38 protein-coding genes, 5 pseudogenes and 1 riboswitch (1 of these 44 cut by a window edge) are annotated in these 57,671 nt (G+C 58.2%); of the genes and pseudogenes, 22 read left to right on the top strand and 21 right to left on the bottom strand.

Going from position 1 to position 57,671, the window contains the following annotated elements:
- The 13 genes from GGD62_RS28065 to GGD62_RS28000 all read right to left on the bottom strand — a co-directional run.
- Positions 1-875 carry the 5' portion of a glutamine synthetase gene (locus tag GGD62_RS28065; RefSeq protein ID WP_183711352.1) on the bottom strand. It extends 460 nt beyond the left edge of the window, so the window shows 875 of its 1,335 coding nt (coding positions 1-875); its start codon is at positions 873-875; the stop codon falls past the left edge of the window.
- Positions 875-2,161: an ATP-grasp domain-containing protein gene (locus GGD62_RS28060; RefSeq protein WP_183711350.1), complete on the bottom strand. Its 1,287-nt coding sequence runs from the start codon at positions 2,159-2,161 to the stop codon at positions 875-877. Before GGD62_RS28060 ends, GGD62_RS28065 begins: the two co-directional genes overlap by 1 nt.
- Complete coding sequence (locus GGD62_RS28055) at positions 2,158-3,060, bottom strand: DMT family transporter (protein ID WP_183711348.1); 903 nt, start codon at positions 3,058-3,060, stop codon at positions 2,158-2,160. The genes GGD62_RS28060 and GGD62_RS28055 overlap by 4 nt, the downstream gene beginning before the upstream one ends.
- A gap of 129 nt (positions 3,061-3,189) precedes the next feature.
- Positions 3,190-3,975, bottom strand: a complete 786-nt coding sequence (locus GGD62_RS28050; protein ID WP_312014305.1) for a gamma-glutamyl-gamma-aminobutyrate hydrolase family protein — start codon at positions 3,973-3,975, stop codon at positions 3,190-3,192.
- A 29-nt stretch (positions 3,976-4,004) separates the two neighbouring features.
- Positions 4,005-5,063 (bottom strand): dhydrorhizobitoxine desaturase, encoded by a 1,059-nt coding sequence (gene rtxC, locus GGD62_RS28045; RefSeq protein ID WP_183711344.1) that lies wholly within the window; start codon positions 5,061-5,063, stop codon positions 4,005-4,007.
- A gap of 30 nt (positions 5,064-5,093) precedes the next feature.
- Positions 5,094-7,508: a 2-aminoethylphosphonate--pyruvate transaminase gene (locus tag GGD62_RS28040; RefSeq protein WP_246800325.1), complete on the bottom strand. Its 2,415-nt coding sequence runs from the start codon at positions 7,506-7,508 to the stop codon at positions 5,094-5,096.
- Positions 7,509-9,804: 2,296 nt separating this feature from the next.
- Positions 9,805-11,688, bottom strand: a complete 1,884-nt coding sequence (gene cysN / locus GGD62_RS28035) for a sulfate adenylyltransferase subunit CysN (protein ID WP_183711340.1) — start codon at positions 11,686-11,688, stop codon at positions 9,805-9,807.
- Positions 11,688-12,587 (bottom strand): sulfate adenylyltransferase subunit CysD, encoded by a 900-nt coding sequence (gene cysD, locus GGD62_RS28030; protein ID WP_183711338.1) that lies wholly within the window; start codon positions 12,585-12,587, stop codon positions 11,688-11,690. Before cysD ends, cysN begins: the two co-directional genes overlap by 1 nt.
- Positions 12,588-12,866: 279 nt before the next feature.
- A complete protein-coding gene (locus tag GGD62_RS28025) occupies positions 12,867-13,967 on the bottom strand; it encodes a sulfotransferase (protein WP_183711336.1) in 1,101 nt (366 codons plus the stop codon).
- Positions 13,968-15,919: 1,952 nt separating this feature from the next.
- Positions 15,920-16,105, bottom strand: a complete 186-nt coding sequence (locus tag GGD62_RS28015) for a hypothetical protein (RefSeq protein ID WP_091966228.1) — start codon at positions 16,103-16,105, stop codon at positions 15,920-15,922.
- 759 nt (positions 16,106-16,864) lie between these two features.
- Positions 16,865-17,176, bottom strand: coding sequence for a hypothetical protein (locus GGD62_RS28010; RefSeq protein ID WP_312014304.1), 312 nt, complete (start codon positions 17,174-17,176; stop codon positions 16,865-16,867).
- Positions 17,177-18,446: 1,270 nt separating this feature from the next.
- Entirely contained in the window at positions 18,447-18,749 is a 303-nt protein-coding gene (locus GGD62_RS28005) for a hypothetical protein (RefSeq protein ID WP_183711332.1), read from the bottom strand.
- 721 nt (positions 18,750-19,470) lie between these two features.
- Entirely contained in the window at positions 19,471-19,698 is a 228-nt protein-coding gene (locus GGD62_RS28000) for a hypothetical protein (RefSeq protein ID WP_183257655.1), read from the bottom strand.
- A 676-nt stretch (positions 19,699-20,374) separates the two neighbouring features.
- Here GGD62_RS28000 and GGD62_RS27995 point away from each other — a divergent pair.
- Positions 20,375-20,866, top strand: a complete 492-nt coding sequence (locus tag GGD62_RS27995; RefSeq protein ID WP_183711330.1) for a hypothetical protein — start codon at positions 20,375-20,377, stop codon at positions 20,864-20,866.
- 152 nt (positions 20,867-21,018) lie between these two features.
- Positions 21,019-21,339, top strand: coding sequence for a hypothetical protein (locus GGD62_RS27990; protein WP_183711328.1), 321 nt, complete (start codon positions 21,019-21,021; stop codon positions 21,337-21,339).
- 5 nt (positions 21,340-21,344) lie between these two features.
- Here GGD62_RS27990 and GGD62_RS27985 read toward each other — a convergent pair whose 3' ends face one another.
- Positions 21,345-21,581 carry a hypothetical protein gene (locus GGD62_RS27985; protein WP_183711326.1) on the bottom strand — a complete coding sequence of 79 codons (237 nt, stop codon included), beginning with the start codon at positions 21,579-21,581 and terminating at the stop codon, positions 21,345-21,347.
- Between the two features lie 126 nt (positions 21,582-21,707).
- Between GGD62_RS27985 and GGD62_RS41720 the strand changes: the two are divergent.
- The 5 genes and pseudogenes from GGD62_RS41720 to GGD62_RS27970 all read left to right on the top strand — a co-directional run.
- Positions 21,708-22,097 (top strand): annotated as a pseudogene (locus GGD62_RS41720) (PAS domain S-box protein); the annotation flags it as partial.
- 80 nt (positions 22,098-22,177) lie between these two features.
- Complete coding sequence (locus tag GGD62_RS41050; RefSeq protein ID WP_246788880.1) at positions 22,178-22,486, top strand: hypothetical protein; 309 nt, start codon at positions 22,178-22,180, stop codon at positions 22,484-22,486.
- Between the two features lie 29 nt (positions 22,487-22,515).
- The gene (locus tag GGD62_RS41045) at positions 22,516-22,869 is read left to right on the top strand and encodes a hypothetical protein (protein WP_246800331.1); all 354 of its coding nucleotides are present in this window, start codon (positions 22,516-22,518) and stop codon (positions 22,867-22,869) included.
- 9 nt (positions 22,870-22,878) lie between these two features.
- The gene (gene fixJ, locus GGD62_RS27975; protein ID WP_183257658.1) at positions 22,879-23,484 is read left to right on the top strand and encodes a response regulator FixJ; all 606 of its coding nucleotides are present in this window, start codon (positions 22,879-22,881) and stop codon (positions 23,482-23,484) included.
- Positions 23,485-24,717: 1,233 nt separating this feature from the next.
- Entirely contained in the window at positions 24,718-25,317 is a 600-nt protein-coding gene (locus GGD62_RS27970) for a hemerythrin domain-containing protein (RefSeq protein WP_183711324.1), read from the top strand.
- A 1,166-nt stretch (positions 25,318-26,483) separates the two neighbouring features.
- Here GGD62_RS27970 and metE read toward each other — a convergent pair.
- Positions 26,484-28,829 carry a 5-methyltetrahydropteroyltriglutamate--homocysteine S-methyltransferase gene (gene metE, locus GGD62_RS27965; RefSeq protein WP_183711322.1) on the bottom strand — a complete coding sequence of 782 codons (2,346 nt, stop codon included), beginning with the start codon at positions 28,827-28,829 and terminating at the stop codon, positions 26,484-26,486.
- A 102-nt stretch (positions 28,830-28,931) separates the two neighbouring features.
- A riboswitch (cobalamin riboswitch) is annotated at positions 28,932-29,135 on the bottom strand.
- Positions 29,136-30,022: 887 nt separating this feature from the next.
- Between metE and GGD62_RS27960 the strand changes: the two genes are divergently transcribed.
- From GGD62_RS27960 to GGD62_RS27935, 7 genes and pseudogenes are all read left to right on the top strand, one after another.
- Positions 30,023-30,853 (top strand): nodulate formation efficiency C protein, encoded by an 831-nt coding sequence (locus GGD62_RS27960; protein ID WP_183711320.1) that lies wholly within the window; start codon positions 30,023-30,025, stop codon positions 30,851-30,853.
- A 1,778-nt stretch (positions 30,854-32,631) separates the two neighbouring features.
- A pseudogene (locus GGD62_RS41040) lies at positions 32,632-33,030 on the top strand (thermonuclease family protein); the annotation flags it as partial.
- Positions 33,031-33,073: 43 nt separating this feature from the next.
- Complete coding sequence (locus tag GGD62_RS41035) at positions 33,074-33,388, top strand: hypothetical protein (protein ID WP_246800330.1); 315 nt, start codon at positions 33,074-33,076, stop codon at positions 33,386-33,388.
- Positions 33,389-33,398: 10 nt separating this feature from the next.
- Positions 33,399-34,136: a carbonic anhydrase gene (locus GGD62_RS27950; protein WP_183711318.1), complete on the top strand. Its 738-nt coding sequence runs from the start codon at positions 33,399-33,401 to the stop codon at positions 34,134-34,136.
- A gap of 738 nt (positions 34,137-34,874) precedes the next feature.
- Positions 34,875-35,018, top strand: a complete 144-nt coding sequence (locus GGD62_RS27945; protein ID WP_183711316.1) for a hypothetical protein — start codon at positions 34,875-34,877, stop codon at positions 35,016-35,018.
- 1,287 nt (positions 35,019-36,305) lie between these two features.
- The gene (locus GGD62_RS27940; protein ID WP_183711314.1) at positions 36,306-36,707 is read left to right on the top strand and encodes a hypothetical protein; all 402 of its coding nucleotides are present in this window, start codon (positions 36,306-36,308) and stop codon (positions 36,705-36,707) included.
- Complete coding sequence (locus GGD62_RS27935) at positions 36,646-37,812, top strand: acyl-CoA dehydrogenase family protein (protein WP_183257665.1); 1,167 nt, start codon at positions 36,646-36,648, stop codon at positions 37,810-37,812. Before GGD62_RS27940 ends, GGD62_RS27935 begins: the two co-directional genes overlap by 62 nt.
- A gap of 719 nt (positions 37,813-38,531) precedes the next feature.
- Here GGD62_RS27935 and GGD62_RS27930 read toward each other — a convergent pair.
- Positions 38,532-39,179: an FkbM family methyltransferase gene (locus GGD62_RS27930; protein WP_183238573.1), complete on the bottom strand. Its 648-nt coding sequence runs from the start codon at positions 39,177-39,179 to the stop codon at positions 38,532-38,534.
- A 1,102-nt stretch (positions 39,180-40,281) separates the two neighbouring features.
- On the opposite strand from GGD62_RS27930, the gene GGD62_RS27925 reads away from it, so the two are divergent.
- Together GGD62_RS27925 and groL are read left to right on the top strand one after the other, a co-directional pair.
- Positions 40,282-40,596, top strand: coding sequence for a co-chaperone GroES (locus GGD62_RS27925; protein ID WP_183257666.1), 315 nt, complete (start codon positions 40,282-40,284; stop codon positions 40,594-40,596).
- 84 nt (positions 40,597-40,680) lie between these two features.
- Complete coding sequence (gene groL / locus GGD62_RS27920) at positions 40,681-42,321, top strand: chaperonin GroEL (protein ID WP_104463750.1); 1,641 nt, start codon at positions 40,681-40,683, stop codon at positions 42,319-42,321.
- A gap of 734 nt (positions 42,322-43,055) precedes the next feature.
- On the opposite strand, the pseudogene GGD62_RS41030 reads toward groL, so the two are convergent.
- A pseudogene (locus GGD62_RS41030) lies at positions 43,056-43,355 on the bottom strand (transposase); the annotation flags it as partial.
- Between the two features lie 481 nt (positions 43,356-43,836).
- On the opposite strand from GGD62_RS41030, the gene GGD62_RS41025 reads away from it, so the two are divergent.
- The 5 genes and pseudogenes from GGD62_RS41025 to GGD62_RS27900 form a co-directional block, all read left to right on the top strand.
- Positions 43,837-44,562 (top strand): hypothetical protein, encoded by a 726-nt coding sequence (locus GGD62_RS41025; RefSeq protein ID WP_246800324.1) that lies wholly within the window; start codon positions 43,837-43,839, stop codon positions 44,560-44,562.
- Positions 44,556-44,813, top strand: a complete 258-nt coding sequence (locus tag GGD62_RS41020) for an alpha-L-arabinofuranosidase C-terminal domain-containing protein (protein WP_246800323.1) — start codon at positions 44,556-44,558, stop codon at positions 44,811-44,813. Before GGD62_RS41025 ends, GGD62_RS41020 begins: the two co-directional genes overlap by 7 nt.
- A gap of 808 nt (positions 44,814-45,621) precedes the next feature.
- Positions 45,622-47,172, top strand: coding sequence for an acyl-CoA dehydrogenase family protein (locus tag GGD62_RS27910; RefSeq protein WP_183711312.1), 1,551 nt, complete (start codon positions 45,622-45,624; stop codon positions 47,170-47,172).
- Positions 47,173-47,934: 762 nt separating this feature from the next.
- On the top strand, positions 47,935-48,243 hold the full coding sequence (locus GGD62_RS27905; protein ID WP_312014303.1) for a transposase: 309 nt from the start codon (positions 47,935-47,937) through the stop codon (positions 48,241-48,243).
- A 10-nt stretch (positions 48,244-48,253) separates the two neighbouring features.
- Positions 48,254-48,517: pseudogene (locus GGD62_RS27900) on the top strand (transposase); the annotation flags it as partial.
- Between the two features lie 38 nt (positions 48,518-48,555).
- Here GGD62_RS27900 and GGD62_RS27895 read toward each other — a convergent pair.
- Entirely contained in the window at positions 48,556-49,743 is a 1,188-nt protein-coding gene (locus GGD62_RS27895) for an IS110 family transposase (RefSeq protein ID WP_183711381.1), read from the bottom strand.
- A 252-nt stretch (positions 49,744-49,995) separates the two neighbouring features.
- Here GGD62_RS27895 and GGD62_RS27890 point away from each other — a divergent pair.
- Positions 49,996-50,263: pseudogene (locus GGD62_RS27890) on the top strand (IS66 family transposase); the annotation flags it as partial.
- Between the two features lie 173 nt (positions 50,264-50,436).
- Here the strand turns inward: GGD62_RS27890 and GGD62_RS41715 are convergent.
- The 3 genes from GGD62_RS41715 to GGD62_RS41010 all read right to left on the bottom strand — a co-directional run bounded on the left by GGD62_RS41715 (position 50,437) and on the right by GGD62_RS41010 (position 54,802).
- Positions 50,437-51,807: a Ulp1 family isopeptidase gene (locus tag GGD62_RS41715; RefSeq protein ID WP_312014302.1), complete on the bottom strand. Its 1,371-nt coding sequence runs from the start codon at positions 51,805-51,807 to the stop codon at positions 50,437-50,439.
- Between the two features lie 143 nt (positions 51,808-51,950).
- Positions 51,951-53,078 carry a hypothetical protein gene (locus GGD62_RS27880; protein ID WP_183711310.1) on the bottom strand — a complete coding sequence of 376 codons (1,128 nt, stop codon included), beginning with the start codon at positions 53,076-53,078 and terminating at the stop codon, positions 51,951-51,953.
- A 1,274-nt stretch (positions 53,079-54,352) separates the two neighbouring features.
- Positions 54,353-54,802, bottom strand: coding sequence for a YopT-type cysteine protease domain-containing protein (locus tag GGD62_RS41010; RefSeq protein WP_246788822.1), 450 nt, complete (start codon positions 54,800-54,802; stop codon positions 54,353-54,355).
- Positions 54,803-57,671: the final 2,869 nt, after the last annotated feature.

Here is a 57,671-nt window from a genome sequence, read left to right as displayed (position 1 = left end):
ACACAGAACTCATTCATGTATTCTAGTTGTCCGGCGATGAATCGCCTCATAAGCTTCGAGACGTTGCCGAACGCATCACTGTCGTAAAACGCATTCTGACTATCCGAGGACATCGAGATGTGAATATGCCCGGACTGGCCGGGCCATTCCTCGGAAACCTTGGCCATAAATGTAGCCATCATGCCTCGCGTTTGCGCCCAGGCCTTTATCATCGACTTGAATATGGTTGCTCGATCGGCAGCTTCCAGCGCATCACAATGACGAAGTGACGCTTCGACCACGCCAGGTCCCGTTTCAAAGTGCAGTCCGTTGAGAGGTATTCTAGCCTTCTCACAAAGCGCCAAGATCTCATCAAACAGCTCATGTTGCGCGACAGAGCGCGCAATCGAGTAGCCGAACGGGCCGCGAGTTAAAGGAGCCCACTCGCCGAACGGCTTTTCTTCAATCGTGTCTGCGTTCTCCTTAAACAGCATGAATTCAAATTCGAACCCGGCAGTGCAGTCGTATCCGTGTTCAGCAGCCCTTCGCAGGACCCTACGCAGAATACCGCGCGGGCAGATGTTCTCATGTGAGCCGGTGAACTCCGCGAGGTAGAGATGTTGATCGCCGAGAGACACCGAACGGCCGGTGCCTGACAGAATACGAAGGTCAGCATCTCCGAACGCTGATAGCGGCTTTTGCGTGAAACTGGCCGGAATGACCCGATCCGAACAATCCCACGCCAGCACCGCTTCAGAGAACTTGATAACTTTATCTCCATCTGAGAGATCTTCACCTAAGACGTGTTTGCCTCGCAGAACGCCATCGAAGTCGCTTACGCCGACCATCGCCGCGCGGGCTGGATTCGCTTTGGTCAACCTGGGATCAGTTGGCATTAATCGCCATCCTGCGTCACTAAATCGAACACCTGGTCCATCCGCATTGCTCGCAACTTGCGATAGTCATTCTCAAGCTGATTCAAGTCGCTATTCACGAGATAAACGATGCCGGGTGTCGACACCAAGTCGATCGTGGGAACCAGCTCTTGACCAATCGGAACGAATGCAATGGCATCCGCGAAGCTCGGAAGCTTGCGGATTGCTTCGAGTCCCGGGTAACCTGCAACGACACCGCCCATATCTGAGATCAGCGAGACGCAAAGTGCGTGAGCCTGCCGCTTGTAGGGCCCGCGCAGCCTCATATATTCACCAAAGCCCTTGGGATCTGCGTAGCGCCAGGCCGTCAGGGTTATATGGTTGTGCCCCAGCGCCGTCGTTCGTGCTTTTGCCGACATGGTCCCTTGAAGCCTCGCTCCGAAGTCCACCAGAACCGGTCCCCGATGATCGACGATGATCTCAGCATGAGCCGGTCCGTCGACGATCTGTAGTGCCTGCAACGCACGCACCAAGTAGTCGGATAGTTCCTGAACGATTGGTTCGCCGCCCTCCAACAATCTCTCGAGTGAGCAGACCGATGATGCCCTCTCAACAGGAACCGTGTCATAGGTCCAGGCCTCCGTAACGAAGGCTTCCCCGTCGATCGAGACGGCATTTACGGTGTATTGCTGGCCGTTTATTTTTTCTTGCCCAAGGGCAAAACGATTCAACGCTCCGACACGGTTCGTCTTCCCGACAATTGCGCTTAAAGCCCGCTGAATATCGGCATCTGTCGAGCAAAAGAACACATCCTCGGTACCCGTACTGTTCAGAGGCTTGATCACGATCTGATCGAACTTCGCTTCGCGCTTCCAGCTAGCGATCTCTACAGGATTGTCGGACACGATTTGTCTGATCGATCGCACGCCTGCAGAGGTCAGCGCGCAAGACAATCGCGCTTTGTCACGCCGAGCAGCGGATAGCGCGGTCCCATTTGATGGTAAACCCAGCCGCTCCGACAAAGAATCGGCGAGTTCAACTCCGGTCTCGCAGCCCGCGATAACGAACTCCAATTCCCGGCCATGGAGAGCCTGAAGATGATATTCAACGATGTCGTCATACCCCATGCGCTCGCTAGGGCGAATGACTTCACCATACAGGTCAGCATTGAAATGCGATTGGAATATGGGCGGAATCTGTGCCGCTGACATCACATGCACCGTTCCAATTCCATAGCGCTTGAACTCTTCCGGTAGGTATCGGCCGGTAGAGTATGCGTCTACGATTACACAATTCCGTTCTTTCATGCGGATCTCCGATACTGCAAGTAGATGTTGCCGACAGCAACAGCCGTAATGAGAATATTTCCAATGAACGTATGTGACGAAGGCGCGATGCGAGAATCGAAGTACTGAAACAGGAAGGTGATGATAGGGGCGGTGGACAGGACCATGTTGACGGTGAAGGGCTCTACGCGCCGAATGCCCTGCTGGATCAAGAGCAGAGGAACAATGATCGTCGACAGCCCAATTGCTGCGATCGCAAACCAATGCTGCGAGATCTCAGGCACGATAGATGAATAATCGACCAGTCCCAGCAGCAAGAGAATCGTTCCATAAAAGCGATGCGCCAGGACTTGTCGGCCAGAAAACCCACGGTCGAAGAGCAGTTTAACAAGTATATTTGTAAGGGCCAGCGATAGGCCGGCCACGATTGCCAAGACGATGCCAAAGGACGATCGAGCCCCCCACTCCAGGCCTGCGTTGCCGCTGGCCGAGATCCAAATCATGTAACTCCCGATCGTTGCGATCATAACGCTCACGACAATATCGGATGCTGGAGGGGCACCCTGGCGCCTGATCAGCGCGTTCAACCACGCTGTTGCGGTGGGCCCCAGCGCAACCATGAAGGCGACGACGATGGCAGGTTCAGCGTATTTCAGTCCGATAAATAAGCCGATCCAGCTGATTGCTGTCACGACATTGAGCGCGACAAAGACCAGGAGCGACCATTTCGCCACCGTTGCCCCGCCTCGCTCGTGGCGAGCCAGGAGATTGAACATCAGACAAACCACAGCGAAGGACAGCAGGAGCGCGACGAACACATCTGCTTGCTGAAAATACGACGCCGCATAAACCTCGCCAGCCGCGCTCACGACGACGTAAAGCGCCACAAAGAAAACTCCCAGAGCGAAGCGATTCGCCAATCGTCCGGTCTTCCTGTGCCCGCGAGGCGGCGAACGGCCCTCGCAGGACCGGACGCGTGCGTCGGCTCCGAGGAACTGTCTTTTCGACGTGCACGGACCATGTTTGGTTTGCAATGTCACAACCCGCCCCTAGTTCTTCTTAGTTCGGTAGTACCCAACACACGCCTCTCCAAATGCCTTGAACAGTTGCTTGCTGAGGAGATCGGTTGAGACCTGCCATTCGGGGTGCCATTGCACACCGATTTGCAGCGTCGGGGCGCCAATGACTGAAGCCGCCTCGACCAAACCGTCAGGCGCCCACGCCTCCCGCCTCAGCGCCGGGGCAAGCGCCTCGATCCCTTGATTGTGCAGCGAGTTGACTTGCGCTTCGATCATCCGCGCGATTGGAAAGAGCGCGCCATCGGAAGATATCCTGACGCTGTGCGCGGCGTCGTACTGACGGTCTCTTGGACGATCTGGCTTCTCGGCGTGCATCGCGCCACTTTCCGGCCTCCACTCCGCAAGCGATGAGCGGAGCGTGCCGCCGAAATAGACGTTGAGTTCCTGAAGCCCACGGCAGATGCCCAGAATAGGCATTCCGAGCGCGATGGCGCTCTCTATAGTTTGGGCAGAGAGCCTGTCCCGCGGACGGTCAAGAATCCCAACCTCAACGTCCTGCCGATCAGCCTCCGTCAAGGACGCAGGGGCTCTCAAGACGGCGGGGTCGATGTTCGATTCATCACCAGTCAACACCAAGCCGTCTACCCGGCGCATGATCGCCGGGGCGAGCTCCTCCCTCGCATCTTCGGCGTCGACCGTCGGCAACATGACGCAAGCCACTCCCGCATGACGATGGAGTGCCTGCAAGTACTTGCGCCGCAACCAGTCGCGATGCACACCATCGACCATAAGACGATTCGAAGTGACGCCGACCACGGCTCGGGTGCTCTCTGGCCGTAGCAACGTCACGCGACATGCCCTCGCGTGCGAACCTCGGCAACGGACTGCTCATACAAGCGTCGATTTCGCTCTTTTAACTGAGCTATGACGCTAGGTTGACCTTGAGGTCCCTTGACAAAGAGCCCGCCCCAGGTCGCCGCGACCTTCGCGTAATTCGGATCCTGCATTCGGATTTTCTGAGCTTTGCGCAACAGCCAAAACGGGATACCCGGCGAAAGGTGATGCTCAAGGTGGTACTCATCCAGATTCTGACCGAGGACGGCCCGCTCGAGGAAATTTCCTTTCCGATTCCTGGTGAGATAGACGTTCTGCGTCTCGGTTTCGCACATAGGTGAGTGCTCGGCTAGCTCGATAAACCAGCCGAGGACCTGGAACGTGGTGAGATAGGGCACGATCCAAAACAGGACGACGATATGGAGCAGGCCAACAGCATATGACCCAGCCAGGATGCTGATCCAGAAGAGATAGAAGCCATACTTGTCGATAAGTATGCCTGAGCGACTCAGATCCTCGGCCTCTGTGATCGAAAATCGATTGGTCCAAAGATACTTCAGATACGCTACTGTCGCGCCGCCGAAGATCGGCTTCCAGATCATGTTGAAAGCGTACCGCTCCGGAGGCAGCACGTCGTAGACGCCGCTGGCCAGAAAGAACTTCAGGTCGGGATCCTTGTCCGGGTCTCCGAGATAGGGATGATGCAAATAGACGTGCGAGATCCGGTATGCCCAGTGGCGCTGGAACAAGGGATAGGAGGCGAACAGAATGCCCAAGACATAGTTCCAGGTCGTGTTCTTCGCGAGCGTGCGGTGAGCCGCATCATGAGCGATGGTTGTCAATCCGCGCTGATAGGCACCAATTAGAAGGACGGCCAGCGGGTAGAGCCACCATGAGACGGACACAGTCGCGAGCGTGCACGCTGTGATGACAGCGTAATCTTTTGCAATATAAGCGGCTCCCGTTATGTTGTCGGGTCTCAGCTCGGAGAGCTGCCTATTGATTTCTCGGCTGAATTGAACGGCCTCATAGCGTGATGACCTCAATTTCCAAGCGTCTGCCTGACTCATGAGAACCTCCTCCTGATCGCTTGCAGGTTGTCAGATTGCGGAAAGCGCCTTGTCCAGATCGCGCAGGATGTCGTTGACATCTTCGATGCCGACGCAAAGCCGGATCGAGCCGCCAAATATGCCGGCGGCTTCGCGCTTTTCCCGCGGGACCGTGGTGTGGGTCGTCGAGACAGGATGGGTCACGAGCGTGCGGGCATCGCCTACATTCGAAACGTGATACATCAAGTCGACGTTCTGGATGAACTTGCGCCCGGCATGTTCGTCCTCCACTTCGAACATGACCATCGCCCCGTGTCCGTATGCGGCATTGAGTGTCTGTTCGACGGTTTCGCGATCGGCGCCTTCAAAGAGCCCCGGGTAGAAGACACGGCGCACTTTAGGATGCTCCTTGAGAACGTCGGCCACGATCCTGGCATTCGCGCAGTGCTGCTTCATGCGAAGTGGCAGCGTTTCAAGCCCTTGGATCAGTTGAAAGCTCGCAAACGGAGCGATAGCCGCGCCGGTATCACGCAGCCAGGTCATGCGAGCCTTGAGAAGAAACTCGCTCTTTCCAAGATCGTCGACATCGCGCACCGCGTTGTGCCAAACAATTCCGCCATGCGCATCGTCGGGGCGGTTGAACAAGGGAAAGCGAGAGGCTCCCCGGTAGCTAAACTCGCCGTTGTCAACGATCAGTCCACCGAGCGTCGTGCCGTGACCGCATATATATTTTGTTGCGGAGTACGTCGTAATCGCAGCGCCGAGATCTGACGGCCGGCATACCAGTGGCGTCGTCGTATTGTCCACGACCAGAGGCACGCCGTACTTTCGGCCGATCTCGGCCAGCTGTTTGACCGGGAGCGGAATCAGACAAGGATTCGAAATCACCTCCCCGAACAAGCATATCGTGCGATCATCAATGGCACGTTCGAACGTCTCGGGCCTTCGAGGATCGGCCGTCCTCACGCTGATTCCAAGACGCTTCAATGTGTTGTGGAGCAGGTTCCAGGTATTGCCATATAGATACGGAGAGGCGACGACATTGTCCCCCACTTCTCCACTTGACAGGTTGACTATAGCAAGGAACGTTGCTGCTTGACCTGACGCAACGGCGAGCGAGTCGCGTCCAATATCGACGGCTGCGTAGCGCCTTTCCAGCGCGCGGGTTGTTGGATTGATGATCCTTGTGTAGGTGAACCCATCGGCCTTGACGTTGTAGACGTCGGCAATGTGGTTTAGATCGCCATCTAGTTCATAAGCTGTATTCTGGTAAATCGGCACTGCGACGGCTTTCGTCGCTACGTCACGTCGATAGCCCGCATGCAGAACAGCAGTCTCGGCCGAAAACGGCCGCTGCGGGTCCCCAGCCGCTCGCGCTGCCGGCATCGTTACGCGAGCCCCGCATGTCTCTTGGACCGACATCGGCACCGCTGACCGAGCCTGACCGGACCGGAAATATGTACGAAAAGCGCAGCCCAACTGCTCGATCCAGCTGGTTTGGATTTCCCCAATGCAACCGACGCGGAAACTCCGCGTCGGAAGATGCAGCTTCGAGTAGACGTAAAGGTTATGGGCCGCCAAGTGGCGATACAGCCCATCGAATCCTGCTTGGTCCACCATTCCGGACGGCGCACTGAACGCGACGCAGACCGGCGACTGCAACTCCGTGGACAGCAGCGGAGACACCAGTCCTTCGAGTTCTTTGACGAGATCGTTCCTGACCTTCTCATACCTGGAGCGCCTGGCATCAATGCCCTCCTCGTGCAGAATCTCCAAAGCCTTTGTCGTTGCCTGAACGATGTGGGTGGGAGGGGTCGATCGCCACTCACCGGTGCGCTCGAGCGAGAGCCATTGATCTCTCACGTCGAGCACAAACGACCTCGGTTCTTGAACCGCATTCTCCAACAGCTCGCGAGACGCGATGACAAACGCTACTCCCGGCGGCCCTTCTATGCACTTGTTGCTCGAGGTGACCAGGACGTCAGCTCCACGCTGGCTCAGATCGATATTAAGGGCGCCGAAAGAACTCATCCCGTCGACGATGGTCTTTACGCCACGTCGCCTCGCCTCCTCCACGATCGCGTCCAGCGGATTGACGATTCCGGTTGTCGTCTCACAATGCACGAAACATAGGTGCGTAACGCCAGGATTTCGGCTCAGATGCTCGCCAACTTCTTGAGGATTCAAAGGATCGGTCGCTCGCTTGACAAGCTTCAGTGCCTCGACGCCCCACAGCCGCAAAATTTTTAGAATGCGCTCGCCATAAATGCCGTTTATGCAAACGAGCGGCCTGTCGGCTCGGGACACAAATGAAGAGAGAGCGGCTTCCATTGCAAAAGAGCCGCCGCCCTGAATAGGCACCACCGAATAGTCTTCAGCATTTCCAAGCAAGCTGAGCATCAGCCGCCTCATGCAGGCGGTCACTTCCTTGAACTCGCAATCGCGCGATGCGAGATCAAGCTGCATCTGGCTCCTGACCGCCAGCGATAACGACAATGGACCAGGCGTCAGTAAAGAGCGCTGTCTTGTCAAGACATTCCTCCTCAAGTTGTAGTTGTCAATGGATCTGGAGAACGCGGGGCCACCAGGAAGCCTCTGTGGCGAGCCTCGACTTCCTTCGGTCAACAGCTTCGGGGCAAGCGCCATAAATCGCGGGCGCGTTTAGGGTCGGCGCCCGAAACACCTGCCGGACGGCAATCTCCATATCTCATCGCAGATACGGAGCGATCCCTCATAAAGCTCATCGCCGGTGCCATTCACACCTCCTAGAAATTGGCTTTGGGAGAGCGCGCTCGAACGCAAGTGGCGCCGACGGGCGCTCTCATCCCAACCATCACACAGGCGCAGACTTGAGCGCCGTCGGCTTCTTGCGTCGCGAAGCAGCAGGTCCGGCGACCGACTTACGCGGTGAACCTTCTATTCAGGCACACTTCACGTTAGGAGAACGATGCAGTCGGATGTCATCGCGCCCGGATGCAGATCGAGCCACGGCACACTTGATGATCGTCGTCGGCAGGGAGTCTGATGCATGGGTTTGAGACTTGATGCATTCGCATTCCGTCGCTCGTTGGAGGGTTTGGGACACCGATGACTGTCGTTGTCCATTTCGAGATCGTACAACTTGACGTTAGGGGCGTTTCAACCCTCTCGCGGGATTTTCTCGCGAGAATTTTTCCTGACGCACTCCCATCTGGCGGCGACAAGCCGACGTAGGCAGCAAAGTGCGGAGATTCACAGCGAGGCAGAATAGTTTGAGAGTTCGACGTCAGGACCGTCGGCATTCCGCCTGCAAGCACGATACCTGCAGGTCAGTGATGGCCCAATCTGCCCGTCACGTACGATCCTCGCCATACCCCCAGCTGGAGTATGTGCTCTCCGCCGTGCCGGCGAGATTCCCGTGGAAGGTGGTGCCTGGAAAGTGTACGCCATCGTCGCAGATATTGCCGGTATCACGTCGTTGCACTTGAATGGAGCGGCCTTGGCAGGCTGTGGCCGAGCCCGGCTTGAAGACAATTGGGCGACCTTGGATCGCTGGCCGTTTAGCGACGATCAGTTCGACACCTTTCCGCGAGTCGCCGTGAAGCAGAACATGTCATCCTGCTCTGGTAGGACTACATCGAGCCGACTCCAGATGAGTGGCATGTGTCCTCTCTGCGAGCAATCGCTAGGCTAGTAGCATCTCTCGGTTCTGTAAGCCGCTTCGCGGCGAGAACGTCTTACGGATCAATCATCGGCTTTGTGAGCGTGCCGTGGTCGACGGTTGGTCCAACGCGTGAGGACCAGGGTGAGCCGGAGGTCCATCGCGCCGCGGCACTCAATGAGCGCCAGTACCTCGGCCGTGAGGCGCTCTGGTTGGACGGATCGCACCTCCGACCCTTCTGCTCGCGTGTCTCTGCAGCGCCTGCTCGTTGATGGCGAGCTCGCGTTCGACGTGTGTGTGTGTGCGGTCTACCGCGTGGTCGAATAGGTTGACGGTTGACCAGAGCGGATCATCAAGACATCGCCCTTGTCGCTTGCCATGGATGAACTCGCTTGCCTTTTCGGCCGCGCCCATGGCGGGCTTCATGGTGATCACGGGGGCAGGCGGAACGGAGCAGAACCCGAAGCATGGCGGAGGCCCGTAGCGCAGCGCAGGACGGCCAGGGTTCGCGGCTGCTTTGTCTCGCGATACGAACGCGCGGGGCGTATCGGTCGACGAGCGGCGGGCCAAAAGGAAGCAGGCTTCCGGAAAGCTGGCAGGGTCGCGACAGGAGCGATTCGGGGCCGACTGCTAAGTTCAGATTGGTCAAGATACTGAAGCAAGCGCCCGCTCGCTGGATGCGGCCAGGCTCGGAAAACCGAGGCTCGACTTCATACTGCGCGAAAGATTGAAGCCGGCCGAGACGTTGCCTGGCTTGTTTTTATGGGAGCTCGGCGTGTCGGTGGCCGCACGCGTAGCAAGAAGCGCTAAGCGAAACTCAACCTACTGGCAGTCGGACTTCCTCTCTGGCCTTTGTCATCGCGTCGTAAATTCTGATCTGGAGCCTGGGACGACGCTTCTTGAGCTCCTCCGCTCCCGCCCATGCTCCATCTCTGCTCGCGTACTCGGTCTTGAATTGACCATCCACTACGAGCACGTAACCGGAAGCGGGCAGTCGAGAAGTCGGGGCGACCATCTTGTTGCTTTAGAGCGAAAAGTCCGATCGCAGGCCCGCCTGAGCCGAATCGCCGTGGCCGGGCCAGCGGGATATTGTGCGAATCGATGGTGCGATGCGAGGGACATCTAACCATCAAGAATTGAGCGCGCCATCAAGACATCCACTACCGCTTCCACTGAATGCTCAAGGGTCTGCTCCATGGTCCTGAGATGAATCTCCGGTGTTGTTGGTGCTTCGTAGCACGAATCGATCCCGGTGAAGTTCTTGATCTTGCCGGACTTCACTTTTGAATACAGGCCTTTTGGGTCTCGCCGAGCACATTCGTCGATCGGCGTATCGACAAAGACTTCTATGAACTCTTCCTTGCCAACCAGGCCGCGCACCCTCTCACGCTCGGCCCTAGAGGGCGAGATGAAGGAGCAGATGACGATCAAGCCGCTGTCCGCCATCAGCTTGGCAACTTCACCGACGCGCCGAATGTTCTCCACGCGGTCCGCCTCCGAGAAGCCGAGGTCCGCGTTTAATCCGTGCCGGAGGTTGTCGCCATCCAGCAGCATGGTATGCCGCGACATGCCACACAGCTTTTGATCAACCAGGTTGGCAATCGTCGTCTTTCCCGCGCCAGATAGGCCAGTGAACCAGATGACGCAAGGCTTCTGATTCTTGAGCGCGGCGCGCTCCCTCCTGTCCACGGATAGCGCTTGCCTAGCAATATTGGTGTCCCGCCGTAGCGGAAAGGCGATCATGCCGGCCCCGACCGTACGATTCGTGTAACGATCGATGAAGATAAATGATCCGGTTTTTCGATTGAGGTCGTAAGAATCGAATACTGCGGGCATTGCGGTCGCAACATCGCAGAAGGCGATCTCGTTGAGGGAAAGCATCCCGGCGGCCAGATGCTCACAAGTGTTGACGTCGATCCGATGCCTAATTGCGGTAATGCTGCCGGTAATCGTCTGTGATCCAATCCGCAGGACGTAATTGCGTCCGGGAGCGAGCGGCTCCTGGTCCATCCAGATCACATAAGCGGCGAACTGGTCGGCGACCTTCGGTCGGTCGTCCGGTCGCGACAGAATGTCGCCACGGCCGATATCGATTTCATCTTCCAGTGTAATGGTAACCGCATCGCCGGCTTCGGCGCCGACAAGGTCGCCATCGTGGGTCACGATCCGCTTGATGCTCGTGGTCAGTCCCGACGCGGCGACAACGATCTCGTCTCCTGCCGAGATCCTCCCGGAAGCCACCGTCCCGGCATAGCCCCGAAAATCCGGGTTTGGGCGGTTCACCCATTGGACCGGAAAGCGGAAAGCCTGGCCAGCGGTGCCGGACGGGATGTCAATGCTCTCCAAATGCTCAAGCAGGCAGGGACCATGATACCAGTTGGCATGAGCGGAGCGGTCCACGACGTTGTCGCCGTAGCGGGCCGAGATCGGGATCGGAACGACCGAGGTGAAGCCGAGACCGGCGGCAAAGGCCAGATAGTCACGGGCGATCCGATCGAAGCACTCTTTGTTGTATGCGACAAGATCCATCTTGTTCACTGCCAGCACGACATGACGAATACCGAGCAGCGAACAGATAAAGGAGTGGCGGCGGGTCTGAACCATCACGCCTTTGCGGGCATCGATCAGGATGATGGCGAGCTGGGCATGCGAGGCGCCGGTAGCCATATTGCGGGTATACTGCTCGTGGCCGGGAGTGTCGGCCACCATGAAGGAGCGCCGCGGCGTCGTGAAGAAGCGATAGGCGACGTCGATCGTGATGCCCTGCTCCCGTTCGGCTTCGAGCCCGTCCACGAGCAACGCGAAATCGATGTCATTTCCGGTGCTACCGTGCTTGATGCTGTCGCGTTCCAACACCGTGAGCTGATCGTGGTAGATCATCTTGCTGTCGTGCAGTAATCGGCCGATCAGCGTCGACTTGCCGTCGTCCACCGAGCCACACGTGATGAATCGCAGCTGATCCTTTGTCCTGGCGGGGACCGCTTCCGTTGTCGGCCTTGCAAACATCAAAAATAGCCTTCCCGCTTCTTCTTCTCCATTGAAGCGGCTTCATCGGTATCAATTAGGCGTCCCTGGCGCTCCGACACAGTCGCAGTCTGCATTTCTGCGACGATGTCTTCGATCGCCATCGCATCAGATTCAATAGCCCCGCTCAAAGGATAACATCCGAGCGTGCGAAAGCGGATCATCCGCATTTCCGGCGTCTCGTCGCAGTTAAGCGGCAATCGCGTGTCGTCGATCATGATCGTCGCACCATTTCGACGCACTGTCGGTCTTTGTTTTGCGAAGTAGAGCGGAACGACAGGAATCTTCTCAAGCATGATGTATTCCCACACATCGAGCTCGGTCCAGTTTGACATCGCAAACACGCGCATGGTTTCGCCCTGGCGGATCCGTGTGTTGAACAGGCTCCAAAGCTCCGGCCGCTGGTTACGGGGATCCCATACGTGTCCGGCCGAACGGAAGGAGAGTATCCGCTCTTTTGCGCGACTCTTTTCCTCATCGCGCCGGGCTCCACCAAAGGCGGCATCAAATCCGTGGAGGTCGAGCGCCTGCTTCAGCGCATCTGTCTTCATCACCTGGGTATGGAGCGCGGAGCCGGAATCGATCGGATTGATCCCACGCGCGATGCCCTCGTTGTTGATATGGACGATCAGGTCGAGGCCGAGCCGCTTGGCTGTCGCGTCTCGAAAGCTGATCATCTCGCGGAACTTCCAGGTCGTGTCGACGTGGAGCAGGGGGAAAGGCAATTTTGCCGGATAGAACGCCTTGATCGCAATGTGCAGCATCACGCTTGAGTCTTTTCCGATCGAGTAAAGCATGACCGGCCTTTTGAACTCGGCGACAACATCACGCATGATTTCAATCGATTCAGCCTCGAGACGGCGCAGATGTTTCGGCAGCATATATCTTCTTTTTTCGATGCAGGATCTCTGTTCTTCGCCGTTCTATGGCTCCAGCCCAGAGTGGGGAATATCCGCGGCGCAAACGGACGGCCAAGAGGCAGGCTCGTCCATGAGGTCAAGCCCAACTGGACAGCAGACTTGCAGACGCGGCAATATATCGCATTCCGCCGCTGTTGCGACCGGCTCCGGCGTCACACCTGATCGGGAGATCAGCTCGTGCGGGTTAAGGATCTTTGCTAAATCAACCAGCGTGTTTTGATCGCAAGCATTCAGATCGCCCTACGAGATATTGAGGATCTGCTCAAGCCGCGCGACCTCGCCTCGCAACATCTCGATAGCCGCGTCTCGGTTCTCCGAAACGTTCCAAGCAGTGTGGACCGGCTCTCCAGCGTGAGAGGGGCCGGATAATGCTCCGGCCTTGGTACTTCGCAAATCCCACCAGGTTCGGAATATTCGACGATAGAGTTCGGTTACCTCACTTCCCCTATCCAGCACTCCGGCTTTCTGTGCATGCAGCAGTTCCTGCTCATATCCGAGTTCCAGCAAAAGCTCAGCGCCAACCAAATCAGTCACGGTCTGCATCTCTTCGACGCTCAATTGAGATTGCCATGATTTGACAGAGCTTTCGTCGACGGCGTTTCGTTCCAGGATTTTTCGATCCCCAAAGCTGCTGGATCGAAGATAATCTGCTTGTCTCATGCCGGTCGATGCGACGACCGCTGGGTCACAGCCGAGCCCCGTCAACAGACGCCGGGTTTCCTCGTCCGGATGCGCCACGAGCAGTTCGTATTGCACGAACTGTGTCTGCGGGCGAGTGCGGTGCGCGGCGAGCTTGGGAAGGCCCAGAACCAAATCGGCGAGTGAAGTTATGATGACGTCGGGCAGACGGAGCATGAGATCGGCGAGGCTGGATACGCTAACCGAATGCGAGCTTTCTGTCCGCAGCGGGATGCCCCACGTCGATTTCAGTGAAGCGGCGATGGCATACGGATTGCGCATCAGAAGGATGTGTGGCGCCTCTGGATAGACAGATTCAAGAAACTCAAGCACCGTCCAATAGCGTGGTGTCTTGTCTATGATGATGCGCTTGCCCGCTTCTGCCAGATACTGATCGTATGCTGCATCGGCAAAAGCGCGGCTGACGATCGTGCGATCTATCCGCCCCAGGAATTCGGAGGTCGCGGCCTTGATCAGTGAGCTGCCCGCCGGGTGACGCTGATCCACCCTGCCAAATGCTTCAAGCGCCAACATCAACCAGGGTTCAGGCGGAGCCACGATGTCTGGATGATGCTGGAGCAAGTGCGCCAGGAGTGTCGTCCCGGATCGCGGAAGACCGAGGAGAAAGCACACCGCAGGCGAACGGCCAAAACGTCCGCTCATCGTTCAGACCCTCGTGCTTGAAAAGCAAACCCTGTCGGCGCTCGCTCGATTGAGCGAAAAACGCCAGCCGCGCGATCACATGGGCAACCGCATGCGTACAAAGCGTCAAAACGACAAGAATTTTGTCTGCCACTCATGACTTGAGAACCGTTCAGTTTTGATTGATCGGGCGGGATCACGGAAGCATAATCGAAATTGCCTCCTCGATTTCTCGACAGTTGAAACGAAGTCAAGCGCCACCTCAATTGCACGAAGGTTGATCGCGATATGGGAAGGTTGGGAAGAACTATACGGACGTTTGCCGAAGACCGCCCGCGGTACATGGAAGGTTATGACGTGTAGTCATAAGCTGGCCGTTGCGGGCATTGGAGCCGTAAATGCGACATGCACCTCGCCGATGTTCGGCCTACAAGAGCGGACAGCTCGGCAAAGAAGCAGACTACATCGCGGACATCTCACTTAGCGGGGCGCAGCTATCTTGTCAGCGCGTATCGATCCTGACGCAACTTTGCCGTTGGTCCGTCAAGACACTGAGCCATAGCTCCGGCCCGCCTGTTGTGCGCAAGCCCATCCGACAGAACTATACCAACTATTTGAATTACCTGCTCTTGACAGCACTGGCGCTCCCCTAATCGGCGCTAAGGACGGTTGTCAAGGACGGAACCTGGCTTATTATGCCGCCGGATTTACCTGATCCAGCGAGCGCGCTTGGCCGCATCTATACTGACGGAGACGACATTGTCCGGCCGTTCATGTGGGAGGGCAGATCAATCCATGCGTGTCTCGCAGAACTTGCCAGCTTTCCTGCCATTGTGCTGGGCATCACTGGGCCACGGTGGACGATCCTGATGGCGGTTACCTATTTGGGCAGAGAAAAGGGTGTGCCGGTCAATCTAGTGTCACGATTGATGCACGTCGACCCTTCCTTCGTGACGACCCACTCAAGGCTGCTAGAGAAAAACGGTTTGCTGCGGCATAAGTCCTCCGCAAAGGATGCCCGGATCCTGCAGATGTCGCTGACGGCCACAACGCGCTGCATCTCGCGACTTTGGCGCCACGACAGGCAAGAGGATGAGCTCGGTTTGATGAAAGCGGCGTTGACCGATCAAGCGAGCGCACTGCTAAGCCTGCTACGGCGAGGCATCGCCTGGAAAGGGCCCGCTCTGGCATTAAGAAGACCAAACGCACCACCTAGAAATGGAGCTCGCTGACCATGAGTCTCCCATCCTTCGAATATGTCTTGAAGCAACGCGGTCGAAGGTGGTTGTGGTCCGTGCACAACGCCGAGGGCGCGCAGGTGATGACGGGTTCAGGACGTAACCGCTCCGCCGCGATCTATCAAGCGAACAGAGCGCTTTTTCAATTGCTGTTGAGGGCGCCATATCGTCTCGGAGCTCAAGCTAGCAACAGGCTCGGCGCGGTCCGCTTACGCCCAAACTTTAGTCTGGCATGAGCTTCGAGGATTCCCCATTCGCGAGGTTCTTTCCATTCGGCTAAAGCGATCAGCCGATGTGTTCGGCCCAGCGCAGCCAAGACTGCCTCGCCGAAGCTGAAGAAGCTGCCGCCCGAACGGATACTAGATTCCACCCTTACGGGAGTTCGCCTGAGACTGGTCAGCTTCTCGAAAGCTAACGCATCCAGGACTCGAGTGTCAATCGCATGCGTTCCGGGACCGAGTGTTTCCGGGTTTTATCTTCGAGACAGGGCTATGGCCAAGGCTATGTCTTCACTCGCGATCATACATCGCAAGCGGCCATCGCCCCCTTCCAAGTCTCTTGATCAAGGATGAGGAGGCGCAGGAGCGCATTCCGCGACATTGAAGGCATCCAGCACATGCGTGAAAAACTCTCTCAGCGCGGATCGGCGAAGCCAAATGTGCGACAAAATTTCTATAACAAAAGAGGGCGGCCCGCGAGCCGCCCTACCGCACCATTAGGCAGCGTCGCTCAAAATTAACGCTGATGTCCGAGTCCGATTCCGAGATTTAAGGCCTTCTGGCGTAGCGCGCCGGCGCTGCGTTTAGTCATTTTTGCTATCTTTATGACCGGGGTCCGAGCCTTCGAATGGACTTTGAGCTCTTTGATATCTGCCTTGGTCCACTCGCGCCGCTTAACGCGTTTCTTGGTTGCTTTTTTCACGATGAATGCTCCTTCTGAGAAGAGCGCTTGTAACATAGTTTTTCGCAGCGACGACAGTAAAAAAAGGACAGTCATCGGAACTTGCGCCGGGTATTAGTTCGGTCATGCTTTCGGATGACAGCGCGTCTGGAGTAGTGCAGCTGTGGAATTGTAAACTTCGTACAGACGCTGTGTGTGAGAGGCTTCGTTATAATTGAATGCAGCCCAATCGACCCCTCTTATTCGAAGATAAGAACGTAGACTAACATGTTCTGGAGTGAGAAAGCCAATCGCGATGAACCTGAACAGCTGCATCTCGCGGAGGTTCGTGATTTGGATTAAGTCTGGAGGGATCAAACATCGAGGCCCTCTGAGACATCGTGGCGATCTCTTGCTATGCTCACCTTTTGACGATCAGCGCGCGCGTTATCTAAACGCCAGAGACCCCATGGAGCTTGCGCGAATACTAGATCGCTCACGTCTTCGTATCGGTCGTCCGGGCTCGGCTCAACGCGTCGGAGTGCATGAAGACATCAGCTCCTCCATTCCTTAGGTTGAATGAAGACATATCGTCCCTTGGTCGCGTTGAAGCACTTCACAGTACCAATAGCCACTGCATTATGTCCAAACTGAACTTGGGCGATCTAATCGGGTTACCTGGCCATCAGCAAGGGCTTGAGCGGCAAGCCGTCACGCCGATAGCCCTTGCGCGGGCTCAATCGCTTGCCGGGGAGCGCTTTCTGCGCGCGCTCGTTCGTAGCTGCGAAGACACAGGGGCGGCTACTCATCTTCGGGGGCGTGCGCGATCTCCCGTCCAACCTGACCCTGCATAGCGCCTAGATCTAGCAGTTCGAGCCCTTCAAGAGTCTTCCTTCCCTCGTCGGTGATAATCCAGCACCCGGCCTCTCGCTCAATCAGCCTTTGGCCAAAAATATCGAGTTGGGGTGCGCGGCTCGCGATGCGCTTCATACGCGCCGGCCACTCTGGGCCGCTGCTGTAATAGATAGCCAAATGCTGTTTAACGACTTCGATGCTCGCCCGTCCGTGCGGATGGCCGGCAAGTATCTTTAGTATGGACAGCTGAAAACTCACGCGAGCACGCCATCGAGTCGAGGAAAAGCTCCATAATACTTATCCTGAGGGAAGCCGCAGCGCCGTGCGCCGCTTTTCAAAAGAAACCTTGCGCCATAAGCCTGATGAAGCAGGGTAACCACCTGCCGCCGACGCGGTAAGCAAGGTTCTCGACGGCATCGGCGGCATCCTGCCCAGAGTGTTTTGAAGAATGGGTCAGCGGAGACAGCCGCGTTGGCTACGCGTGTGACGAGGTCTCAACTGCCGTCTTCGACCGATTTGAGATCAAACTACGTCGGTGGTAACCGCGCTGTTCCACATCTTGGCGAATGACATTGCTCACTGAACGCACCGCACGCTTCTTTCGCTTCCAACTGCCGGCCAACCCCGCAGGGATCGCAAACCCTCGCGGAACGACCAAAAGATCGCGTCTTCCGTTCAAATAAATATCGAACATGTCGTCCCTCGTTTGACACAAGCGTAGATCGCCGGTTCATGCATTTGGTGACATCGAAGCAACAATTGCGCTTTAAGACTCTACGCGAGGTTGCTCTGGATTTCGCCCGCACTTAAGCGTGCAAGGCGCAATCCCGCTTCTCCTTCGCGCGCTCCGCATTGCCGAGAAGGAGCCTTCGCACGCCTTTTTGTCGCTAACAGATCCCCTCATCGGGGCGTTGTTCTCGATAAGGTAATAAGCCTTGCAGGCAACCGTTGGACCGATAACGAGCCAGTGAGCTGAATTGTCCTTCAATAGACAGAGGCCTGATCTGTGATGCGACGGACTTTTGCCGCTCGGACGGATTTGATTGAGCATTGTCTTGCGTGGCCATCTTCTTTTGTTCTGAGTTTATCCCTACCGCGCGATCATATCGTACTCGGGTGCTGCTGTTTCAATGTACGTGATGACCGTCGCGGGCGCGATGGTGCCGCCGGACGTGAACGTGTTCACATCCCAACTTACCGTCGACTGGTCACGGAATACAGACATGGCGTTCATAGCGCGAACGCGAGATTCGCCAGCCACAAAGTGCTACGCGCCTCGGTCCAACTTGTGCCCTTGACATCTGACCATTGGCCGACATGAGGTCTATATGGCTCAACCTTCATCAGATCGACACGATAATGACCATCCGCGTTTTAGGAATATTTCCGTCCTTGTCAGGAATATGCGCCCGAGCAAGTGGAGCGCACTCACCATTTGTGTTGAGCGTCTTCATGCAATACGCCGCGCCCTTTGAGACTGCATTTACTTTATCCAGCGGCCACATCGCCATTACCGAGGCGAATTTGATCAGACCGAGTTGTAGTTCGGCAGACCTATCATCTCCGCCTGCGGTAGTCGCGCCGGCCGTTGCGGCGGCGCCAGGCTGGCGGCGAAAGCGAGCAATACGCAGAAGGTAAACGCCGGATCGTGTTCCCGTCGCTGCGGCAAAGTAGAAAACGTAGGCAGAAACAGCGGTACAGACATAAGGACTGCTTCACCCATGTCGTGGATTTCGAGGCGGCAATGAGGCTTGGCCTGTGTCGGCCCTCTTTGAATGCCGGCATGCTCAGGAAGCAAGATTTTCGGCGAGAAACTGTTGAGCGCAATCAATCGCGAAAGCGTAGCGGGAGGATATCTCACGTCCGAGCGCGCAGGGTCTGTTCATTGGAGCAGTCTTTGAGCGGACTTGCATGGCTTTGCCTCTCGAGGTCGGCGGCGCAGCGGACTTCGGTCTGACATAGGCCACTCACCCGCTGCAGATCGCGCAATACGTCTCCATAGCGGCAGCAAGCGCATTCTCGAAAAAACCGGCAAGTGCCAGGCGCCCGCTTAAATACTCAGGAGAGCGCGCTAGTTGAAGGGCAGATGCGGACAGATTAAGTCAGGTGCGATCGCATCGATGTGCTGCGGGCTCAAGTAAGCCCGGTTCGGATGTAGGGACAGGCTCGCGCGCAAACGGCTGAGCAGATGCCTTAACCGTCAAGGGCATTAATGTGTGCAGATTGGCCAACCACGCATACCCTTTGAAACAGCCATGGCTGCCAGAGGCAGACTTGTGCTTGACATGAATCAAACAAGACGAGTTGTGGGAGCCGATCCTTCCGGATGGCCCTGCCGGTACAACGCTTGACGGAGCGCTGCAGAGCCAGTTGAGCGGCAGGCGGCAAACTCTCCAGCGAGGTCCGCTAGCTGTGAGACAACAGGGCGCTCGCCGATTTGACGCCAGCATCACCAGTTGTTCTCGAATCGACGGTCGCCGCGATCCTGTCCGGGATCACGCTTAGATTACAGATTGACCCACAATTCGCAGACTTCCCCCGCCAAAGTCAAGCTAACCAGCCCATGCCGGCGGCAATGCAGGCGGGGTTCGAAGCTCTATTACATCGGCGAAGACTGTCCAATCGCGAACACTCTTTTGCTTGCAGAAATCGCTCTCCGCCTGCTGTGCAGCAGCACTCAGCGAGGTGGCATCGACCTTGAACGCTGCCTGACAGGCACGATGTTCGTGTCCGGTATCGTCACAAACGGTCTTAATGAACCGAACATTAAATGAAGGCATGGCATCCTCTTCTTGTGGGTTTGCTTATCCACCATTCTGCCATTCGCGCCACAAGAGTATTTGATCTGCCTCAAGCAGCATCCCCAAGAGGTTGTCCGCTCCTCCATCGAGATAAGGCCGAAACTTTGGCAGCGCGGCTCGAGCTCTCCTGTTGTGCCGCAGACCACGCGACCTCTATTTGTCCAGCTTGTCGGATCGCACCCTGTGTTTTGGGCCGAGGGATAACGCCTTCTGGTCTGCTCATGCCCTGGACTGACAAAATTGAGTCGCCGACGAATCGAGGAATGTCTGACCAGACGATTGAGAGCCGCATGCGCCGTCATGCCCGAGATACCGGCTATTGATCTCTATCGATCCCATACTCAAGCTGGCAATATGGAGACTTGAGAGGCCGCGAACTTTACACGCGATACTTGATGGTTTCACGAGGTATTGCCGCAAACGAACGTCTCGTCAATCACCGGGCAGAGCCATTTCTGACGCGCGCCGGCGGCCGGGACTATCGATTGCGAGACCCACGCGCACGTGTTCGTGGGCCAATGAGGCAAACCGCCCCTGCGGTCGCGACAGCAAAGCCGATGATCACGCTTGTCGCATCCAACGTTTCGATGAGCCCCGGGTTCAGGACTTCAGCGCCAAGCCTATGGCTGGGATTTGCCCGGCAAGGCCACCGATAATGCGAGGTGAGCAATCAATTGACCATCTGCTTGCCGGCTATCGCAGCATCGAGGACAAATGCTGTCGCGGCCTATTCGCGCGCGGTGCACCTCAAATCAACCCCGCTAAACGCTGGCGTGTTGCGGACCAACGCGAGGTCCTGGCGGATCGCCCGACTTGGGACATGTCGCCTGCCAACGGGGGCCTGTGCGGCTCGCTGCAGCCGCTCGAGCTCGGCCATTCTGGATACGCAGCAGCTCTTTTTGACCTGTATCAATACTGCGGCGACTGCCTACTGATAGAAGTGAGCTTCCCGTCCAAGGTCACACACATGGCAGACAGAAAGACTTGGCGTCCCATCATCTTTTCATGTCCAGATACCGGCGACCGGCTGCCGGACGTACCTGAGCCGCGTGCCGATGACCTGCATACAATAACATGCGCCGCGTGCGAAGGCGTCCACTTCATCGACCCGCAAACGGGCGCGATGATCGACGCCGAGCGCGGCTAGGCCCGTCCGAATGGAGTCAAGCGAGTTCCGGCGTCTTCCGGTTCTCGGGATGCCGCCCCGGTCACAAGGGCGCGGCCGACGTCATCACAACCCAATGCCCGACTTTGACGCCGTGGGACAAGGAGATTTCCCACCAACGAAGGATGTTCGAGATGACAGACCACGGGGACATTCGTCCCGCCGCGGGCGAGATTGCGGGAGCGGCAGTTCAGTTCAACTTCTGCAGAACGGCGGTTAATACCAGCCGCCGAGGTCTTGAGCTGATCCAGATCGATTCGACCGAAGCCCGGGAGTTGTTTCGCAGCGCCAATCCTAATATTTCGGTTGGCGAGCCGATCATGTCCCGGCACGATAGGTTCAACGGCGCCACGGCCGATATAACCGCGGCCGCCACGCCGCCTGGGCAATATTGGGCTGAGCCTGTTCGCGCGGCGGTCCAAGCCATCTGGTCCGTAGTTCAGAAGGTCGCCTGAATTTGTCAGCCAGCAGCGATGAACACCGTCCAAGATCTACTGGCGACCTGACTTGGGAGCGGCTCGAAACGGCGCCGCCCTTTGATCGGGATCTGGAGATTGCCGTGATCGAGGGTAATACCATTCACCGGGTGGTATTTCCTTGCCGCCGGACCTTCGGCGGCTGGATCAAGGCCAAGACCGGAGAACACGTAGCCGTGCAGCCGACGCACTGGCGCATATGGCCAGATAGCGGCGGCCATCCTGCACAATGGATTGGTGTGAGTTGAGGCGCGTTCTGCTCCGGTGGCCTCTCGTGGGAAACAATGTAGAGTCAATGGAATGAGAGGGTCTACAAGGAAACATGTCCGACCACGTCCGGAACGGCTATGGCACTGCCGCGGCACGTTTTGCCGCTTTCGTCGCGGCCGCGGCCGGGCGGACGTCGCTCCTCTGCTCTGCCTCATTACAGCGTGGCCCTTGTTGTGAAAGGTCTCATTACCGATCCCGCAAACATGATCGATCTCGCGGAATTCGCGGGCGCCATGATCGTGATAGACGAGAAGGGCATCATTCGCTCGTTCAGCGCCCCGGCAGTGCGTTTATTTGGTTGGTCTCCGGACGACGCGGTCGGAATGAATGTGTCGAGGTTGATGCCGCAGCTCTACCGCGCCGAGCATGAGCGCTACATCGAACGTTATGTGGCCAACGGCGAGCGGCCCATCATCGGCATCGGCTGCATCGTGGTCGGCGAATGGGGCGACGGCTCGACCTCCGTCGGTGAGGCCATAGCGCGCGCCGAACGGCTCTTCACCGGTTTCATCCGAAACCTCACTAAGAGCGGGCGCAGGAACGGCGGTTGCAAGATCTGCCACCTGAACTCGTGCACGTGTCGCGGCCGACTGCCATTGGTGAGATGGGATCGTCTATTGCCCATGAGGATCAACCGGCCGCTCTCCGCAATTACAAGCTACATGCGCGAACAAAGGCTCTGCTGGCACCCGACGAACCGGACGCCAACTGCATTGGTGATGCACTCGAACACGCCGCCGAAGAGGCTCTGCTCGCCAACGATATCATCAAGCGCCTGCGGAAATTCGTTGCCAGGGGCGGGCGCACTGTGGAGAGTCCGCTCACGCTCCTTGAACAAGCTGTGGCTCTGGCCTAGTTGGCCCCAAGGAGCGAGGTGTACGCGTGATGACCCGCAGCGACCGCGACATGATCGTCGACAAGATCCAGATCCAGATCCAGATCCAGAAGGTCGCGCTGGACCTGATGCGCAATGCAATCGAGGCCATGGCCTCCTGCCCGCGCCGCGAAGCTGCCAACGTCGACAGGTTTACCGTTGCCCATAAAGGCCCCGGCATCAGCGCTGATATCGCCGACCGACTGTTCCAGCCCTTTGTCGCGATTAAAAGGCATGGCATGTGTGTGGGGGGGGCTATCAATCTGCCGGACGATCGTCGAGCCACATGGCGGATATATCGTCGCGGAAGCGAATCCGGGTCGCAGCCCGATACTTCAGTTCACCGCGCCATTTGCGGAGCTTAGTGAAGCGACATGATGGGGCGGCGCATTCTTGTGATCGACGATGACGCCGCAATGCGGGACTCGCTCGCATTTCTTCTTGATGTAAACGGTTTCTACGTAGCAACCTATGAGACGGCGACCGCGTTTCTTAATGACGTCGCGAGCGGTCCAGTTGATTGCATTGTGTCAGACATCCGTATGCCGGGTATGAGCGGTCTCGAACTAGTCAGTAAAGTGAAGGCCAATCGCGTCAACTGCCCCGTCGTTTTGATAACTGGTCATGGCGACGTATCGCTCGCAGTCGAAGCGATGAAAGCGGGTGCGGTCGACTTCATCGAGAAGCCATTCGTGGAGGACGTGCTATTGCGTGCGATCAATAGTGCTTTGGAAGCGCGGCCGACGAACCCAGCCGGTGACGCAGCGAAACTGCAGGCGGAAGCCCGCCTCGCTGGCCTCTCGTCGCGCGAGCGTGACGTCCTGCAGGGACTATTAGCCGGCAAGATTAACAAGATGATCGCCCATGATCTCGGCATCAGTCCCCGGACAGTCGAGGTTTACCGTGCAAACCTCATGGCCAAGACCAATGCCCGCAGCATGTCTGAGTTGATGCGGATCGCCATTACTGCGGGACTCTAGCACCAGCGCAAATGGCGAGAATAGCTTATTCATGCATCCAAGCTGCGCAATCCAGACGGCGAAAGGAGGGTTTTCAGGCGTACCGCGCCGAGCGGATCATGTCTTCGGTGACGGCTACCGATGCAACACACGCTGCTGGTTTCTTGAATCACGACGGCACATGAAGCAGATCAACTACGTCCGCCCAAATTTGTGCTCCGATGGACAGCAGGTCTGTCACCCCCGAGAACGGCATAGTTCGGCAATATACTGGTCCATCCGCCAACGGAGCCCCGGTGAGGGCTGCCGTGAACGGTTCGACTTCCATCGCATTGAGCACAAGTGCGCATCTTGACGCTGTGGCAATCGGCTACGAGAGGACATCATTCGCTCATTGCGCCCGGCTGGGCGACAGTCACTTCGGTCTTCGAAATTCAAACGGTCGCGTGCTTTGGAGCGAGCCGAAGCGGCACTGCGGCCACGGAACGCCGGCATACCAGCGCGCGCTGAGTGCGGTTCCGGCCGAGGCGAGCCGCCCTAACCATCGTCACACACCATTAAGGGGCTACGACAGCGGATCGCATGATCATCAAGCGCGTCGACCACGTCGGCCAGCGTACATCGATCGGGATGCCGTCAATATCCGCCTGGTCACCTCCGCGGCCGACCGATGCTGACGGGGATCAGAGCCAAGGCGCCCGAACAAGACTTCCTGCGGCGAGCCGAAAGTGGCGGTGGACACAACTTTTCGGCTGGCTGGAGCTCTTCACGGGTGCGGCCGTGCGCTTCCGACTGTTCCACTGACACGGCCGCCGAAGCCAGCATGCAGCTTTCTAATCCGATTTGAACATGTTTGAGCAAACAAGGGACCGCGCCGCCCCCATTCAGGACGCCCTGCTCATGGCACTTACGTGTAAATACTTAGGGACTGCTACCTAGGGAAAACATCCAAATTTTCCAGTTCGTCAGGATCAGCCAATCTGCGTCCCATCGACGTTCGCAAGATAGGGTCCGCCATGCACGCCCAGGCCGCCAGTTTTACCGAGACCAGCTGCTATCCGACAAGCGTCTTGCGTGGGCAACCTCAACACTTCGGCTAAGTTGATTTACGCCAGCTCAAATTCAAGCGCGCTACTCTTTTGCGTCGAACAGCGCGGATAAAATTGCAGCGCAAACAACACCGAACTCGGCTTGAGCGATCTTGCAAGTGGCAGAAACGCTTCCGGCCTAGATTGTGCCTCCAGGAACACCGCAATGATCATCGATCTTTTGCTTCGAGAGCATCGCAACATTGATCTGCTTCTGGCAGCTCTCCAACGCGAATTGGAGATTTTTGAGAAGGGGATCCGTCCCGATTATGAGGTCATCCGCGCGATTATCAGCTATTTCGAGGTTTACCCCGAGGTGTACCATCATCCACAGGAGGACTTGATTTTTTCCAAGCTCAAGGCTTGCGATCCGGATGCAGCTGCAATCGTCGGCGATCTCGCGCTTGAACACCAGGAAGTCGTCGACCGTTTGCACGGCTTCGCGCGAGCTATTGACGCCATCCTCACGGATCGTGAGCTCGCTCGGCAAGACGTCGGCAATATCATACGCGACTTTATAGTTCGCGAGCGGCGCCACATGATGTGGGAAGAACGAGATTTCTTTCCGGCCGCACTGAAGGCTCTCTCGGCACAGGAATGGACTGAAATCGCTTCCGCCGTCACCGGTCATGGAGATCCGCTGTTCGGCGAGACAGCGGCAGCCACTTCCGATGCGCTAAGAGCGCATATTCTGAAATTGGAGCAAGAAGCTGAGGCCGAACGGAGCTCGGTCGTGTTATCGTCCGCCAAGGCCGGCAATCCCTGACACGACGCCGAGAGGGGCCGTATTGATCGCTGCCGTTTTACAGCAGGAATTAGACCTCATGCTCATCCTGCCGAAGTGAAAATGGGGTGTTGGCGGGCGCGTAGCCGCCGTACCGCCAAAAATGGCTTCTGCGCACTATGATCGCTTGCTCGACCACCGGTGCAAACGCCATGGCCGAGCCTTTCTGAGCTCTGGTTCCGGCACGTTCCACAGTGTGACCGTCTCAGGTTTGGCAGTTGCGCAGTGACATCGCGCGAAGCGGATGTCTCTCATGTCCGCCGACCCGTAGGACGGACGATTGCGGCGCGCGGGTGCGGCGAAGCACTCCCACTCCTTCCCAGCCCGGCACGCTCTGAATGATCCGCGAGGCACTGCTCGCCCGGGTACGTTTAGCAGCGGCAAGGCGCTGGACGTCCGGTCTAACTTCGCGCCGAGCCGAGTCGTGTCGGATCCGAAATCGCCATCACTCAAACTGGCCTATGTTGAGGGCAGGACCACGCTCACGGCTGAGGAGCAACCTATCGGCACCGTGCCATCTTCAAGCTCGTGACATCCTCCGCGTGGTCCGCTCATAGACTCTCAAACAAAGGCCCAAGCCGAAACCCGACTATCGGGTGGATCCGGTCGGCCAAGGACTGCCGCAAGCAGGGTTCAAATCAATAGCAACCGCTCATGCATTGTCCACGCTGCGAGATCCTTGGAGCCAGGTTTTTCGTATCGTCGCGCTGATGGAGCATAAGGTTTCCAGGCAGGAAAGCGCACCGAGTTTGCGGCTCGTGCCCTGCGGTGACCGCCCGGCATCACCCGCCTCCCCTCGTCGCTGTCGTAATCGTTGCCGACGTGCTCTTGAGCGACAAACCTTGGTGTATATTTATACACTTCAGGCTATACGGTCGCATACCACTGCATAATTGAGCTACGCTGAGCTTGTGCTTCAACTGGGCTCAGATTTTCGGCGAATGTCCTTGCCGTAATCGAACCGGCGGTTGTCCTCTCTTCCGCCGATGGAAGCCCGCGCGATGCGTCAGCGTCGCTCCTCCCAGACTTTCGCCCGGCCCGCTAAGCGGGGGCCGGGCTTTTTTTGTGTTCCCAAGGCTCCATCGATTATGGAGAGCGCAAATGACCGCAAGAGGATCAGCTTTGTCGAGAAGAGACCCAAGCCCGGATCAACGGCCTCGCGGATCGAATGCAGCGCGCAGTTGGCGGGCGGCAGCGACCATGTTCGCTAGCGCCGGCCGAACCTCCTCCCATTTGCGCGTCTTAAGGCCGCAGTCCGGATTGACCCAGAGCTGCGAATCCTGCAGCCGGGTCCGAGCCAACGCCATCAGCTCCTTCATTTCGCCCGCGTCGGGAACGCGTGGAGAGTGGATGTCGTACACGCCCGGCCCGATCTGATTCGGATATTCGTAGTTCCTGAACGCGTCGAGTAGTTCCATTTTCGACCGCGACGTCTCGATTGAGATGACATCTGCGTCCATTGCAGCGATCGCACCGATGATGTCGTTGAACTCCGAGTAGCACATATGTGTATGAATTTGCGTTTGATCAGCGACGCCGGATGAGCAGATGCGGAAGCAATCCACGGCCCAGTCGAGATAGGCGGTCCACTCCAATCGACGCAACGGCAATCCTTCGCGAAGTGCAGCTTCGTCGATCTGGATCATGGTCGCACCAGCATTCTCGAGATCGCGGATTTCGTCTCGGATCGCGAGCGCAATCTGGCGGCAGACCTCGCTTCTGGGAATATCATCGCGAACAAAGGACCAGTTCAAGATCGTCACCGGTCCGGTCAACATCGCCTTCATCGGCTTCCTCGTTAGTGATTGCGCGTAGCGCCACCAGCCTACGGTGATAGGCTTCGACCGCACTACATCGCCAAACAGGATCGGTGGCCTGACGTAGCGCGATCCGTAGGATTGGACCCATCCATTCCTAGTAAACGCGAAGCCGGCGAGTTGCTCACCGAAGTACTGCACCATGTCATTGCGTTCGAACTCGCCGTGCACGAGAACATCGAGACCGATGTCCTCCTGCCAGCGTACGGCGCGCGCCGTCTCCTCCTTGAGGAACCTGTCGTATTGCTCGTCGCTCATAGCGCCTCGGGCATGCGCCGCACGGGCATTCCGGACTTCTTTGGTCTGCGGAAACGATCCGATCGTCGTGGTAGGAAAAGCCGGTAGTCTGAAACGATTGCTTTGGATCTCGGCACGACGGGCAAATGGGCTCGCGCGCCGACGCATGGTCTGGTCGATCGCTTTCATCCGGACAGCGACATTGGCATCATGGATTTTCGGCGAAGTCCGGCGGACAGTCGCGGCACATTCCGACTCGGCAAGAGCTAGCGCAACATTCTGGTCGCCTGCGAGTGCCCGCGCCAGGATCGCGAGCTCTCGCATCTTCTGGACCGCGAAAGCAAGCCAGCTCTTGACGTTGGAAGCGAGCCCGGTTTCGAGTTCAACATCGACCGGCACATGAAGCAGCGAGCAGGATGGGGCAATCTGTACACGATCCTTGCCGAGCTTCGCAATCGCGGGTTCGAGCCGCTTGCGCAGCGACGACAGATTCGACCGCCATACATTCCGGCCGTCGACGACACCGAGCGACATGACGAGATCACTTCGGCCGCCAGCGATGATCTGGTCCAACAACTGTGGCGCCCGAACCAGATCGAGGTGCAGTCCGGCGACTGGCAGGCTCAAGGCGGTGTCCAGATTGTCCCCGAGATCGCCGAAATAGCTGGTGACTAAGATGTTGATGGCCGGCCCCTCCTTGGCGAGCCGGTCATAGGCATGTCGCAAAGATTGTCGCGCCCTCTCATCCAGATCAAGAACCAGGCAGGGCTCGTCGAACTGAACCCAATTTGCCCCACGTTTGGCCAATTCCTGCAGAACCTCGATATAGGCCGGTATCAGTTCATCCAGTAGTGAGAGTGGCTGGAACGCAGGATCGGGACTCTTGCCGAGCTTTAGGAATGTGACCGGCCCGATCAGGACAGGGCGGGTCTGAAAGCCAAGGGCCTTGGCTTCCTCATACTCCTCGATCGGCTTGCGAGAGCATAGCCTGAAAGTCTGTCCCCTGTGAAACTCGGGGACCATGTAGTGGTAGTTGGTGTCGAACCACTTGGTCATCTCCTGCGCGGGTGCGCCAAATCCGCGCGGTCCGTGACCGCAACTCGCATCCTGATCGTCGCATTGTGATCCGCGGGCCATGGCGAAGTACGTCTTGAGCGAAACGGATTCGGTTTTCGAGGCGTAGATCTCCGGGATGGCGCCAACCATGACACTTGTGTCGAGCACCTGGTCATACAGCGAGAAATCGTTCGATGGAATGACCGTGACGCCGATAGATTTCTGACGAGCCCAGTTCGCGGCACGCAGGCCAGCTGCGTCCTCGAGCAACTGCTGTTCGCTGCTTTTTCCGGCCCAGTAACTTTCGAGAGCGAGTTTGAGCTCGCGCCTTGGACCGATGCGTGGCGTTCCGAGGGTGGCAACCGGAAGCGAGAGAAGAGTCATAGCGTGAACCCCATGTTGGGGGCAAAGGCCATGGCGGACGCAGGCAGGGGAAGTCGCGCGGTGCGACGGCTGCTTGGCGCACCACCGGGACACCCCGCCCGTGGACGAATATATTGTCGGGGCAGGTCTCCTGGCTCGCGGGTCATCGCTTCTGTCCGGCCTTCCCGAAGCCGCGCAGGCTTCAGTGACGTCTTTGGACAGCGGCTTGCCGCTCACAGTTGCGGGGGCAGCGCCGGCATTGTCACCGGCTTCCCTCTTAGCTCCGGATCAAATGGAAACCGGAGAACCTCGACGGCTTGGATTATCGGCAAGAGAAGTCTTCCGTCAACCTCTCAGATTATGTCTCACGCTGATGCTGCGACATCTGCTACGCGAATCACCGTGCATCACGTTGAGATGATGTAGAAGCGCTTTCAATCGGCGATATCGGAATGACCATCGCAGCTGCCCGCGGGCCGCACGCCAGATTGGGACAAATGCGGCTTGCGCGGGTCGGGACTGCCACCTCGAGCAGAACGCATCTCCGGCTTCCCAGCGGTTCTTGAGCACGTCCACCATCCAGTCACCTTCTCGGCCAACAGGATCCGTGTTGAATAGGCCCCAGCTGGCAAGGCCAGCAACATACCCCGCCAGCACGTTGATTTGCAGTTCAGCAAGACTCAAAATGCTCGGTGGTGAAGATCGGCTTCGCGTGGTTGGCCGTCGAGTGCAAAGCGCTCCGGACTGAGGCTGTTCTCGAAGCGCCGCGTGTCGCGAGGGAGCGCCAAACGCACCATGGCCCATTGGCCGCAAATGCCCAAACGCATGGCAGAGATCGAAACGCACATTCTGGCAACGATACCGGACCAAACCGTCGCGTGACGAGGATGCATAAGCCGCGCTGGATAGCGCTGAAAGGAAACATCGAGACCTGCCAGTCGGAAAGTCGACAAAGAGGACACAAAAGCGGTGTGAAATACCGTCCATCACCTGGCACGAAGAATGCAAGACTTCGGCATGCCCAGTCTCCTCCTGCTGGGCATGTCCGGCACAGCAAATTGAAGCTGTCGCCGGCAGCGAAGTTAGCGGCGCGTGACATAGAGGGGAGTGCCTGCTCGCACGGGACACCATCGGTCTCCCCGTCGCGTCGCCGCTAACTTCTTGCGCTCGCGCATAGCAGGTTAAAGGTTGCCCCGCTTTAGAATGACGTGTGGATGAAAGCAGATAGGCTGACAGTTATGAGGAAAATGTCTGGAAGACGCGCGTTATGGTTTTGTCTCGGTCAATCCCTGATCTGCCTGGCCGGGTTGGCTGCGACGAACAACAGTGTTCGCGCCAACGAGAGCCCCCTTATCGAAAGATTCAAGTCAACGTGGCGAGCGCAAGACGGCGAGACAATAGAACAAATTATCTCCAATGTCTCGAAGGTGGCGCAGTTCGTCCCTCGAATGTGGGGCGTCGCTGAACTTGACGAAAATGACCATGTTTTCGTTTCGTGGACCAGGCACCGCGATGATACATCAGACGAACAGTACGTTATCACCTGGAAGATCGCGCTCGACGGCACGATTCAACTTGCGTCGACCTATGCCAAACCGATGGAATTGGGCTGGCGCGCCCTGGCGCTCTCGTTGATCGCCAGTGAAGTCAAGGATGGCGAAAGGGACGCAAATTTTGGCTTTCTGCATGATCCGAGCAACTTCAACTTTGTGACGACCATGCAAGGCCGGCTCGGCGATCTTCTGCGGCAGGGCCGCTGCACTATCGTTGAACCTGTTGGAGTGGACTACTTGCCGAAGCAGAATGACAAGCCGACCGAGAAAGGTGATCTGTGGCGCGTTTTGCTTTTAGTGAACTGTAATATCCCAGGGCCCCGTTTTTTTACATACAACGGGGTCATCACTTTCGAGAAGAGCGAAGGGCAAGATTGGGAGCCGCAATCCTCCTTTGCCAAGCGTATCGCGGCCTTTCCTCCTGGCTCCTGGTTCGCTCGCATGGAGCCAAAGGAACAGGAAGAGTTAGAGGGGAGCGAAGGCCCTCGCTAAAATGGTCGCGCAGAGCAAGATCGCGCCGTAGCTCCTTTACGGCCGAACGTCTGAGCAACTACAGACATATTAGCTCTAGTTTACGCCTTCAGCAGTCGCGAGCCTTTCCTGCAGCTTTCAGCCCGTCAGGAAAAAGTCGGGCAGCACGATTGCCTCCGATTCCTTCTGCGAGTAGCCGAGCTCAGCGGCGCGTGCCAGCTGGCGAGATTTGGCCCCCGGCGCGCCCGACGCGGTGGGAGGACACCAATCCACGAGGGAACCACCTCCTCCATGCCACTCTTCAAGGGACCGGGCCTGAAGATGCTTCGGGCCCAAGCCCGATCCGGCTGTGCGCCGCCCATCGCGCGACTGACTGGCACCCGCAAGAGCGTAAGCATGACGACGCCGAGGCGGCACGCGGGATCGAGTGCTGCGACGAAACGCGTTAAGACGGTAATCGGGCAGTGTCAGTGGGCCGGCAATGCCCTCTGAGCACCGGCCCTTTTCCGAGTGCCCACGGCGAGAGCCCCGGAGCCGTGCGCGAAGCTTCGAGGACCGAACTGAGTCGGCGCTAGATTTCCTCGCGCGCATTCGTCTGCGCGTCAAATATCCGGATTTGAAGCGTGGGAAACCGCCTCTTTCGTTCTGCTCCGCCTGCCCTGGCGGCGTCTCTGGTTGCGAATTCGGCTCTGAGTCGACCATCCACTTCAAGCGCGTAGGAAGAGACCGGAAAATTCCGGGGCGCTGCAACCATTTCATTCCCATTGTGTAGTGAGGTCGTTGCGAATGATTTGCAGCTTGAGTCGGCTAAACCGCACCAGAGCTACCCTGCCCGAGTGCCGCGATGGGGCAACCATGTTGTGGATTGAGGCCTCGCACCGAATGGCATCAGGATGACACTCGCGATCCTCCGAACACGCGGGCGGCTTACCCCTCGCCCGGTGCGTATACAACGAAGCCACGGAGGTTGCCGTTCCAAATTTCCCTGGCGCAAACGCACGCCCACACGCCGGGCTTGGTGGGTGACTCTCCACATGTGATCGCGGTGAAGCGTACCACGAGAGAGCGGCCGCCAGTCGCCGCCTGGGTCATGACAATCCGGTCCTTGTCCGAACGCGGCGGCGGCACCACGAACGAGATATGGTGCAGCGCAGACGTGCGAAAAGCCACAACGGAATTGGCATCAACGACCACCCTGGTTGCCCCCCCGAAAGAGGCCTCCGGGTCTTGCGCGGTTTGCTCAAACGATACCGGTTCATTTTACGCAGCGGACATTGAGCTGAACTCCGTGGCGCCTTTGTCCAGATCTCAGAAGAAGCAAGACCAGGTTTCTTTCGAACAGATCCTGACAAGACTTTACGGCGAAATGTCATCGCTCTTGCTGAAACCGTCGGCAGCCTTGCCGATGGTGACCGCCACAAAGCATAGCCAGATTGCTCCTCCCCTCCTGACTTCCACTCGACCCTCAAGATTCACAGGCGACTTTTGTTCTTCAACCGCGTGAGAAACAGCGTTCCGAGGTTCGGCTTTCTCCCGCATACCGAGTTCGCGGCCGAGCGATGCGGATCTCCTCCTCAGGTGGAGAGGGTGCAGTGCGCGCCCAGAGAGAGAGACCGGCGAGGTTCGAAGGGTACCGCGACACGCACACCGGAAGAAATCGCTTGAACCTCACGCAGCGTAAGGTCGTAGCTTGGAAATGACGGCCACCCTTTTTAAGAAAAAACGTCGAAAGATGTCGGCCGAATAACGGACATAGCGTTTAAGCAGTCGAATGTGGCGGCGCCGGATCGTGCGTGAACATGGATCAAGAGCGAGAGGTTATTGTTGGGATGAAACACCGCGTAATGATGGTCGCATTGTTCGCTGTCATCACATCTCCGGTCTGCGCAGCGAAGCTCAGCGGCCCTCCTCGCATCCTCGACGGCAATACGATTGAGATCGAGCAAACTAAGCTTCGGCTCTCAGGCATCGAAGCTCCTGAGACTGACCAGATTTGCCTCGACGCCCACGGTCGGAAATGGACTTGCGGCGTAGCTGCTCGCGACGAGCTGATCAAGCATTCGAACGGACGAACGTGGGATTGTCATACCACAGGAGTTGATGAATACGGCAGATCACGCGGCAGTTGCTTCATAGAAGGCGAGGACGTGAACGCCTGGATGGTACGCTCCGGCTGGGCATTATCGTCGGGCCCTTCTACTCAAAGCTACGTTGTCTATGAGGTTGTGGCGAGCAAAGCCTATGCGGGGCTATGGTCGGGGGCGTTCATCGCGCCCTGGGACTGGCGTCGCCGCAACAAGGGGGACGATCATCATCGGCGCGAGCTCGGTTCCGATCGACGCTCAGGAACTCCTGCTCGGATCCGCGCTGCTATCGGACCCGCCCTCGTCCGAGTGCCTGATAAAGGGCACCGTAGACCGCAACGGCGAGCGCATTTATCACCTGCCCGGGCAACTCAGTTACGAACAAATCGACATGACGAAGAAGCCCGGTGAACGCTGGCTTTGCAGCGAAGCGGAAGCCGAAGCCACCGGGTGGCGTAAAGCCGCGCGATGAGGTGAGATGCATGCATGCAGGCCATTCTCCGACCTATCTGACCAAGATCGCGCCTTCGCGCCGCTCGCTGTTGCAATTCGCTATTTCGTCAGTTTGCCTGCGGCTTGGCAACAACATTGTCGATGCGAAGGAAGCAAGAACGCCGCCCAAGCCAGATAACCTGATCTCGCCGGAGACTGCCCTGAACCGGCTGATGGAAGGGAACGATCGCTATGTCCAAGGCGTATCACGAAGCGACGATTTCAAGCGCGAGCGCCCGGTTTTGGTGGATGGGCAAAATCCATATGCCGCGGTTTTGAGCTGCGCCGATTCTCGCGTGGCGCCTGAACTTGTCTTCGGCAGCGGACTTGGCGATCTGTTTGTCTGCCGCCTCGCCGGCAACTTCGCCAACGATGACACGCTCGCCAGTATGGAATATGCGGTGGCCGTGCTGAACACGCCGCTGATCCTGGTACTTGGCCACGATCATTGCGGTGCGATAGACGCCACGATCAAGTCGCTCCGCGACGATAAGCCGGCGCCGGGGCACATTTCATCCCTCGTCGCTGCGCTTGCGCCTGCGGTAAAAGTATCTCGCCAGCAAACCGGTGACACGTTCGTCCTAGCAACCCGACAAAATGTAATCGATAACGTCAACAAACTAAAATCGACGGGGCCGATTCTGAACAGGGCAGTTGAGCAGAACAGACTGAAGGTCGTCGGGGGCCTGTATCGGCTCGGCACCGGCAGGGTCGATTTGCTGAGCTGACGCCGGCACCTTCGCCGGCCGGCTGGTCGTTTGCCGCCTGATGTAGGGCTTCGGTTGAGTTCCGTGCGATTCGCTCATGCATCGGCTGCATTAAATGCACCGAATACAATCCGCTCCACAATTGTCCTAGCTTCGAGAAGATCTTTGGTATGCGCGGCCTCTTAATTCTTATCGTATTCTACGTGCTCATGTTGGCGACGCGAGGCCAGCACCAAGAAGCACTCATACCGCGGGCGACACTATTCATGCCTGCACGTTGATGCGCTAGGCCAACAGACGTGGTGCAAGCGGCAGATCGCGGTGCGAGGCATGCAGGGGCTGAGCTCTCGGCCTAACGGAACACGCGACAATTCCGGCAGTTCTCACCCGCGATCCGGCAGCCCCCTCTGGTCCTGCTATGATCACCAGGCTCAGCTAGGGCCGAAGATCACATAGAGCAGGGATTACGACCACCAAGACTACCCATCCGGCGGATGCAAAGAAAAATGCTACTCGCGTCGGGATCGGACGGTCTCCCCCGCATCTGCCATCAATGATGAACGACTGTGATCGCTATAAAAAGAAGGTAAAGATCTGCCGTCCATTCTTTCAAGGCGGCCGGAGGCAACTGTCTCGCGTCAACCAGCACGAGGCGAGGCCTGCGCGTTTTTCCTACCCCGAAGGACGCACAACTGCAGCCAGTCCGGCGCTTATTGAGTCGTCACCATGATTGGCGACTGGAGTGCTTCGATTACGTAGGTGACCGCGCTTCAGTTTCGATTTTGGCAGGTCACGGCGTATCTGTTGATCAACTATCCCGGCCCCGCGGCAGCGCGCGATCGAGCCTTCGTCGCACAAACGTTCTCGTATGACTGGCGCGCCACGCATTTGCAGGAAGATTGAACGCGCGCTGGTCAAAAGACGCCGAGCGCCGCCGGCGACATCCGTCGTGTACTGGCGTCCGGCGGACAGGTCCCCGGCTGGGGTACATATCGCGAGCAAGCGCACTCCGGTCTCTCAACGCCGGCAACCGGCTCGCGCCTGACGTCGTTCCATAGGATATACCGCCAGGCAGAACGAGCATACCAAGGCCTGCTCGTCCATATCAGTGATGCCGCTGCACACCTTGATGTCAGCGCCACGCGGAGACACCTGCGCCGCCAATTCTTTGCACCCGATGGCCTTTCCGGACGCCCGCCAAAAGAAGTAACCGTTGCGGCGCGGACGATTCCGCCCGGGGTGGTTATTTGGCAGATTGGGCTTCGCCATGCGCGCGCAAGCTTCCTACTGACCGGACAATGCACACTCTCAGCGAGAGTGATCTGATCGCATGATAAGCGTACGGTGCGTACCGGAGCGACCGTGAGAAGATTTCCAGTTTCGGCGTGCCGAATCACGGACCTCGCCGGACGCGCCCCAACTCGATCCTATCTCAGAGCCCTGTACAGCACTGATCTCAGCAAAAGACGAGCAGCCAATCGTGTCGCTGTTGCTGGCGAGTTAGACAAGCTCAGTCATGATCTAAAGCATCTGGAGCTCGCTGAAGAGAGAGGCGCCGAAAAGCGTAAGTCACGGCAGGGATCTGCGCGAATCTCTTGCGTTTGGTACGACAAAACAGGAACAGGCGGATCAGTTACTGGTGAACTTCGACAACTCAAGCATCCAGGAAGCTTTTTGCCTTTCGCTTGCATGAGCGGGGGCACTCTTGGAGTACATAGGACAGCGACTTGATTGCAATGGCAGGCCCTGACGCCGCCGTCACGTTTGTTGAATACCTGCCGTCTCATGTCCGCTTCTAACCAACAGCTCACCCACAGTCGCGAGCACGGTAAATTGCGCTGTTGGTAATGTCAGGAGATCGGAGCGGGCCTGAAACTCCAGCAGGCAAGCCGAGCCCGACTGGTTCGCGGTCGAGGTCCACTTCAGTCGTTCTCCTTCCGCCGTGTTCGGTTGATGACATCTTGTGCCTGGAATCAGACACGGGAGGCGCGAACATCCTGCCGGCGCGGCACGAGCGACGTGATCTCGCTGGATTCAGACACGGCCGGCAGACTTGATTGATGGCATGTCGATTGCTGGGGACATGGAAAAGAGCCGCAGGCTTGGGCGACCTCGCGGTCGCCAAGTCAGGCATTCACAATTGGTTCGAGCCGGCCGAGCCCAAGTGTGACAAAGTCCGTTGGAGAAGACATGACAAAACGAGCGCTGCCGTCAGCCCTTGGAGACATAGTGCAGCAGAGGCGGATCGATCTCGCTGCCGCATATCGGTTGCTTTGCCGGTTCAGCCTCAATGACAGCATCGACAGCCCTCCGTCAGTCTTCCAAGCCCTCAACACCTTTTTTTTGAGCCAATCGTTCGGGGTGTGGTTTAGACTGGAAACCGCCTGTAATCGCATCACAGTCGATATCAACTGCGACAGTTTCGACGATCCCTGCGGACTGGGTATCAATCCGGCCGGCTTCGCCATGCGCGCACAATCCAAATCAATGAAGCACGGCATCGATCGGCTCAAGACACCGAGGACAGCTTATGAACGCTCCACCAGAGAAGATCACTTCAGAAGCCGACGCTACGGCTGCGACCTGGGATAATCTGTCGCCGCTACTGGTCGATATCCGCGCGCGTCGAAACGAGTTCGCCCGCGCGCAGAAGATTCCAGACGAGATCATCGAGGGCTTCAAGCGCGTTGGCGTCTATCGGGCTTTGGTCGCCAAGCGATTCGGCGGCGAGGAGCGAACGCCCGCCGACTTTTGTCGCCTGATCGAGCGCATTTCCGAAGCCGACGGCTCCGCCGGTTGGGTCGCCAGCTTCGGCGATGGGGCTCGCTACCTCGCTGCTCTTCCGGACGACACGCTTCGCAAGGTATACGCGAATGGACCTGACGTGGTCTTGGCAGGTGCGCTTTTCCCGCTTCAGCCCGCCAGGCGAAGCACCGACGGGTTTGTCCTAAACGGCGTGTGGCCATTCGCCAGCGGCTCACCGGGCGCGGATCTGATAGCCGTTGGCATCACTGTGGAAGACGATCCGACCGGGGGCCTTGCTCGTGTAGCCGTGATGCCGGCCGAGAAGGTGACAATCCGCCCCAATTGGGACGTCATCGGCCTGCAAGGCACCGGCAGCCACGACGTCGTTGTCACCGATGTCATTGTACCGGAGGAATGGACCTTGATCCGCGGCGGTCCGCCGACACTCGACGCGCCGGTCTATCGTTATCCGTCCGTCACTTTCGCAGCGCAGGCGCATGCGATTGTCGGCATCGGTATTGCGCGCTCCGCGCTAAACGAGGTGATCGCCATGTCCGGAAGCCGCGTCTCAATCACTGGAGCGCCCGTGATGGCAGAGCGCGGCTATGTCCAACTGGAGATGGCGAGAGCCGAAGCTATGCTGCGTTCCGCCCGTTCCTTCTTCTATGAGGCGACCGAGCAGCTGTGGAAGGAAGCGCTCAAGGATGCGGTAAACCCGAACACAGCGACGCTGATGCGACTCGCCGCGACGAACGCCGCGCGGCAGAGCGCTGAGGTCTGCAACATTGCGAGCGGTCTCGCTGGAAGTGCGTCGCTCTCTACCACCAGCAATCTGGCGCGGGCCATGTGCGACAGCTTCGTGGTTGCTCAGCACGCAGCTTTAAACGAGGGAACGCTCCAAAGCGCCGGCCGACTCCTGCTCGGAAGTGCAGCACAGCCGGGATTTCCATGAAGTGGTTCATAAACGTTCCACACGCCGCGGCGCAACGGATGGCCGGACCTGCGATATAATGCTGTCTGCAGCTACAGTTCCTCGCGGCGTGCCGGCCTTGTTTAAAGGACAAGAGAGAGAGAGAGAGAGAGAGAGAGAGAGAGAGAGAGAGAGAGAGAGAGAGACCCTTGCAGTCAGGCGCTCCTCAAAAACACCACTTCTTATCCGTGGCGCAACCCTCGAGCGCTCTCATAGGTCTCTACGCCCCCGCCTCGCTCATGGTCGTGTCGAGCACGATCCACTTGCATTTCAGCGCAACGGCTCGCGGTTCAACTCACAAAGCTCCCAAGTCCGACCTTTTTTAGTATCGCGCTCCGTGCTTAGCCGTTCGTTCTGCTGGCGTAGGCGGACGATCTCCGAAGCCTGGTCCGCCGACATCGGCGTCGCCTGCGTGGCGGGCCCAACGCCGCCGATGCCGGCTCCTGCCGGAGCTTCCAGAGTCGCAGTACCGAGTCGCGCAGACCGAGTTCGTTGACGACCGTTCCGATCGTGGCACTGTCGGAACCCCCCCCGCCCCGACGCGGATGTCATGCGCGGGGTCTGTAATGGCAACCGGAAACCGGAGCGCCCCTCCGGCCACCGATATCCGCTCGAATGATCACCCGTTGTGCAGCTTTGGGCGGCTAAGCGCGCCGGTCAGGTTTACCAGCAATGAATGAGGCGCCCGATATGAGTCGCCACTAGAAGCGCTTATTTTCGAGCAATACATCACCCTCCACCGCGCGGGGATAGTGGGCCGCCACTTCGAATGATGGCAACAGGTCAAGAATAGCTTGGAGGGACAACTGCCCTTCGTAGAGCTCGCGGTCGCTATATTCTGTGTAGACGAAGCGCGTGTTGCTCAAGGTCTGCATGCCGCCGGCGATAACGTCCGCTTCGGCCCCCTGGACATCCATCCAGATGAAATCGATCGTATTCAGCTTGGCTTCGCTGCACCAGTCGTCCAGCCGCCGCGTTTCAACCGAGACAGGGCGATCGAACCGAACCCACTCATACTCAGTAAGATGGTTCTTCGGGCGGCGTATTGAGCCGGAGAGGTCCCATTCCTTCGCATCACCATCTGCATTGCTTGGATGGAAGTCGATCATCCCGTTTCGATCACTAATCGCGATCTCAAGCAGCTTCACCCTATAGAGGGATGGGCCCAGCTTCTTCTTGAAGCGCGCGATCGCTCGCGGGTCCGGCTCAAAGCAGTAGAGCTGAGCTTGCGGGCAAAGGTTGAGAAACTGTTCCGTATCGGTCCCGTCATTGCAGCCGATATCGAGGATGACGGGATTCGGCTTCTGAAGACGTGAAACAATGTGCTGGTGAACTTCGGCAGACGACACAGGTGCTTTTTCCATGGGCGCGGAGATCGGATGAATTTCGCCTTTGACGCCAATTCACACGCCAGACGCGCCGGCACAACGTATATCAACGTATATGATTCATATGCCCGTCGGTCCCTCGATCCATGACAGCTATTTGGACGCCATCAACACCAAAAGGGACGCCTGTCGAACCGGGAGCTGCAGCGACTGCCCAGCAATACAAAGTGCCGCTTGGTTTCGGGAGCCGCGCCAACTGTGAGCTAGATCGTCGTGTCCGGTCCGCCTTTCGGAGCGGCGGAACGGCTTCGCGCCGAATGTCAGCCGTCGGTTCTCTTTGAAACGTGCCCGGCAGGCTGATCTCTCGTGCGCAGCAGCTAGCCAATCACCTCGATCACAGTTGCGCAAAATGTGCTCTGCCGACTGACGGTCATCATCTCAGATTCGCTGACGCATTTGCGAGCAGCTCCGGGCGATCCCTTCTTCGGAATCATCTGTCCTTCGGAGAAGAGCGTATGAGGTCAAAGCTCCGACGCACGCGTTGCCGCGTGCACGCCTCCGCAGCGATCATCTTCGATCACTCGATCGGGGTAAATGCAACAGGTGTGAGCGACCGTGCGACGTCTGGAGACGGACAATTCGATGATGGCCTTTCTTGGAGTACGCCGCCTCCAACAGGAAACATCGCCTGAGTTTTCGCGATAGTTGGCATATTATTGCGACTACGTCAGACTGATCGAGCGCTGCTCATCGAGCGGGTCTTGTGCAGGTCGCCGGCGTCAACTGCTAGATGCTGCCGTCAGACGAAGCAATCATTTGCCAACCACGCGGTCGTCGTTGAAACACGCGGCGCTTCGATCGGTGTAACGGCCGCCCGTGCAGTGTTGAGGACCCCTGGGTTCAAATCCATGTTTCGACGAAACGCAATGTCATTTTAGCAACAGCTTGGCGGGCTGTGTAGCTGAGGGCGTTTGCTTCCGGACAAAGACAAACGTTGGCCAGGCTACGATTCAGTAGAACTGCAGGCATCGATCGTTCAGCCCATTTTTGGCCTGATCCTTGCTATAATTGGGCTTGTCACAATGTGACTATCTCTAACTTGTTCAACGCTCAGGAGACTCGCATGAATTTCCGCCCGCTTCACGACCGCGTCGTTGTCAAGCGCATCGACGCCGATGAGAAGACCGCTGGTGGCATTATCATTCCCGACACAGCCAAGGAAAAGCCCTCGCAGGGCGAAGTCATTGCAATCGGCCCGGGCGGCCGCGATGAGACTGGCAAGCTGATTCCGATCGACATCGAGGTCGGGGACCGCGTGCTGTTCGGCAAATGGTCGGGCACCGAAGTCAAGATCGACAGCGAGGAGCTGCTGATCATGAAGGAGAGCGACATCATGGGCGTTCTCACCGATGCGTTTCCCAAGAAGAAGGCCGCCTAACCAAGCGCTCGCACAGCTCACTCCCTGACGAGCGCCCACTTAGGCGCGCTGAAGGATGAGATAACAAGAACTGAGGGAATCTTTATGTCAGCCAAAGAAGTCAAATTCGGAGTAGACGCGCGGGACCGCATGCTGCGCGGCGTGGACATCCTCGCCAATGCCGTGCAGGTCACGCTCGGCCCGAAGGGCCGCAACGTAGTGCTCGACAAGTCGTTCGGCGCGCCTCGCATCACCAAGGACGGCGTTGCCGTCGCCAAGGACATCGAACTCGACGACAAGTTCGAGAACATGGGCGCGCAAATGGTGCGCGAAGTAGCTTCGAAGGCGGCGGATGCTGCCGGCGACGGCACCACCACTGCGACCGTCCTGGCCGCCGCGATTGTCCGCGAAGGCGCCAAGTCGGTTGCCGCCGGTATGAACCCGATGGACCTGAAGCGCGGTATCGACCTCGCGGTCGAAGCCGTGGTTGCGGATCTCCAGAAGAACTCCAAGAAGGTCACCTCGAATGAGGAGATCGCCCAGGTCGGCACCATTTCGGCCAACGGCGATGTCGAGATCGGCAAGTTCCTCGCCGACGCCGTGAAGAAGGTCGGCAACGAAGGCGTGATCACGGTCGAAGAGGCCAAGTCGCTCGAGACCGAGCTCGACGTCGTCGAGGGCATGCAGTTCGACCGCGGCTACATCTCGCCCTACTTCGTCACCAACGCCGACAAAATGCGCGTCGAGATGGACGACGCCTACATTCTCATCAACGAGAAGAAGCTCTCCTCGCTGAACGAGCTGCTGCCGCTGCTCGAGGCCGTGGTGCAGAGTGGTAAGCCGCTGGTCATCGTCGCCGAGGACGTCGAAGGTGAAGCGCTCGCGACCCTGGTCGTGAACCGCCTGCGCGGCGGCCTGAAGGTCGCGGCCGTCAAGGCTCCGGGCTTCGGCGATCGCCGCAAGGCCATGCTGCAGGACATCGCGATCCTGACCGGCGGCCAGGCGATCTCGGAAGATCTCGGCATCAAGCTCGAGAACGTCACGCTCAACATGCTCGGTCGCGCCAAGAAGGTGATGATCGACAAGGAGAACACCACGATCGTCAACGGCGCCGGCAAGAAGGCCGACATCGAGGCGCGCGTGGCCCAGATCAAGGCGCAGATCGAGGAGACCACTTCGGACTACGACCGTGAGAAGCTCCAGGAGCGTCTTGCCAAGCTCGCTGGCGGCGTCGCGGTGATCCGCGTCGGCGGCGCGACCGAGGTCGAGGTGAAGGAGCGCAAGGATCGCGTTGATGACGCGATGCATGCGACCCGCGCGGCTGTGGAAGAAGGCATCGTCCCGGGCGGCGGCGTCGCCCTGCTCCGTGCCTCCGAGCAGCTCAAGGGCCTGCGCACCAAGAACGACGACCAGAAGACCGGCGTCGAGATCGTGCGCAAGGCGCTTTCCTGGCCGGCCCGCCAGATCGCGATGAACGCTGGTGAAGACGGCTCGATCGTGGTCGGCAAAGTCCTGGACAACGAGCAGTACTCTTATGGCTTTGATGCGCAGACAGGCGAGTATAGCAATCTTGTCTCCAAGGGCATCATCGACCCGACCAAGGTGGTCCGTATCGCGGTCCAGAACGCTGCCTCGGTGGCCGCGCTCCTGATCACAACGGAAGCCATGGTCGCCGAGCTGCCCAAGAAGGGCGGCGCCGGTCCCGCGATGCCCCCGGGCGCCGGCATGGGCGGTATGGACTTCTGATCCACTTTCTCAAAGTGTCGATGACCGTGCAAAACCCTGGCACGAATGCCAGGGTTTTGCTTCGGCGAGCTTGCAACGTAGCCCTAGCAAGCCGTGCCAATGGCCGAACCCATCGGCTAATCCGTATGAACGGCGGTAGAGCCCAGACCGAACTTGCTTGTGACTTTTCCTTCGGCGGCGACAGAGCCTTGGCCAAGGTAAAACGGGTCCAGCACTGCGATGGAAGTGTGTCGCTATTTGAGTCTCACGAAGCTGCCTCTGCCGAGTGTTCGAACCCTTCGTCTGGGTTTATCGGGTGCCGCCTACCGCTTTCGACCCTCTTGCCCGTGGACCCAAGCGCCCACATGCCCTTTCCTGGCTCGCACTTACATCTGATGGCGAGAGGCTTATTTGAAACCCCTCAGCGAGAATGCGCATCATCAAAAACCACGAGATATCCTGCGGAAGTGTCATGATTTACTGTAGGCTCTATTTTTTTCCGCGGATGGGCTCCGCTTCGCCTAGGGGCCGCCAACTTCGCCGCAGCGTCCTACCATGATATCTGTGTTACAGAGAGTGTGTGTCAGCAGGTTGCGCAATCGACGCTGTTGAGCATACGGCCAAGCAGATCACGGGGAATGACTTTTTCTGAGGATGCAGCGGGACCGAACTTTGGACTACTCAAAACTAGAGTTTTACGCCTCTTGTAGCGAGACCGAAGTTTGGACCACCCAAAACTAGAGTTTTTCGCCTTATCAGGTTGGCGGGCTGGTTGCGCCGACGTGGTTGTGCAGCAAAATCGGCGGTCGATTGCCGATCGCCCCATGGGGCCGTTCCTCGTTATAATAATTTGCGCCAAGTCTACACTTTTTCCTGGGCGTCCGCAGGGGACAGGAACCAGTGGGCGTTGAGACATTCGGCCCGGAAGCGACCGTTGAAGGGCCTGGACGCACTGTCGTTTGGCTTGCCGGGCCGCCAAACACAGTGTGACGCCGTGCTGTAGCCCTCAGAAGATTGCGCGAGACTAGCTCGCTGCCCTGCTCGATGCGGATCGTCGACATCCCAATTCCTTGTGGCTCCTTTCCGGTATCCCCACGACGTCGCTGCCGAAGGCCCGCACTCAGCAACTCCCAAAATAGATGCGGATCGGCTTCATGGAGTTCTCTCCGGTGCCGGCACGAATTTTGATTCGTTCCTTTCGCACACCATCAGCCACGTCGTAACTATCATCAGCCGAAGGCCAGCCGAGAAGAATTTGATGAAAGCCAACGTTCTGATCGATCGCGACTTCACCATTGGTCGCACGGACCTCGTCTGTTTGGTGCTTTTGTCGAACATCTGGGCCGATGCATCTATGGTGGCATCTACGAGCCCGGCCATCGGAGCGCAGACAAAAGAGGTTTTCGGAAGGACGTGCTGTCGCTGGTGAAGGAGCTCGGCCCGCCCCTCGTTCGATATCCTGGCGCAATCTCGTCTCCGATTACAAATTGGGAGGACGGCGTTGGACCACTAGAGACGAGGCCGGCGCGCCTCCACTTGGCCTGGTTCAGCACCGAGCCAAACAGCTTCGGCACCAATGAATTCACGGGCTGGTGCACGGCGGCCGATGTCGCGCCGATGATTGCCGTCAATCGGGGGACCCGCGGCGGCGATGCCGCTCGCAATCTGGTCGAGATACTGCAACCATCCCGGAGGAACTGCGTGGTCGGAGCTCCGCCGCAAGCTCGGCTGGAGGACGACCTCATGGGATCGAGCTGTGGTGCCTCGGCAATGAGATGGCGGGCCCTGGCAGATAGGGCAAAACAGTGCCGCCGCTTACGGGGCAGTTGCAAGAGAGGCGGCCAAATGATGCGGCGGGTGGACCATACCATCGAACTTGCGGTGTGCGGTTCATCGTTGCGCAACATGCCTAGTTTCGGCCAATGGGAGGAAACGGTCCTCAAACACTCCTTCGACTACGTCGACTACATTTCAATCCATACTTATCTCGAGAATTACAGTCACAGCGCCTCATTTCTCGCGAGCACCGACGTGATGGACGGCTTCATCGATGAGGTCGTCGTCCTAGCTGATGCGGTTGCGGCCAAGCGGCGCTCCAAAAAGCGTCTTGTGCTGAGCTTCGACGAATGGAACGTCTGGTATCGAACGCGCAACGAGGTTGCCCCGGCGGTAGACCGCTGGTCAATGGCGCCCCCGATCCTTGAGGAAATCTATACAATGGAGGACGCGCTCGCCTCCGGCGGCGCCTGCATTCCATGTTGAATCACGCCGATTGGGTGAGAGTTGCCTGCCTGGCGCAACTCGTGAACGTCATCGCGCCGATCAGGACTAAGACAGGCGGAGGTGCGTGGCGCCAAACTATCTTCTTTCCTTTTGCGCATATGAGCCGCGTTGGTCGCGGAAGCATTTTGCACGCGCAAGTCGAGACGGAAGCCTGCTATGCGTCGTACAACAATACTGACGATAGACTGGTCGGACTTTCCCAGCGCCTGATGTGCCGTATCTCAAGATAGGGGCAGTCGCCGAACAAGGCGGCGGCTTGTCGCTCTTTCTGCTCAATCGTGATCTGAAGCAGGATGGAGGTGAGCGTCGAGGCCAGAAGCTTCGTTCCCCTGACAGTTCACGAGCGGCTCGAGCTCCGGCACGATGATCTGATGGTGGCAAATACCGAGAATGCGCCGGACAAGGTCAAGCCGGCGCCCTCGCAAAGCGTGGCCTTTGCCCGCGGGAGGTTGCGACGCTCAAGCCGGCGTCATGGAATGTGTGTGATCTACCTGGCGCCACGTTGAGAAGATGAAGGGTCCGCGAAGGCGGCGGCAAAGGATCAATCGTGATCGCGGTTTAGGTTCTTGCTTGAGCATGATTTTCGCGAACGCTATTAGGCCGAGAGCGTGAGCACATCGCAAAGGTGTGAGCGCTGCCGATCGCACCAGGGCCAATGATCGTGGCCAACGGCAGTGATGGGTGATAGTCCCCTGCCGCGATCAGCGCGTCCGCCGCCGCGCCCGGCCCAGATTATCTGCACGGGGTACAACAAACTTTCAGGCCGCCGCATTCTGCGCCTGCACGACATCATACTATCATCGTCTTTCGCCCGACAAGCAATCGGCCCGTTCTAGAGCGGCGCGCCCTACCAGCGCGTGGCTCCGATAGGTTATATCGACAAGCTTATCTTGATGAGAGCCCGCGCAGCGGCCGCAATAAATTCGAATACCGGAGACGTGCTTATGCTGCGCTTGCATCCACACTATACCAATGTGTAACCGAGATAGCCACGGGGATGAATTGGCACGAAGCGCGACCGGGTTCATTGTGGGCCTTATGACTATCTATACTCAAGTTTACGCCCAATTTAGCGAGGCGCAGGAACGCAGAGCCGAGGGCCGTGCGGCTGCACTATACTCCAGTTTGATCGCTGACCTCAGTCAGCTGAATTTCGCTGACGCGGATGACCGCCGAGCATTCCCTCCGACCCTACACAGCATATTGGCAAGGCATGGACTGTTCGGGCTCACCACACCAGGGGAGCATGGCGGATTAGCTCTTCCCTTGCAGGAGGCCATCAACCTCATCTCCGCCACTGCATCTTTCGATGTCTCCGCTGCCTCTACCCTCGTCATCCATAACTTCCTGGCCTTGCCCTGCATCCAAGCGGCACCGCACATCCCCGAACAAAAGCATATCATTTGGGGTGCAACACGCGGCGATCTCTGCGCTTTCGCTTTGACGGAGCCCGGAGCTGGCTCGGCCCCGAGGCACATAGAGGCTTCGGCTCTCATGCGCGAAGATAAAGTTCGTATCTCTGGCCGCAAGATCTGGATCGGCCTCGCTGACTGGGCTCGCTGGATCGTTTGCTTTGCGCGCGCGTCTGGACCCGATGCAAAAGGTCGGCTCGTTGGTGTACTCGTTGACAGGCAAACTCCAGGCCTAAAGGTCACGCACGAGCATCGCACACTCGGTCTACGTGGCATCATTCAAAATACCCTGGAGTTCCACGATGTCGAGGTGCCGCGTTCTTACGTGCTCTCTCGCGATCAAGACGGCTGGGGCGCGGCGGCATCTAGTATGAACCGCGGCCGTATCGGTGTGGCTGCTATGGGTCTTGGTGCCCTTGAGCGCGCTATCCAGGTCGCAGCCTCTTATGCAAGCCATCGCCGGCTCGGTAAACTGCGTATGATCGAGAACAGCTACATCGAGCAATTATTTGGACAGATGGTCCTGCGGCGGGAAGTCGTGAAGGCGATGCTGGCCGCATCCTGCCGACTTGTTTCAGCGCTGGGCGCGCCAAACGTCCACCTTGCGTCGGCAACGAAGGTTTTGTCCTCGGAGTGGTGCGGCCTTGTTGCTGATCAATGCGTCCAGCTGTTAGGTGGCCGTGGTTACGATGAGGGAGCCCCTTTAGCGAAAATCTATCGAGACGCTCGCATCCTTCGCATCTTCGAAGGTCCGACTGAGGCGCTCCTATCACATCTCGGCCGCTGCCTCCTCTCTAAAGCCACGCGTGACGAAATAGCCGATCTCTTTCGGTCAGTTGGAGCGGCATCAGTCCATGCTGCTGCAATTGAGGAGCTCTCTGGGCTCAATGAGACAGACGGGGCCGTGCTGATCTATGCGGGTTGGCTCACCACATTGGGACTGGCAAAAGCTGTCATGTCTGCTGGTTGCTTCTCTGCCTCAGATTGCGCCGCAGCAGCGGCTGACCTGGTCAGTTCCGAACTTGCAATCCTCCGTACTCGCGCGCCGGGCCGGCAACCTGTCGAAGTCCGCAATCGGGCTAGTCGGACTCTGACCACCTTCCTTGAAGACGCGGCTTGTTCTATTCGCTCACCTGTCCTCACAGACGATTACCTTAGATTGGTGCAGTATGTCTGACATCTGGCGGATGCCGGAGGTCTTTCCCACCTGGTGGGCCCGCGCGCAATGATGCAGCTGCGGAGAGGCGAAACATCCCTGAGCACTACCATGTCTAATTCCGGCAGGCTGCTATGAGGGCCTAAGCTAATCTCGCTCCGGGCGGCGCCGCAGCAGCAAAGGTTTTCGCGTTCAGGAGGACCCGATCCGCTCCTCGACCCGGCGCCGCTTCAGAAGAATGGGCCGCGTCGAACAACTTCAGCACGCTCCGTACCCTATCGATGATGGCCAGCCACCGTTTCGTGGTCCCCCATGGTCGATACTGACGCCACCGTGCTTGCGCGGCTGACGACTGCGCGATAATGCGTGTTCCGACATTTCTCGTAATGCGCCCGAGAAGCGCTATGTACCCCGGAAGGGCCGCCCTACACTCAGAAGCCCCGCGCCCTTCATTCCTGGTACTGTTTCGCTCCATTGGAACGCGGCGTCGAAGCGCATGCCGCAGCGAGATGATCGCCATGACTTGGCCAGGCCATGAAGCTTCATGTTGTTTCGGGCATGAGCGGCGAAGCAGTATACTGGACCCATCAGCCATGTGTAAGCCGTCTGACGGTCTGGCTTAGGATCAATATCATCGAGCCATTCGATAACCGCCCTTGCGATACTCGCAGATGGTCCAGCGAAAGGGCGACACACTCTCTCTCGTAGAGCCGATCCAAAGGCGATCATCAGCTCATCGCCGTGTTCCGAGTGATGGTGTAGCTCGGTAGAGCAAAGCCGCCCATGAACCTGCGCACGCTCGTTGAGAAGACCTCTGATGCCGATCTGTTGCACGAGATGATCGGCTTTGCCGCCCAGCCCGTGATGGAGCCGCAAATGGATTGCCAGATCGGCGCCGCCTATGGCGAGAAGACCCCCGAGCGTCTGGCCGAACGCAACGGTTGCCGCGACCTGACCTCGATAGACCCGAGCCGGCACGATCGAGCTTCGGATCCCCAAGCAGCGCAAACGCTCCTATTTTCCGGATTTCCTGGAGCCGCCGCGCATGGCCCAGAAGGCGCTCACCGCCGTCATCTCGACCCGCTCGGTTGACGCCTTGGTGCAGGGCAAACCGGACTCTCCAATCGCGCTGGAGGCGGTCAGACACCTCGATGCGTTGTTCGAGATCGAGCGCACCATCAACGGCCGGGACGCCGACGAGCGGCGCGCCGTGCGCCACGAAAAGAGCAAGCCGCTTCTTGAGCACATGCACGCCTGGTTGTTGCGCGGGCGCGAAACCCTCTCGCGCTCCTCCGAGGTCCTGAAGCCTATGAATTACATGCTCAGGCGCTGGGACGACTTCAACTGCTTCCTCGACGATGGCAGAACTACTTGACCACGGATGGTGTTGAGAAGACCTTACTGTCAGTTCGTGACAACTTTTTTTGGTTTTTCCTTCCAGGCAGCCACCATGCGTTCGTAGGCCTGCTCGACGCGTGCGACGTAACCAGCTTCCCGTTCGCGGATTTCCTTGATCCAATAGTCCCGGCCCGGGCCAGCCTTGCCGTAGGCACGGGGAGCCCCAGCCTTCAGAGCCACCTTCCGGAGTTTCATCGCCGTGAACGCTGGCCGCGCGTAAGCGTAGTCCTTCCCGGTCGTCAGGACGTGCCAGATCATGACTGCGAGCTTGCGCGCCGTCGCGACGGCTGCGACCCCGGCCCCGTGCTTTTTCTGCGTTCGGTTGAAGAATGCTCGCAACGGACCCGGCGCCGTCTTAGCTGACCACGCCGCCTCAACCAGCATCTTGCGGGCGTCACGGTTGCCCTGCTTCGAGATCCGGCCATGCCGTGCCGGGTGCTCGCCTGACTGCCGAACCCGCGGAGTCAACCCGAAATAGCTGCTGAGCTTATCCGGCGACGGGAAGCGTGCGATGTCGCCGATGGAGGCTAGTACACTCGATGCGACAACCGAACTCACGCCGGGGATCGTCATCAGCTTGAGAGCCCGTGGATCGTCCAGAGCCTGCTGGGCCACGACTTTGTCGATCTCCGACAGTTGCTTCGTCACGCGTTCGAGTTCCACGATCAGACGCCGGAGCATTGCACGCTCCTCCGATGGAAGAGGCAGACTGTCCAGCCAATGCTGTCCGCGCTTGCCGAAGAGATAGCCTTTGTAGGGCGGGATGAGGTTGGCATGCAGGATAGCCTTCATGCGTCCTTTAATCCGGATGATCTGCGCCAAGACGCCAGCGCGCTCGGCCATCTGGCGCCGGCGGCTGTAGGTGTCCTCGTCAGCAACCCAGACCTCCGGCAAGAAGCCGGCAGCATGCAACTTTGCCAGGGTCCCAGCATCGACCTTGTCCGTTTTGACTCGCGCATAGGCAATCGCCCGAACGAGCCTCGGATTGGCGACCGCGACGCGCTTAACGTGCGGGCGCAGAATACGTTCGACCGCCGCGCTGTTGCCCGTCACCTCGATGACCACCTCATCCTCGAGGCTGAGTGTCTTGGCAAAGGCGACAAGCCGATCGTGGACGAGATCTACGCGGAGCTGTCGGATTATTGTTCCCTCCTCCAGGATCGCCACCTGGGCGAACGATCGGTGGATGTCCATGCCGACGATTTGCATGCTTGGTTCTCCTTTGTCTCAGGAGCCAGTGGCTTGCACGACATCTACGGATCCGCGCTCGCAGCGCAGCCGGGCAAGTCGTAGGGGGCGGCCAAGTAACAAAGCGAGCTCACAGCTCATGGTCATGGCGGCCTGCCACCGTTTCGTGCTCCAGCGCCCCTATCCCGGCTTCGACAGACTAATCCGGACGACCAGTCCTCTCCACCGGGTTTGAGCGCTGAAAACATCATGCCCTTTAACAATTGCGCTGAGCGCGCATTGAGAGGCATCGCCTTGGGAGCGCCACTGGACCTTCGCTGGTAGCCAGCGTGACGCCGACCGTCCCGCCATCGTGCTGACGATGATCACGACCTATCGCCTCAACGACGTCGAGTCCAAGGCCTGTCTCACCGAGGTCCTGGCCCGGATCGCCGATCTTCCCGCGATACGCCTGCACGAACTGCTGCGCTGGGAATGGAAGCTCCTCCGCCAGGCCGATAAGCCCGCCGGTCAGCAAGCCGCCTGACCTTGACACAACCGATCATAGAGCTCGTTGTGCCCGCGTACATGCGTCAATCGGGCGGACTTCGTCTATGCGTACTCAGCTCCTCACGTGAGACACACTATGATGCTCTGCGAACACACCGATTGCGGATCTTCGATCGGCGAGAAGCGCATTCACTCAGTCGCGCGCCCTGTTCAGTTGAAGCCGACACCAGCGCCTAGTCGGTCCCGCAGTGCCTGCCGATTGATGACAAGATTGTTGAGGTTCAGGTCCGGCCGTCGTGCTGCCAATCGCCTAACCAGTTCCCGGGTGCCGTCCACGACAAAGACGCCGCAGTCATAACCGTTCTGCTGCTGTCTTATCGGCGCCTGTTGCAGGTTAGCGTCGAGCCGTCCTGCGAGTTCCGCTGCGGGCCTGTCATTGTATCCCCGGGTGGAGTCGTAGTGATAGGCGACCGGCCGGCCCTGATCGCGGCGATTAACCAGCAGCAGCGACCAGTGACTGCCGCGCCGATGTCTACCCGTATCGCTGGCATCGCTTACCGGCAGGAACAGGAAGTCGGCTGTATCATGGCGAACCCACCCTAATGCTCGTTCGGCGACCTCCTTGGAGGGGGATCGCAACATTTTGGCAATCAGGGGATCCACGAACCGCGTCCGGGCGGCGAGATCCGGATTGTTCTGCTGCAACTCCTGCGCCAGGAGCTCATAGTCGCGCTGGATATGCTCGTCACCCAGCCACTGCGTGGGACCCAGCACGGGTCCGCTGCGGTGGCCGGCAGAGGCAACGGTAGCCGAGGGGCCGATCTGAGCACCCGGGACAGGGGACGGGCGAGGATGATGGATGAATTGCGCACCGCGGCGTCCTCGCGGCCCCGGTGTGATCGAGTGGGTCTCATCGTTGATGGAGACCTGGGTTGGGCCGCTGAACTGGGTCGGCAGGACCCCAATATTATTCAGGACATCGAGCAAGAAAGTCGGCACCGGCTGGGATCCCTCCTGCCACTCCTCGTCGACTCGGTATCCGATGTGCTCAAGCTCCTGAAGTACGCCCGACCGCCCGACAAAGAACGCGGGCTTACCGGCAGGGCTGAGCATCGGCCCTGACTGAGCATCGTCTCGCATCTGCTGCGGTGTGTACGGCAGATCAACCAAAGAGTTGAGACCGCGGTAGATGTCTGACGACTGAGCTGGCGCGTCTGATAGTTCAGTAAAGACCGGCGGTCTGGCGGCAGCCCCACCCGCCGCCGCTGACTGAGCATCGTCTCGCATCTGATGCGGTGTGTACGGCAGATCAACGAAAGAGTTGAGACCGCGGTAAATGTCCGACGACTGAGCTCGCGCGTCTGATAGTTCAGTGAAGACCGGCGGTCTGGCGGCAGCCCCACCCACCGCCGCTGACTGAGCATCGTCTCGCATCTGCTGCGGTGTGTACGGCAGATCAACGAATGAGTTGAGACCGCGGTAGATGTCTGACGACTGGGCTGGCGCGTTCGACGGTCCGGTGAAGAGCGGCGGTTTAGTGGCGGCCCCACTCACCGGCGCCGACTGAGCATCGTCTCGCATCTGCTGCGGCGTGTACGGCAGATCAACGAATGACTGAAGACCGCGGAAAATGTCTGCTGACTGAGCTGGCGCGCCCGATGGTCCGGCGCAGAGCGGCGGTGTGGCGGCAGCCCTACCCACCGGCGCTGACTGGGCATCATCTCTCACCTCCTGCGATGAGTACGGCAGATCCACGAAAGAGTTGAGACCTCGGTAGATCGCCGACGACCCATCTGGTACCGCTTCCGGCGTCGGCCACGCAAACTCGTACGGCAGGTGCGGCGACCACGTTGAGTTCGACTCGCCACGCCCGGCTCCCCACCCGCCTGGTCAGGGAAGACGCCCAGCGCAGCGTTCGCCTCGACGAGCCATAGGTAGTTCCGCAGACGATCGAAGCCCATGTCCGCGGTTCGATGGGCTTTTTTAAAGTCCGTGTAATCGTCGTTGAACGACTTTTGCTGCTCGCTGGTGCCGGTGACTCGGCTCACCATGCTCCCCCGCCCCTTTCTTTGAAGCCAAGCACCGAATCTTCGTTGGTTGCGGGCCAGATCTTGAACAACTTCTCTCCGGCTAGTCTCCTCGGGTTTGAGCATGCTCAGCTCTGCCTTTTCCAGGCCATCAATGATGCGGGCGTCATCGGGGTAAAGATGCAATGTGGGCGACGGCACAGCACGACCGCTGGGCTCCCGAGACGCACCCGCTTCGGAAACGTGCTCGGCATCGCGAACCTTGTTTAACGCGAACAATAGAAGCTCGTCCTTCGGGAACAACTTCTGAGCGAATTCAATCCGCGCAGCGTAGTCTAGCCCGGATATGGAGTAGCCCGGAAGATTAAGCGCGTTAGAAAATCTGCGAAGACTACGATCATGACGAGCAGCGCTGCCTGTCGTCATGCCACTGGCATTAAGCCGCTCTGAGAGGGGCGCGTCGTCCGCTGAGGGGATCGTGCGCGGCCGCCCGCCGGAAGCTACATAGCTCGGATCATGATACGCACGAAGAACATTCAACCCTTTCTTCATGTCTTCGTCGTTAGGGAAGTAAGTCTTGACGTGACGGACCAGGGACTCGTGGTCTCCCAGATCAATCTTTTGGCGATGAGCGCCAAGATCATGTCCAAGTCGGCGAAGCGCCTGAGTACAGCGCTTAATCGTCTTCGGTTTTGGTTTTTTCTGAGCTGCGTATTGGGCAATGGCCTTATCGATAAGTTCCCGATCTTCTGCAGAGAGATGGGGATGGTGGTTGCGGCCGCCACCGGAGACAGGACCCGGATGGGGTAGGCGCGCCTCGGCCAAGTGCTGCTCAAAGCCCTCTTGCCCGGCATGGCCCCCCTGGTTCTCTTCCAAGACGGCGTGTTGCGGGCCAAGCTGTTACATTGGATGGATCGAAATTGTAGGCGTCCAAGCTAGCCTCACGTCCAAGAAATCAATTGAGCTGATCCTATTATCGATAGGCTTTCCAGAAGCTGACGAGGCCGTCGCTCGTGAAGCAATGCATCGCCACATCTGCAGAACGAAACTGCCCCGCGGCTCTCAATGGTCGCGGGGGGATTCATGGGTTTCAGGACCCGCCTTCCTCGCCGCCGATGAAGCCTTCCGGCGGCATGGGGCCGCCGACTCGTCATTGCTCTGGCTGAAAACGGCATACCGGCGGCTCCGCACTTGTCCGCCGTCGATCTTCTCTCCCGGTCCGATCACTTTCGAGCTTGATCGGATGGGCCCAGCTGTCGTCGAAGTCGCAGAGATAATGGATTGCCTTTCGTGGATGATGCCGCAGAGCCGCGCCTTTGCAATATCGATGGGTTTCTGCTGACACCTTCTCGCGGCACATGGCATATGCAAGTTTCACGATCTCTTTGAAGAGATAAGCTTATGTCTATGCTTGAACATACCCTTCAGTCGGATGTCCGCTGGACAGATGGGTGGGTTCCAGGCAGAAGGACATCGACCCACGCCGGCCGCTTTCGCACTTTGTGAATCTCGTCGGGTTCGTCAGCTTTCGGAAAGCTAGTCCCTGTACGGTGACGTCGAAGTTAGCGGCGCGTGGTAGGGACAGCGCTTGCCCCGTGTATGCGTGGGGCTTTGGGGCGCCGAGTCACGTTTCTGCTAACTTCAACCAGTGCGGGCGTGGCAGCGACAGCGTCTGATCCACCAGCCCGACCAGCGCCGAGTCGCGCCCGCGCTGCTCTAGGTGTGAGACTGGGATCATATAAAAACCATCGGACAACGTCTTCCAGATCAACTAATAGCCGGCTTGCGCCCGCTCCGCGGAGAGGGGCTCCAGGCGTAAATTCAGAAAAATTGCTTTGTAGTCGGCTCCGCGCAGAGTTTGACCGTCAGGCTTCGAACGAATACAGTGCATAGTGTTATCACTGTCGGTTCCGCTTTTGGGATCTTCAACCAGAGCCGCGCGCGTACAGGGCGCCACATCCATGTTCCCTACCGTGGTTGCACTGTCGGAGGCGATGCGGCTGTCCGGCATCGATCACGAAAGATCCACTCGCGGGCCTCGGGTCTGTTGCAACCTCCGAAACACTCACGCCGTCCTTTGCGTGACGACAGTCGATATATCATGTCGGTTCGGGTTCCTGTAGCAACAACTCACCCATCTGATCTGACCGAACGGTAAATTCCGCATAATTAGGATCAAAGAGGGTCGTCATTCCATTCGATGTCGACGTTGCGATTGTGTGGGCGCCACCTGCGGCGAAACGCAAGCTGACCAAATAGATCACCCCATCGTCAGTGACCTCATTCACGATTTGGTCAATGCGCGAAGATGTACCAAACCTATATCGCGTCTGTTCGGCGAACGGATCTAGGCCGGCTTCGCGTAACATCGTACTTTTTGCCTGAAGGTTGTGAGAACCTTCCGCCCCATCACTTCGCAACAGACTCTTGAGGTCTTCATACCGCTGCTGCCGCATTGCCGCTGCGTTATGATTTTGAGTCCCCAGGTGCAGCGCCCTCATCCGGGATGAAGGGCTGCTCGGCAGATTGAGGAGCCATTCCGCTGTCATCCAACGTAGATTCCGTTGACATTGGCCTCGGGCAATTCAGCAGCCCTGTATTCGAACAGAGGACGGATAGGCCTCGCTGAAGAGGATGGATTTGAGCTGGACGACAGAGAGGATGTGCTGGGGTCTAAGGTGCTTGGACTATGAATGATTGCATCTGAGGTCTGCGGCTTGCTGCAGCAGAGCCCCATTTTGTCGGACAATTCCCCAGATGGCGGGCTCTCCCGTTGAGCGAGATCCGTCAACGTTTGAGCAAATTCGTAACCGTCCGCGGACCGACTCGGTTCGTCAGCTTGATCAGGGCGTGTGGATCGGCCACTAACTCGATTATACATGCCGGTTCGCCCGCTTCCTCGGCGTACTTTTCCTCAGAGCGAGCGCGGCTGCTTACGCTCTGCTTGCGAATGATCTTGCGGCAAGCTGACGACGAGCTGACAACCAGATATTTTGGCGAAGCTACCACCTCCCCCGCGCCTAGTTGGTGTCTCGACCGTCTCTGCTCATGAGCCCCGCTCCAGATGCGGGGTAGCCGACGAGCTCACGGCTGTCGCACGGCGACGACCGGCCGACCTTGTGTAATTCCGGATGCAGTCAGGGTGATGGGGCGACAGTGATGGGGCGACGGCGCCTTCGTCAAACTGAATTCGACCGTCGCGTTGACCTCGATCTCACCATCATCGCGTTATGCCGCCGGCAGGCACACTTCTCGCTCCAAAGAGTGCGCAACTCGCGTCGCCGGATCGCCCAGTAATTTCCTTGTGACCGGTCGTCGGCCCGGCAAGATGCTTTTGTTGCTGCCGAACCGCGTTCAGCACGGCTCCGCGATCTTTATTGGGATCAGCGCACTATTAGCTGCTCCTAGTTGATAGCAGCTAATTCAGGGCTCAGCCCCCCGCACACGGCACAGGCGATCAGTCCTGACATATACCCGCTTTAACGCCTCAGTTCGGCGGCGCCGAATCGGTGCTCCTGGAGCCGCTCGGCGTCACCTTCCCCTTGGATAAACTAACTCAGCTGATCATGATGTCGCGCTCATCCGCGCGAACAACATTGCTGCGTCTGAGGGCCCTAATCCAACGATGCCTACAAAGCTCGGCGGCGGCATCGGGATGTCCCGATGAGTGGGTCTCCACAGGTGAAGGCAATATCGGCTGTTATTCACATACTGCGAATGTGGCGGATGCAGTTGCATGACGCACTCCTCTTCATCCCAGAACAGGTCTTTGACAAAGCACATCTCTTCCCAGTTCGGGCAGCGCCGCGGCGTCGAGACAGCGACATGCTCCCAGCCAGGACGGACAAATCCACTTATCTTTAGTTCACACCCGCAAGGCCCCTGTACAAAGAACACGCCGCAAGGGCCTGATCCCGGAACCGTAGCGAACCGGCCGTGTTGCACGCGGCCGGCTTCCAGCTTCTCTATCATCCGCGTTCGCACGCTCGCTCCTTTGCCTTTCGGAGGGCCTTGAACTCGATGCAGATGACGTTGTCTCGCAACTCGTCAACCGGCTCGATCCTCGGCCCAGCGCTCCTATATCCCTCTTCAGAGCACCATCTGAGCAAGACGCAGCTGTCCATCATCACTCGTTCTCCTGCTATAGGCTTTAACGATCGCATTGTGGGCCGAACGCTCTGAGGGGCCACTGATTGCCGAGTATGAGCGGTAGCGATGGCGAATCAGTCCGCCGATCGCAACTTCCCGCTCATGATGCAACTCTGTCATCGAGCCCCACTCATGCGAAGCATCTTACTCACCGATGCCGGCCAGTATTGGTCGCACATCGCCGAATAGAGCGCCCATCAGCAACAGTAATGTCCGCCATCGCTCTCCCGCGCTTCAAGCAAGCGTTAGTGCGCATTCATTCATGGCTACCTGCTTGAGCACAAGACACTGGCGGCTCCTCTCCTCAACGAATTGGTCGTCATCATGGCATGCTCCCGTAGTGACCTTCGACATCCACACTCAATGGTGACTCGCAAAGCCTGTGATGGCACCTGTTGATGCCGCGCGGCGATCAACTGCTTGATGAGATCGTACTTGACTATTCACAGGTTCTCGTGAGTGCGAATGGTGCTCAATGCGCCATCTATGTGAACGCGATTTAATTGTACCGGATCGAGTCGAACGGGTCTGCACCAGGGCCGCGGACGCCTGACATGAACTGTCTTCGAGCTGATAACATGAGCGGGTCGCCTGCCATCTCGGTGTCTCCTCGTAAGGTCACGGTCAGAAACAATGATTAGTCGATCTCAATCAGGGCGGCCGTCGACTGATCTTCCTGCGTCAATACGATGCAAGTCCCAGCTCATTGTTCATGGTATGGCGCTCGCGAAGCGCTGAGCCTTTTGCTGCCAATGCGGGTGTCCTCTTTCAGACATGGACGTCGCGAATCCGACCTTTGGCAGCGACTCTGTGTCGCCAACGCCCGACAGACGCGCTTTTGTTTGCATCAAGGCGGTGCCGATACTTCTGCGTCGTGGCATGTAGATTGCTGCGGTGACGGAAAGCGACCTTAACTGTACCGACGATACACGAGCATACCATCGACCGGAGGATCGCCGCGCAACAGACAACGATTCTGATACTCTCATGAAAGAGGACTGCGAACTTATGAGTGGTACGAGGCATGCAAAGCCCGGCATTTTTCGGTGGACCAGCGCGACGTCTGATGAAATGACGCATTGGCGCGCACCAAAGCACCCACCGATCAAGCATTACGGCGCCGATTGTCACTCCCGGCAGGCGCAAAGGAGGTGGAACCTTTGGCCCCTGGCCGCACTCCTCATAAATGCGCTGCTTTGGGCTGGACTCTACTGGATCATCGCAGCGTTCTTCTGAAATAATCTAGCGGATGGCAGAGGCGCGAGGGGC

Source organism: Bradyrhizobium sp. ERR14 (assembly GCF_014198235.1).
Lineage (GTDB): Bacteria > Pseudomonadota > Alphaproteobacteria > Rhizobiales > Xanthobacteraceae > Bradyrhizobium.
Note: the sequence above shows the minus strand (reverse complement) of the source record. Positions and strands in the feature narration are given on the sequence as shown.

Bases quoted from the DNA above. Each gene is read 5' to 3' on its own strand.
- GGD62_RS27940 (WP_183711314.1), top strand. From the start codon at position 36,306: ATGACAAAACGAGCGCTGCCGTCAGCCCTTGGAGACATAGTGCAGCAG.
- GGD62_RS41020 (WP_246800323.1), top strand. From the start codon at position 44,556: ATGTTGAATCACGCCGATTGGGTGAGAGTTGCCTGCCTGGCGCAACTC.
- GGD62_RS27950 (WP_183711318.1), top strand. From the start codon at position 33,399: ATGCATGCAGGCCATTCTCCGACCTATCTGACCAAGATCGCGCCTTCG.
- GGD62_RS28000 (WP_183257655.1), bottom strand. From the start codon at position 19,698: ATGCCTTCATTTAATGTTCGGTTCATTAAGACCGTTTGTGACGATACC.
- GGD62_RS27925 (WP_183257666.1), top strand. From the start codon at position 40,282: ATGAATTTCCGCCCGCTTCACGACCGCGTCGTTGTCAAGCGCATCGAC.
- GGD62_RS27910 (WP_183711312.1), top strand. From the start codon at position 45,622: ATGACTATCTATACTCAAGTTTACGCCCAATTTAGCGAGGCGCAGGAA.
- GGD62_RS27985 (WP_183711326.1), bottom strand. From the start codon at position 21,581: ATGGCCGCCGCTATCTGGCCATATGCGCCAGTGCGTCGGCTGCACGGC.
- GGD62_RS27960 (WP_183711320.1), top strand. From the start codon at position 30,023: ATGAAAGCAGATAGGCTGACAGTTATGAGGAAAATGTCTGGAAGACGC.
- GGD62_RS27935 (WP_183257665.1), top strand. From the start codon at position 36,646: ATGAACGCTCCACCAGAGAAGATCACTTCAGAAGCCGACGCTACGGCT.
- groL (WP_104463750.1), top strand. From the start codon at position 40,681: ATGTCAGCCAAAGAAGTCAAATTCGGAGTAGACGCGCGGGACCGCATG.
- GGD62_RS41010 (WP_246788822.1), bottom strand. From the start codon at position 54,802: ATGACAGCGGAATGGCTCCTCAATCTGCCGAGCAGCCCTTCATCCCGG.
- metE (WP_183711322.1), bottom strand. From the start codon at position 28,829: ATGACTCTTCTCTCGCTTCCGGTTGCCACCCTCGGAACGCCACGCATC.
- GGD62_RS27905 (WP_312014303.1), top strand. From the start codon at position 47,935: ATGAACCTGCGCACGCTCGTTGAGAAGACCTCTGATGCCGATCTGTTG.
- GGD62_RS28040 (WP_246800325.1), bottom strand. From the start codon at position 7,508: ATGCAGCTTGATCTCGCATCGCGCGATTGCGAGTTCAAGGAAGTGACC.
- GGD62_RS27995 (WP_183711330.1), top strand. From the start codon at position 20,375: ATGCGAGGTGAGCAATCAATTGACCATCTGCTTGCCGGCTATCGCAGC.
- rtxC (WP_183711344.1), bottom strand. From the start codon at position 5,063: ATGAGTCAGGCAGACGCTTGGAAATTGAGGTCATCACGCTATGAGGCC.
- GGD62_RS28025 (WP_183711336.1), bottom strand. From the start codon at position 13,967: ATGAGCGGACGTTTTGGCCGTTCGCCTGCGGTGTGCTTTCTCCTCGGT.
- GGD62_RS41715 (WP_312014302.1), bottom strand. From the start codon at position 51,807: ATGCGAGACGATGCTCAGTCGGCGCCGGTGAGTGGGGCCGCCACTAAA.
- GGD62_RS41045 (WP_246800331.1), top strand. From the start codon at position 22,516: ATGACCCGCAGCGACCGCGACATGATCGTCGACAAGATCCAGATCCAG.
- GGD62_RS41035 (WP_246800330.1), top strand. From the start codon at position 33,074: ATGCGGGGCTATGGTCGGGGGCGTTCATCGCGCCCTGGGACTGGCGTC.
- fixJ (WP_183257658.1), top strand. From the start codon at position 22,879: ATGATGGGGCGGCGCATTCTTGTGATCGACGATGACGCCGCAATGCGG.
- cysN (WP_183711340.1), bottom strand. From the start codon at position 11,688: ATGTTTGCAAGGCCGACAACGGAAGCGGTCCCCGCCAGGACAAAGGAT.
- GGD62_RS28060 (WP_183711350.1), bottom strand. From the start codon at position 2,161: ATGAAAGAACGGAATTGTGTAATCGTAGACGCATACTCTACCGGCCGA.
- GGD62_RS27970 (WP_183711324.1), top strand. From the start codon at position 24,718: ATGATCATCGATCTTTTGCTTCGAGAGCATCGCAACATTGATCTGCTT.
- cysD (WP_183711338.1), bottom strand. From the start codon at position 12,587: ATGCTGCCGAAACATCTGCGCCGTCTCGAGGCTGAATCGATTGAAATC.
- GGD62_RS27895 (WP_183711381.1), bottom strand. From the start codon at position 49,743: ATGGACATCCACCGATCGTTCGCCCAGGTGGCGATCCTGGAGGAGGGA.
- GGD62_RS27990 (WP_183711328.1), top strand. From the start codon at position 21,019: ATGACAGACCACGGGGACATTCGTCCCGCCGCGGGCGAGATTGCGGGA.